This window comes from Gymnodinialimonas sp. JB5-7, from assembly GCF_055693405.1.
Window position 1 is genome coordinate 2,185,644 of record NZ_JBVFUX010000012.1, and the last position, 55,575, is coordinate 2,241,218.

Annotated in this window: 53 protein-coding genes and 8 pseudogenes (2 of these 61 running past the window's edge); 34 read left to right on the forward strand and 27 right to left on the reverse strand. The window is 61.5% G+C overall.

Annotated elements, in window-relative coordinates:
• Window positions 1–335, forward strand: a pseudogene (locus tag ACZ1HK_RS19765) (2-hydroxyacid dehydrogenase) (it extends 615 nt beyond the left edge of the window).
• 107 nt (window positions 336–442) lie between these two features.
• On the opposite strand, the gene ACZ1HK_RS19770 reads toward ACZ1HK_RS19765, so the two are convergent.
• The gene (locus ACZ1HK_RS19770; RefSeq protein WP_472630132.1) at window positions 443–1,408 is read right to left on the reverse strand and encodes an autotransporter domain-containing protein; all 966 of its coding nucleotides are present in this window, start codon (window positions 1,406–1,408) and stop codon (window positions 443–445) included.
• Between the two features lie 773 nt (window positions 1,409–2,181).
• The gene (locus ACZ1HK_RS19775; RefSeq protein WP_472630133.1) at window positions 2,182–2,772 is read right to left on the reverse strand and encodes a thymidine kinase; all 591 of its coding nucleotides are present in this window, start codon (window positions 2,770–2,772) and stop codon (window positions 2,182–2,184) included.
• Window positions 2,773–2,878: 106 nt separating this feature from the next.
• On the opposite strand from ACZ1HK_RS19775, the gene ACZ1HK_RS19780 reads away from it, so the two are divergent.
• From ACZ1HK_RS19780 to ACZ1HK_RS19795, 4 genes are all read left to right on the forward strand, one after another.
• A complete protein-coding gene (locus ACZ1HK_RS19780) occupies window positions 2,879–3,352 on the forward strand; it encodes a hypothetical protein (protein ID WP_472630134.1) in 474 nt (157 codons plus the stop codon).
• 120 nt (window positions 3,353–3,472) lie between these two features.
• Window positions 3,473–5,014: a peptidoglycan-binding domain-containing protein gene (locus tag ACZ1HK_RS19785; RefSeq protein ID WP_472630135.1), complete on the forward strand. Its 1,542-nt coding sequence runs from the start codon at window positions 3,473–3,475 to the stop codon at window positions 5,012–5,014.
• A 225-nt stretch (window positions 5,015–5,239) separates the two neighbouring features.
• Window positions 5,240–6,238 (forward strand): M4 family metallopeptidase, encoded by a 999-nt coding sequence (locus ACZ1HK_RS19790; protein ID WP_472630136.1) that lies wholly within the window; start codon window positions 5,240–5,242, stop codon window positions 6,236–6,238.
• A gap of 55 nt (window positions 6,239–6,293) precedes the next feature.
• Complete coding sequence (locus ACZ1HK_RS19795) at window positions 6,294–6,593, forward strand: protealysin inhibitor emfourin (RefSeq protein ID WP_472630137.1); 300 nt, start codon at window positions 6,294–6,296, stop codon at window positions 6,591–6,593.
• On the opposite strand, the gene ACZ1HK_RS19800 is transcribed toward ACZ1HK_RS19795, so the two are convergent.
• The 4 genes from ACZ1HK_RS19800 to ACZ1HK_RS19815 form a co-directional block, all read right to left on the reverse strand.
• On the reverse strand, window positions 6,594–7,718 hold the full coding sequence (locus ACZ1HK_RS19800; protein ID WP_472630138.1) for a beta-ketoacyl-ACP synthase III: 1,125 nt from the start codon (window positions 7,716–7,718) through the stop codon (window positions 6,594–6,596).
• 66 nt (window positions 7,719–7,784) lie between these two features.
• Window positions 7,785–8,177 (reverse strand): VOC family protein, encoded by a 393-nt coding sequence (locus ACZ1HK_RS19805; RefSeq protein WP_472630139.1) that lies wholly within the window; start codon window positions 8,175–8,177, stop codon window positions 7,785–7,787.
• A 22-nt stretch (window positions 8,178–8,199) separates the two neighbouring features.
• Window positions 8,200–8,682 (reverse strand): hypothetical protein, encoded by a 483-nt coding sequence (locus ACZ1HK_RS19810; protein ID WP_472630140.1) that lies wholly within the window; start codon window positions 8,680–8,682, stop codon window positions 8,200–8,202.
• Window positions 8,666–9,034 (reverse strand): VOC family protein, encoded by a 369-nt coding sequence (locus ACZ1HK_RS19815; RefSeq protein WP_472630141.1) that lies wholly within the window; start codon window positions 9,032–9,034, stop codon window positions 8,666–8,668. Before ACZ1HK_RS19815 ends, ACZ1HK_RS19810 begins: the two co-directional genes overlap by 17 nt.
• 126 nt (window positions 9,035–9,160) lie before the next feature.
• Between ACZ1HK_RS19815 and ACZ1HK_RS19820 the strand changes: the two are divergent.
• Window positions 9,161–10,464 (forward strand): annotated as a pseudogene (locus tag ACZ1HK_RS19820) (lipoprotein-releasing ABC transporter permease subunit).
• Window positions 10,457–11,167, forward strand: coding sequence for an ABC transporter ATP-binding protein (locus ACZ1HK_RS19825; RefSeq protein WP_472630142.1), 711 nt, complete (start codon window positions 10,457–10,459; stop codon window positions 11,165–11,167). Before ACZ1HK_RS19820 ends, ACZ1HK_RS19825 begins: the two are co-directional and overlap by 8 nt.
• Window positions 11,168–11,336: 169 nt before the next feature.
• Here ACZ1HK_RS19825 and ACZ1HK_RS19830 read toward each other — a convergent pair whose 3' ends face one another.
• Window positions 11,337–12,290: an alpha/beta fold hydrolase gene (locus ACZ1HK_RS19830; RefSeq protein WP_472630143.1), complete on the reverse strand. Its 954-nt coding sequence runs from the start codon at window positions 12,288–12,290 to the stop codon at window positions 11,337–11,339.
• Window positions 12,290–12,589, reverse strand: a complete 300-nt coding sequence (locus ACZ1HK_RS19835) for an SCP2 sterol-binding domain-containing protein (protein ID WP_472630144.1) — start codon at window positions 12,587–12,589, stop codon at window positions 12,290–12,292. The genes ACZ1HK_RS19830 and ACZ1HK_RS19835 overlap by 1 nt, the downstream gene beginning before the upstream one ends.
• Window positions 12,590–12,678: 89 nt before the next feature.
• Between ACZ1HK_RS19835 and ACZ1HK_RS19840 the strand changes: the two genes are divergently transcribed.
• From ACZ1HK_RS19840 to ACZ1HK_RS19865, 6 genes and pseudogenes are all read left to right on the forward strand, one after another.
• Window positions 12,679–13,230, forward strand: a complete 552-nt coding sequence (locus ACZ1HK_RS19840; protein WP_472630145.1) for a tetratricopeptide repeat protein — start codon at window positions 12,679–12,681, stop codon at window positions 13,228–13,230.
• A 106-nt stretch (window positions 13,231–13,336) separates the two neighbouring features.
• Window positions 13,337–16,192 (forward strand): annotated as a pseudogene (locus tag ACZ1HK_RS19845) (helicase-related protein).
• Complete coding sequence (locus ACZ1HK_RS19850; protein WP_472630890.1) at window positions 16,189–16,545, forward strand: RNA-binding S4 domain-containing protein; 357 nt, start codon at window positions 16,189–16,191, stop codon at window positions 16,543–16,545. Before ACZ1HK_RS19845 ends, ACZ1HK_RS19850 begins: the two are co-directional and overlap by 4 nt.
• Before the next feature lie 140 nt (window positions 16,546–16,685).
• Window positions 16,686–17,021: a ferredoxin FdxA gene (gene fdxA, locus ACZ1HK_RS19855; RefSeq protein WP_368474209.1), complete on the forward strand. Its 336-nt coding sequence runs from the start codon at window positions 16,686–16,688 to the stop codon at window positions 17,019–17,021.
• Between the two features lie 298 nt (window positions 17,022–17,319).
• Window positions 17,320–17,832, forward strand: coding sequence for a CarD family transcriptional regulator (locus ACZ1HK_RS19860; RefSeq protein WP_368474210.1), 513 nt, complete (start codon window positions 17,320–17,322; stop codon window positions 17,830–17,832).
• A 175-nt stretch (window positions 17,833–18,007) separates the two neighbouring features.
• On the forward strand, window positions 18,008–18,283 hold the full coding sequence (locus ACZ1HK_RS19865) for a glycine zipper 2TM domain-containing protein (RefSeq protein ID WP_472630146.1): 276 nt from the start codon (window positions 18,008–18,010) through the stop codon (window positions 18,281–18,283).
• A 193-nt stretch (window positions 18,284–18,476) separates the two neighbouring features.
• Here ACZ1HK_RS19865 and ACZ1HK_RS19870 read toward each other — a convergent pair.
• Window positions 18,477–19,043: pseudogene (locus tag ACZ1HK_RS19870) on the reverse strand (adenosylcobinamide-GDP ribazoletransferase); the annotation flags it as partial.
• A gap of 85 nt (window positions 19,044–19,128) precedes the next feature.
• Here ACZ1HK_RS19870 and cobT point away from each other — a divergent pair.
• On the forward strand, window positions 19,129–20,142 hold the full coding sequence (gene cobT, locus ACZ1HK_RS19875) for a nicotinate-nucleotide--dimethylbenzimidazole phosphoribosyltransferase (protein ID WP_472630147.1): 1,014 nt from the start codon (window positions 19,129–19,131) through the stop codon (window positions 20,140–20,142).
• On the opposite strand, the pseudogene ACZ1HK_RS19880 reads toward cobT, so the two are convergent.
• Window positions 20,139–22,096: pseudogene (locus ACZ1HK_RS19880) on the reverse strand (monovalent cation:proton antiporter-2 (CPA2) family protein). The gene cobT and the pseudogene ACZ1HK_RS19880 sit on opposite strands and share 4 nt — an antisense overlap.
• Window positions 22,097–22,284: 188 nt before the next feature.
• Here ACZ1HK_RS19880 and ACZ1HK_RS19885 point away from each other — a divergent pair.
• Window positions 22,285–22,971 carry a D-lyxose/D-mannose family sugar isomerase gene (locus ACZ1HK_RS19885; protein ID WP_472630891.1) on the forward strand — a complete coding sequence of 229 codons (687 nt, stop codon included), beginning with the start codon at window positions 22,285–22,287 and terminating at the stop codon, window positions 22,969–22,971.
• Here the strand turns inward: ACZ1HK_RS19885 and purD are convergent.
• Window positions 22,968–24,230, reverse strand: a complete 1,263-nt coding sequence (gene purD, locus ACZ1HK_RS19890) for a phosphoribosylamine--glycine ligase (protein WP_472630148.1) — start codon at window positions 24,228–24,230, stop codon at window positions 22,968–22,970. The two genes, ACZ1HK_RS19885 and purD, sit on opposite strands and share 4 nt — an antisense overlap.
• A gap of 191 nt (window positions 24,231–24,421) precedes the next feature.
• Between purD and ACZ1HK_RS19895 the strand changes: the two genes are divergently transcribed.
• The 3 genes from ACZ1HK_RS19895 (at window position 24,422) to xseA (ending at window position 27,574) form a co-directional block, all read left to right on the forward strand.
• Entirely contained in the window at window positions 24,422–25,072 is a 651-nt protein-coding gene (locus tag ACZ1HK_RS19895) for a glycine-rich domain-containing protein (RefSeq protein ID WP_472630149.1), read from the forward strand.
• Window positions 25,073–25,156: 84 nt separating this feature from the next.
• A complete protein-coding gene (locus ACZ1HK_RS19900) occupies window positions 25,157–26,005 on the forward strand; it encodes a glycine-rich domain-containing protein (protein ID WP_472630150.1) in 849 nt (282 codons plus the stop codon).
• Window positions 26,006–27,574 carry an exodeoxyribonuclease VII large subunit gene (gene xseA / locus ACZ1HK_RS19905; protein WP_472630151.1) on the forward strand — a complete coding sequence of 523 codons (1,569 nt, stop codon included), beginning with the start codon at window positions 26,006–26,008 and terminating at the stop codon, window positions 27,572–27,574. It abuts the gene before it with no gap.
• A 19-nt stretch (window positions 27,575–27,593) separates the two neighbouring features.
• On the opposite strand, the gene ACZ1HK_RS19910 is transcribed toward xseA, so the two are convergent.
• The 4 genes and pseudogenes from ACZ1HK_RS19910 to ACZ1HK_RS19925 all read right to left on the reverse strand — a co-directional run bounded on the left by ACZ1HK_RS19910 (window position 27,594) and on the right by ACZ1HK_RS19925 (window position 31,815).
• Window positions 27,594–28,601 (reverse strand): ABC transporter permease, encoded by a 1,008-nt coding sequence (locus ACZ1HK_RS19910; RefSeq protein ID WP_472630892.1) that lies wholly within the window; start codon window positions 28,599–28,601, stop codon window positions 27,594–27,596.
• A gap of 39 nt (window positions 28,602–28,640) precedes the next feature.
• Window positions 28,641–29,663, reverse strand: a complete 1,023-nt coding sequence (locus ACZ1HK_RS19915; protein ID WP_472630152.1) for an ABC transporter permease — start codon at window positions 29,661–29,663, stop codon at window positions 28,641–28,643.
• Between the two features lies 1 nt (window position 29,664).
• A complete protein-coding gene (locus ACZ1HK_RS19920) occupies window positions 29,665–30,039 on the reverse strand; it encodes a hypothetical protein (protein ID WP_472630153.1) in 375 nt (124 codons plus the stop codon).
• Between the two features lie 56 nt (window positions 30,040–30,095).
• A pseudogene (locus ACZ1HK_RS19925) lies at window positions 30,096–31,815 on the reverse strand (peptide ABC transporter substrate-binding protein).
• A gap of 269 nt (window positions 31,816–32,084) precedes the next feature.
• Here ACZ1HK_RS19925 and ACZ1HK_RS19930 point away from each other — a divergent pair.
• The 4 genes and pseudogenes from ACZ1HK_RS19930 to ACZ1HK_RS19945 all read left to right on the forward strand — a co-directional run bounded on the left by ACZ1HK_RS19930 (window position 32,085) and on the right by ACZ1HK_RS19945 (window position 37,628).
• Entirely contained in the window at window positions 32,085–33,905 is a 1,821-nt protein-coding gene (locus tag ACZ1HK_RS19930) for an ABC transporter ATP-binding protein (RefSeq protein ID WP_472630154.1), read from the forward strand.
• Window positions 33,906–33,909: 4 nt separating this feature from the next.
• A pseudogene (argE, locus tag ACZ1HK_RS19935) lies at window positions 33,910–35,062 on the forward strand (acetylornithine deacetylase).
• Window positions 35,059–36,402 (forward strand): NAD(P)/FAD-dependent oxidoreductase, encoded by a 1,344-nt coding sequence (locus ACZ1HK_RS19940; RefSeq protein ID WP_472630155.1) that lies wholly within the window; start codon window positions 35,059–35,061, stop codon window positions 36,400–36,402. Before argE ends, ACZ1HK_RS19940 begins: the two are co-directional and overlap by 4 nt.
• Window positions 36,403–36,463: 61 nt before the next feature.
• A pseudogene (locus tag ACZ1HK_RS19945) lies at window positions 36,464–37,628 on the forward strand (M20 aminoacylase family protein).
• Between the two features lie 252 nt (window positions 37,629–37,880).
• Here the strand turns inward: ACZ1HK_RS19945 and ACZ1HK_RS19950 are convergent.
• From ACZ1HK_RS19950 to moaA, 3 genes are read right to left on the reverse strand one after another with little or no spacing between them, the layout of a single operon-like run.
• Entirely contained in the window at window positions 37,881–38,375 is a 495-nt protein-coding gene (locus tag ACZ1HK_RS19950; RefSeq protein ID WP_472630156.1) for a hypothetical protein, read from the reverse strand.
• A gap of 3 nt (window positions 38,376–38,378) precedes the next feature.
• Entirely contained in the window at window positions 38,379–38,792 is a 414-nt protein-coding gene (locus ACZ1HK_RS19955) for a hypothetical protein (protein ID WP_472630157.1), read from the reverse strand.
• The gene (gene moaA, locus ACZ1HK_RS19960; protein ID WP_472630158.1) at window positions 38,792–39,802 is read right to left on the reverse strand and encodes a GTP 3',8-cyclase MoaA; all 1,011 of its coding nucleotides are present in this window, start codon (window positions 39,800–39,802) and stop codon (window positions 38,792–38,794) included. Before moaA ends, ACZ1HK_RS19955 begins: the two co-directional genes overlap by 1 nt.
• A gap of 100 nt (window positions 39,803–39,902) precedes the next feature.
• Between moaA and ACZ1HK_RS19965 the strand changes: the two genes are divergently transcribed.
• The gene (locus tag ACZ1HK_RS19965) at window positions 39,903–40,397 is read left to right on the forward strand and encodes a hypothetical protein (RefSeq protein ID WP_472630159.1); all 495 of its coding nucleotides are present in this window, start codon (window positions 39,903–39,905) and stop codon (window positions 40,395–40,397) included.
• 70 nt (window positions 40,398–40,467) lie between these two features.
• Complete coding sequence (locus ACZ1HK_RS19970; protein ID WP_472630893.1) at window positions 40,468–41,976, forward strand: AMP-binding protein; 1,509 nt, start codon at window positions 40,468–40,470, stop codon at window positions 41,974–41,976.
• On the opposite strand, the gene ACZ1HK_RS19975 is transcribed toward ACZ1HK_RS19970, so the two are convergent.
• Window positions 41,977–43,260 (reverse strand): DUF3422 family protein, encoded by a 1,284-nt coding sequence (locus tag ACZ1HK_RS19975; protein WP_472630160.1) that lies wholly within the window; start codon window positions 43,258–43,260, stop codon window positions 41,977–41,979.
• Between the two features lie 154 nt (window positions 43,261–43,414).
• A complete protein-coding gene (locus ACZ1HK_RS19980; protein ID WP_472630161.1) occupies window positions 43,415–44,176 on the reverse strand; it encodes an SDR family NAD(P)-dependent oxidoreductase in 762 nt (253 codons plus the stop codon).
• A 188-nt stretch (window positions 44,177–44,364) separates the two neighbouring features.
• On the opposite strand from ACZ1HK_RS19980, the gene ACZ1HK_RS19985 reads away from it, so the two are divergent.
• The 8 genes from ACZ1HK_RS19985 (at window position 44,365) to ACZ1HK_RS20020 (ending at window position 50,815) form a co-directional block, all read left to right on the forward strand.
• A complete protein-coding gene (locus ACZ1HK_RS19985) occupies window positions 44,365–45,942 on the forward strand; it encodes a Re/Si-specific NAD(P)(+) transhydrogenase subunit alpha (RefSeq protein ID WP_472630162.1) in 1,578 nt (525 codons plus the stop codon).
• A 16-nt stretch (window positions 45,943–45,958) separates the two neighbouring features.
• On the forward strand, window positions 45,959–47,467 hold the full coding sequence (locus tag ACZ1HK_RS19990) for an NAD(P)(+) transhydrogenase (Re/Si-specific) subunit beta (protein ID WP_472630163.1): 1,509 nt from the start codon (window positions 45,959–45,961) through the stop codon (window positions 47,465–47,467).
• Between the two features lie 113 nt (window positions 47,468–47,580).
• Complete coding sequence (locus tag ACZ1HK_RS19995) at window positions 47,581–48,273, forward strand: SEL1-like repeat protein (protein WP_472630164.1); 693 nt, start codon at window positions 47,581–47,583, stop codon at window positions 48,271–48,273.
• Window positions 48,274–48,311: 38 nt separating this feature from the next.
• Window positions 48,312–48,692 (forward strand): hypothetical protein, encoded by a 381-nt coding sequence (locus ACZ1HK_RS20000; RefSeq protein ID WP_472630165.1) that lies wholly within the window; start codon window positions 48,312–48,314, stop codon window positions 48,690–48,692.
• Window positions 48,693–48,794: 102 nt separating this feature from the next.
• The gene (locus ACZ1HK_RS20005) at window positions 48,795–49,160 is read left to right on the forward strand and encodes a hypothetical protein (protein WP_472630166.1); all 366 of its coding nucleotides are present in this window, start codon (window positions 48,795–48,797) and stop codon (window positions 49,158–49,160) included.
• A 12-nt stretch (window positions 49,161–49,172) separates the two neighbouring features.
• On the forward strand, window positions 49,173–49,742 hold the full coding sequence (locus tag ACZ1HK_RS20010; protein ID WP_472630167.1) for a cobalamin biosynthesis protein CobQ: 570 nt from the start codon (window positions 49,173–49,175) through the stop codon (window positions 49,740–49,742).
• A 60-nt stretch (window positions 49,743–49,802) separates the two neighbouring features.
• Window positions 49,803–50,234 carry a hypothetical protein gene (locus tag ACZ1HK_RS20015; protein WP_472630168.1) on the forward strand — a complete coding sequence of 144 codons (432 nt, stop codon included), beginning with the start codon at window positions 49,803–49,805 and terminating at the stop codon, window positions 50,232–50,234.
• Window positions 50,235–50,347: 113 nt separating this feature from the next.
• Window positions 50,348–50,815, forward strand: coding sequence for a Dps family protein (locus tag ACZ1HK_RS20020; protein WP_472630169.1), 468 nt, complete (start codon window positions 50,348–50,350; stop codon window positions 50,813–50,815).
• A gap of 56 nt (window positions 50,816–50,871) precedes the next feature.
• Here ACZ1HK_RS20020 and ACZ1HK_RS20025 read toward each other — a convergent pair whose 3' ends face one another.
• The 3 genes from ACZ1HK_RS20025 to ACZ1HK_RS20035 are packed head-to-tail and all read right to left on the reverse strand — an operon-like array spanning window position 50,872 to window position 52,590.
• A complete protein-coding gene (locus ACZ1HK_RS20025; protein WP_472630170.1) occupies window positions 50,872–51,150 on the reverse strand; it encodes a DUF1289 domain-containing protein in 279 nt (92 codons plus the stop codon).
• Window positions 51,151–51,183: 33 nt separating this feature from the next.
• Entirely contained in the window at window positions 51,184–51,366 is a 183-nt protein-coding gene (gene hemP / locus ACZ1HK_RS20030; protein ID WP_472630171.1) for a hemin uptake protein HemP, read from the reverse strand.
• A gap of 60 nt (window positions 51,367–51,426) precedes the next feature.
• Window positions 51,427–52,590 (reverse strand): acetoin utilization protein AcuC, encoded by a 1,164-nt coding sequence (locus ACZ1HK_RS20035; RefSeq protein ID WP_472630172.1) that lies wholly within the window; start codon window positions 52,588–52,590, stop codon window positions 51,427–51,429.
• A 91-nt stretch (window positions 52,591–52,681) separates the two neighbouring features.
• Between ACZ1HK_RS20035 and ACZ1HK_RS20040 the strand changes: the two genes are divergently transcribed.
• Together ACZ1HK_RS20040 and ACZ1HK_RS20045 are read left to right on the forward strand one after the other, a co-directional pair.
• Window positions 52,682–53,173 carry an NUDIX hydrolase gene (locus tag ACZ1HK_RS20040; RefSeq protein WP_472630173.1) on the forward strand — a complete coding sequence of 164 codons (492 nt, stop codon included), beginning with the start codon at window positions 52,682–52,684 and terminating at the stop codon, window positions 53,171–53,173.
• A 46-nt stretch (window positions 53,174–53,219) separates the two neighbouring features.
• Window positions 53,220–53,669 carry a DUF1178 family protein gene (locus ACZ1HK_RS20045; RefSeq protein ID WP_472630174.1) on the forward strand — a complete coding sequence of 150 codons (450 nt, stop codon included), beginning with the start codon at window positions 53,220–53,222 and terminating at the stop codon, window positions 53,667–53,669.
• A gap of 59 nt (window positions 53,670–53,728) precedes the next feature.
• On the opposite strand, the gene ACZ1HK_RS20050 is transcribed toward ACZ1HK_RS20045, so the two are convergent.
• The 4 genes in view from ACZ1HK_RS20050 to ACZ1HK_RS20065 are tightly spaced (at most 26 nt apart) and all read right to left on the reverse strand, a layout consistent with a single transcriptional unit that may run on beyond the window.
• The gene (locus ACZ1HK_RS20050) at window positions 53,729–54,412 is read right to left on the reverse strand and encodes a hypothetical protein (protein WP_472630175.1); all 684 of its coding nucleotides are present in this window, start codon (window positions 54,410–54,412) and stop codon (window positions 53,729–53,731) included.
• 26 nt (window positions 54,413–54,438) lie between these two features.
• Window positions 54,439–54,912, reverse strand: a complete 474-nt coding sequence (locus ACZ1HK_RS20055) for a glycosyltransferase family 2 protein (protein ID WP_472630176.1) — start codon at window positions 54,910–54,912, stop codon at window positions 54,439–54,441.
• Between the two features lie 3 nt (window positions 54,913–54,915).
• The gene (locus ACZ1HK_RS20060) at window positions 54,916–55,479 is read right to left on the reverse strand and encodes a hypothetical protein (protein ID WP_472630177.1); all 564 of its coding nucleotides are present in this window, start codon (window positions 55,477–55,479) and stop codon (window positions 54,916–54,918) included.
• A protein-coding gene (locus ACZ1HK_RS20065; protein ID WP_472630178.1) for a glycosyltransferase family 2 protein crosses the window boundary here: on the reverse strand, window positions 55,424–55,575 show its final stretch. Its footprint extends 205 nt past the window's final position; the window shows 152 of its 357 coding nt (coding positions 206–357); the start codon falls outside the window, past its right edge; it ends in the stop codon at window positions 55,424–55,426. The genes ACZ1HK_RS20060 and ACZ1HK_RS20065 overlap by 56 nt, the downstream gene beginning before the upstream one ends.

Here is a 55,575-nt window from a genome sequence, read left to right on the forward strand (position 1 = left end):
CGACGCCGGGCGGGGCAGAGACGCATCACCTGATAGGCTCGGATCAATTCGCGATGATGCAGCGCCACGCGATTTTCGTGAACATCGCGCGCGGCGATGTGGTGGATGAGGCGGCGCTGGTCGCGGCCCTGGCGGTCAAGCGGATCGCGGGGGCGGGGCTGGATGTGTACGAGTTTGAGCCCGCGATCCCCGACGAGCTGATGGCGATGGAAAACGTCACCCTGCTGCCGCATCTGGGCACCGCCGCGCTGGAAGTGCGAGAGGATATGGGGCGCATGGCATTGGACAATGTGATCGCGTTTTCCGAGGGGAAGCCCGCGCCGAATGCGGTCTGAGAGGCGGCGGTTGCAAGATTGCAACCGAGGGTTAAGGCACGGATTTAAACGATAATCGGAATTTCGTTTACCGTTTGTTAACCCGCCAATGCCCGATGAGGTCCGCCTCAGAACCGCAGCGCCACGCGCAACGCGCCAGAAACCGTCTGCATGTCGCCGCCAAGGCCTGACAGCTCGACACTTGTGCTGAGGTCCATGCCGTTCGAAAGCGCCATCTCGCCGCCAAGCTCTACTCGGCCGGTCCAGCCATCGTTCGCCAGCATGTCCTGCGCCAGAACGCTTTCCGTCTCGTTCGTGAGGTAATCGGCATGCAGCCCGGCAAAGAGAGAGCCTTCGGCGCTGTCATGGGTGATCCGACTGCCAAGGGAAACCTGGCTGAAGGTCACATCACTGGATGTGCCGGCAAGCGTGCCGCCAGTTCCTTCAATCTCTTCGCGCCCATGCATCAAACCAAGGGTCGGGGTCAGGGTGAAGGCGTCGTCTAGCGCATAATCGTAGCGACCTTCGAAGGTCACGGCGGCGAGCGTCACATCCGCGGTATTCGCCGCGCCGTTCTGCTCAAAACTGCCCATGCCGTAGATCAGGCTCGCACTGCCCGACCACGCGCCGGAACGGTAAGCGAAATAGGGCTGCAGATGAGTAAAGGTGCCTTCGGTCGTCGTCGCGCCATCGACGGCGTTCACGGTGGAATAACCAAGCGAGAGGCCGGCGATCATATCCGGTCCGATTTCCAAATCCGCACCGATCTGTAGGCCATTGCCGCCGATAGTTCCGGTGTTCGTGGTACCAAATTCGTCCGAGCGGAAACCAGTGACTTCAACCCATGTGTAAAGGCTGCCCATCATCCCCGGCGCGCCGGATGTGGAGACGGTCACATCGCCTGAGCCGGTGCCATCCGCGATGCGCGTGAACGTCGTCTGCCCGTTGCGGGTGGCGATAGAGACTTGGCCCGCGTCCCTCACCACGCCGTCAGCGCCGACGACGATCAGGCGGGCAGCGGTGCCTGTGGCGGCGGTGATTGAGTCAATGTCCGTGCGGACTGGAACCAGGATGGCCCCATTTAGGGTGAACACAATTTCGTAAGCAGTTCCGACGTTGTCCAATCGGTCCGGTCCGACGTAGAGCACATATTCGCCCGGCGCGATGCTGCCGAAGCTTGCTGGGGCCGCTATGCCCGCGGAGAGGAACGCTATGAATCCAGTGGCACCGGTGATACCGGCAAAATCCAGAGTTCCCGTGGGCGCGTAGGATGAATCACCAAGAAAAAGAGAATGTTGCCGCCAGCGGGCCAAGTATTTGAGATCGGGCTTACCGAGAGGGGAGCGGCCCCATCCACCGTAATTGGTACGGCGGTAAACGCCGTAAACACACTACCGCCGACTGTCCCAACAACGCTGTTGTCGGACGCGTTGTCGCCGATGACGGTAACCACCTGTTGCGCATCAGTTGTATCAGCTGATGCTATTCCTAGGGCCAAAGTCATGGCTGACGTTAGGCATTTGCAAAAATAACTCATGAGTGAACCCTTACTCGATAGTTCCTTGGCTCGTACCTCATTCGCCTTCTCGCGCATATCTCGGGTGTTCGGCTCGGTGTTTATGGGAGATTTCTGTGGCGCTGTTGCTACGGTTTTGGGGTGTCACATCAAGCTGTTAGCGCCTCGATCAATGGTCGCGGTGGACTTCAGAGTGTCAGAACAAACGGCTCAGACCCGAAAAGACTGCGTAGCCGGATTATTGTGCACGCATCGCCCGGAGGGAGAAAATATGGGTTGGACTGGACCAGGGCGTTCGACCCGGCATTTTTTACGTCGACACTGATTAAGGAGGGGGCGGCGATTGCAATTTTACCCCCTTTGCAAATCCCCGATCTCTTCCCGGAAATGCCTCCGACATAGGCTGACGTAACGGTCATTCCCACCGACCTCAATCTGGGCGCCTTCGCGCACCGCTTTGCCGTCCTCACCCACGCGGATCACCATCGTGGCTTTCTTGCCGCAATGGCAGATGGTTCGGACCTCTCGCATCTCGTCAGCGAGCGCCAGAAGTGCTGCAGAACCCGGAAAGAGCTCTCCCTGAAAGTCCACACGCAGGCCATAGGCCATGACGGGCACGCCCAAATCGTCAACCGCGCGGGCGAGTTGCCAGACTTGTTCGCGGGTCATCCATTGGGCTTCATCCACCAGCACGCAGGCGCATGGTCCTGCCGCTAGGCGCGTTTCGATCTTCGCGTAGAGGTCGTCGGCTTGGGTGTAGGTGTCGGCTTCGGCCTCGATCCCAATGCGGGAGCCGATTTTGCCGGTGCCAGCACGGTCGTCGAAATTGGCGGTCAGCAGGTAGGTCTGCATGCCCCGTTCGATGTAGTTGTAGGAGGCTTGCAACAGCAGGGTCGATTTGCCCGCATTCATGGTGGAATAATGGAAATAGAGCTTGGCCATGGGGGTAGGTTTGGCCCATGAGGGGCGCAAGGACAAGACGAAGGCTATGGGCGTTGACGAATAGGGGCGGAAGCGGCTTTGCTGAACGGAGCAAGGGGATAAGACGATGACCGAGACGGCCAAGGGCTATTTGAAGCGCCATACGGAGCGACTGATCAAGGATGTGGGCTACGCAGCCGCGTGTGAGTTGACGGGGCGGTCCAAGGCGACGCTGGGTCGCTATTTCTCGGAAAGCGATGAGCATGCGGACAGGTTCATGCCGGTTGATGCGGTCGCGGCACTTGAGGCGGAGGCGTCGTTTCCCCATGTCACGGCGGCTTTGGCCGAACTCAACGGCGGGTCGCTGAGCTACGGGTCGGAGAAGCGCAATGCGATGCGGGGCGACAACCATGGCAATGTGAATGCCAATGTGATCGCGCTGAGCCAGCGGTTTGCGACTCTGATGGGCGAGTACCAGATCTCGATCGAGGATGGCGTGATCTCGGTCAACGAGGCGCGGCGGCTGTTGGAAGAGACGCTGGAGCTGCAGAAGGTGCTGATCGAGATGAAGCTGCGGCTGGAGGCTGACAGCCGGAGTTGAAGGCCCGATGTGCACGCGTGCACAAGCGGTTCATGTGACTGAAAACGCTTTAGTTTCGTGTTGTCGTTAACCTTCGCTTAACCATCCCGCGGCGCCGAACGGCAAATGAAGGGGGATGGAATGGATTGCCGGATCATTTGCATATCCGCAGGCCTTGCGGCTTTGGGGTTTGCGGCGCCGGCTGCGGCACAAGGATCTTATCCCAGCGACGAGATTTGCGTGCAAAGCATCCTGGCGATCCACGGATATGATCCCGGACCCATCGACGGCATACTGGGCCAGCGCACCCGCGACATGGCTTATAGCTTCGCACAGGATTGGCGCATGGACCCGCTGCCGCGCTTGTCGGGTGCCACGGCGGCGGAATGGTGTGTGGCCCTGACAGCGGCGCAACGCGGCGCGGATCAGCCTCTGGACCCTGCGTTGACGGACGGACCTGAGACGTTGCGATGTGTATCGGACCCGGTGGATGGCTATGCGCGGGTGATCACGGGGGAAGTGGACGGCGACCCGGTGGAGCTGCGCGTGGACGCGCGGTTTGGTGGGGCGGTTGGTTCGCTGGCATGGCGCGGGCGCGAGTTTCTGAATATCTACGACCATGGCCGCCAGATCAGTTATGCGTGGCACCTGAACGACCATGGGGAGTGCCTGAACCCGACGGAGCCGGGTGCGGCGCAGGACTATTTTCTGCAGTCTTCAACCACGCAAGTTCACGAGATTTGCGGGCTTGCGCTCAATCATCTGAGCACACGGATCAGCCCGGCCTATTGGACAGCCCCTGGCGAGCCTGCGTTTTGCGACAACGGGACGGAGGTGGGGGTGAACACTACACTGGTGTCCGAGAACGGCTTCGCGCGGGAGGTGATGATTGGGTATGAGGGGCTTGAAAATGTGATCCTGTTCGACGCCGTGATCACGTTGGAGCAGGATTACCGGTCACTGCGGGTGGAGGCGCCCACGGCGTACCTGACGCACGACTTCACGGCGCGCTACAGCTTTGATCCGCGCGACGGTGCGCTGATCTCGCGATCTGAAAGCATGGAACTTTATGAGCCGTTTGCCTTCGTGCATTCGTCGAACCTGCCTGCCGTTCTGGCGACCGAGGATGGCGCCTTTGCATTGGGGGCCTACACGGCCATGGCAGGGGCGCAGTACCAACTCCTGCATTATGATGTGCCGAACCCGTTTGACGCGAACAACAAGTGGAATATCCGCATCTCGTTCGTTCCTGCGCCTGCCGGATCATATGAGTTCCGCACCTTCGCTGTGATCGGGACGTTGGAGCAAGTGCACGAGGGCATGGTGGCGCTGGCCGCGCTGCATCCGGTCGATCTGACGCCAGGTGAGGGTTATGTAGACCGCGCCGATTGCGAGTGGATCGAAGGCTGGGCCTGGGACCCGGATGCACCGAATGAGGCGATGATGGTCGATGTTGTCGATGTGGAAACCGGTGATGTGGTGCTGAGTGTCAGCGCCGGTGGACCAAGAGCGGATTTGGCAGAGGCGTTGGGGGACAATGGGCTGCACGCTTACAGTTTTCAGACATCCGAGATCCTGCCTGACGGCGGGCGCGGCCTGTTTTCGCTGCGGGTCCGGTCGTCGGAGGCAGGATTGGCCAGCACGCCATTGATCCCTGGGCAGGTCGACCTCGACTGTCGCTAAAGATCGGTTCTGTGAATTCGCCGTGAAATCCCCATGAATTGCGCGATTTCCCCACCGGGTCGGCCCGCGAATAGGCGGGAAATGTGATATAATTCACCCATTCAATTTCTGAAACTCAATTTGTGGAGCGAAGAGATGTGTGAATTTCGCAATCCAATCAATTGCATTGTCCCCCCTCACATGGTCGACGTCCTGATGCTGCGCGGAGATGCGTCCGTCCGGAAGATGGCTGAGGAACTCGTTAAAACCGGCTCAGCCGTGCGCGAAGCCCGCGCGGCCGAGCAAGGCAGCGGAATGGTGCCGAGGGACGGCGCGCAGGGCGTTTTCGTTTCGCGTGCCTTGGCCGAAGGGGCCGCGGCGGCCCATACGTGCGACCGGCGCGTGCATGACGGCGAAGAGAAGGCGGGCCTGCCCGGCAAGCTGGTACGGGCGGAGGGCGATCCGGCCACAGGCGACCCGGAAGTCGACCGCGCCTATGACGGGGCGGGTGACGTATTTTCCCTCTATTCGGAAGAATTCCAGCGCAATTCCATTGATGGGTTCGGAATGCCGATTGTTCAGACCGTTCATCACCGGCGCGATTACAACAACGCGTTCTGGAACGGCACGCAGATGGCCTATGGCGATGGCGACGGCGAGATCTTCTCCACCTTCACCGAACTCTCCGTCATCGCCCATGAGATTTCGCATGGGGTGGTGCAGCATTCCGGCGGCCTCATCTATCAGGGGCAATCGGGCGCGCTGAACGAAAGCTATGCGGATGTGTTCGGTGCAATGACCGCGCAGCGCAGCGCGGGCCAAAGTGTGTATGAGGCCGACTGGCTGGTCGGAAAAGGCATTCTTGGGCCCAACATCAACGGCAAGGCGTTGCGGTCGATGAAGGCGCCCGGCACGGCCTATTCCGATGCGTTGCTGGGGCAGGACCCGCAGCCCTATCACATGGATTTCTACGTCGACACGACCTCGGACAATGGCGGTGTGCACATCAACTCTGGCATCCCGAACCACGCCTTTTACCTCTATTGCATGTACCTGGGCGGAAATTCCTGGGAGCGGCCCGGCCAGATCTGGTACAAAGCGCTTCAGAACATCAACAATCCCCATGCCACGTTCGGCGACTGGGCGGCTGAAACGCTGGATGCCGCGATCGAACTGCACGGGATTGGCAGCTATGAGATGCTGATGTTGCGGCGGGCGTGGAACCTTGTCGGGATCGACGTGTAAGTCCTAGAAACGGATATGGGTGCAAATGGAGCCGGTGCTTGTCGGATGTGTTGCAATGATCATTGAAGTCGTTTCGCAAGGCGGGTTCGGCGGGCTGACTGGTGTGCAGGTGACGCGCCGGGCTGTGGTGGAAGATTTGCCGTCCGCCGCGCAGGAGCAATATTGCGCCCGCTTCGATCCGGGCCATCTGTCGGAATTGGCGGCAGTGGTTCGCCCGTTGGGGGCGGCCGACACGATTTCCTATGAGATCACGGTGGTCGATGAAGAAGGCGCGCGGCACCATTTCGTCCTGGATGAAACGTTGCTGCCCGCCGAGCTGCTGGATTTGATCGACGCCCTGCCGCGCGCCCGCTGATCAGGCGGACTTCTCGATAATCACGGAGCCGACGGAATAGCCTGCGCCGAAGGAGCAGATGATGCCGGTGTCGCCCGGGGAGAGGTCGTCGGAATATTGTGCGAAGGCGATGATGGAGCCTGCAGAGGAGGTATTGGCGTAGTCTTGCAGGATGTTTGGCTGCTCGCCCGCTTCCGGCACACGGCCAAGAACCTTTTTGCCGATATAGTCGTTCATCGTTTTGTTGGCCTGATGCAGCCAGAGCCGTTTCAGATCACCCGCCGTCACGCCGGTGTCGTCCATATGCTCGGCGATATGCTTGCTGACCAGAGGCAGCACTTCTTTGAAGACCTTGCGGCCTTCCTGCATGAACAGCATGTCGCGGCGGTCGTCCATGTGACCGTCACGGGTGCGGCGCAGGAAGCCGTTGTTGTTACGGATGTTGTTGGAGAATTGCGTGGCGCAGCGGGTGGATTTGATCGCGAAGTGCGGCCCCTTCGCATCCTCGGCGCGCTCAATCAGGACGGCGGTGGCGACATCGCCGAAAATGAAGTGGCAGTCGCGGTCGCGCCATTCGAGATGGGCAGAGCAAATCTCAGGGTTCACAACCAGCGCCTTGCGGATGGAACCGGAGCGGATCATGTCCGCTGCCGCCTGAATGCCGAAGGTGGCCGACGAGCAGGCGACGTTCATGTCAAAGCCGAAGCCGCCGGTGCCAAGGGCCTGCTGGATTTCGATGGCAATCGCGGGATAAGCGCGTTCGTGGTTGGAGGCGGCGCAAAGGACGGCATCAACCTCGGACGCGTCCACGCCTGCCATGTCGAGCGCCTTGCGGCAGGCGTCGACGCCCATTTCGGCCATGACCGAGATCTCGTCCATCGCGCGGTCTGGCAACCAGGGATGCATGGCGTTGGGGTCGAGGATGCCGTCCTTGTTCAGGACGAAACGGGATTCGATGCCTGAGGCGGCGACAATGAACTCGGACGAGGAATGGGCCATAGGTTCAGCCGCACCGGCTTCGATCTCAGCCGCGTGTTCCGCGTTCCACTTATCGGCATAGGCGTTGAAGGCCACGACAAGTTCGTCGTTGGAGATGCTGAGCTCGGGCGTGAAAACACCCGATCCGGTGATGGCTGGTTCAAACATGGCGCTCTTCCTTGGCGAGGGCTTTCACTTGCGCGCGAAAGCATTGCGCCGTCAAGGCGGCTGACGCTACGTCGCGGCTTCTGGAGCGTGGCACACGGCCTCGATATTGTTGCCATCGGGGTCGAGGACAAATGCGCCGTAATAATGCTCATGGTAATGGGGGCGCAGACCGGGCGCGCCGTTGTCGATCCCGCCCGCCGCCAGGGCAGCGAGGTGGAAGGCGTCGACGCGCGCGCGGGTCTCGGCGCTAAAAGCGAAGTGGACGGGCGGCGTTTGCGCCCCGCCTTCATTGATCCAGAATTGCGGGCGGTCGTGGCCATAACCGCCGACCTTTTCGCCGCCGGTATGTTCAGGCGGGACAGTGAAGAGGAACGTGATGCCCAACGGGGCAAAGGCCCGGTCGTAGAAGGCGCGGGCCTTTGCAAAGTCGGATACGGAGAGGCCGGTATGGTCGATCATGGGCGGGCCTTTGATACGGATGTCACTTTGGCTGTCCTGCAAGGCGGGTCATTGCATCGAGCATGTGGAGGGGCAGCGTATCAGGGGCGCCTGAATAGCCATTCCCGGCGACGCACCAATTGCCATCGACACAGCGCAACGTGTTACTGACCCTGTAGCTTTCGACGAAGTTGTTGTCCTGATCGACCAGCCACGTGGTGTGGTTTCCGACAATTGTCTCGATGTCTGCAAAGCTGGCATGGGTGCAGTGGCGTGACCGCCGCGCGATGTTGCGCATGGCCATCCGGTTGCGCATGTCGTCGAAGCCTGCACGCAGTTGTGCGAGATCTTCGACCAGAAACACTTCTTCGTGCGACTGGACGGAATACGGCAGCAGGATTTTCGCAGCGAATGCATCGAAGTTGGAGGCTTCGATATACGCGTCCAACTGGTCGATAAGGCCTTGATAGATCTTCTGAGCGTCGTCCGATGGGGTCGTCACGGTGGCACTATCGGTGCTGGTCAATCAGGATGACATTGCCGTCGGGGTCGCGCGTGACGAAACTTGCGGGCCCGTCAGCCTCGCCTTGCTCCTGCTCAACCGGGTAGCCGGCTTTGGCGACAATCTCCTTGATGGCGCGGACATCGTCGAAGGGGTCCACGTTTTGCGCTTTCTGGTCCCAGCCGGGATTGAAGGTGAGCAGATTGCCCTCAAACATGCCGTGAAACAGGCCGATCAGCGTGTCGCCGTTCTTCATGATCAGAAAGCCGTGGTCGGGATCACCGCCCATGGCCGAAAAGCCGAGTGTTTCGTAGAATGCGCGGGAGGCGGCAAGGTCCTTGACCGCCAGTGACATTGAAAAGGCGCCGAGTTTCATCACCGCTACTCCTGAACACATATAATCCGGTTACGATACGCCGATACGTCTGTATCACAAGGGTTTCGGTTGACTTGGCCACAGGAATGGCGAGGTTGCGCTTAAGACCAACAAAGGCACGAGCAAATGGCATCACCAGCCCCGTTTTCGAAGTATGAATTCCTGATCGCATGGCGGTATCTGCGCGCTCGGAAGACCGAGGGCGGGGTCAGCGTGATGACCTGGATCAGCTTTATCGGCATCGCACTTGCGGTCATGGCGCTGATTGCGACACTCGCCGTGCGGTCCGGGTTTCGCTACGAATTCGTGGGGATCATTCTGGGCGCGAACCCGCATGTCGCCGTCTATGACATCGTGGAACGGGACGCGGCCGGCAATCTGGACCGCACAATGGAGAATTACGCCGAGGTCGCCGAAGCCGTGCGCGCTGTGGACGGGGTGGAACATGCGGCCGCTGTGATCCGGGGGCAGGTACTGTCGGCTTATCAGGGGCGCAATGCGGGTGTAGAGGTGATTGGCATCTCGCCCGAGGATCTGGCCACCATCCCGTTGGTGGCCGACCCGGAATGGAGCCAAGGCGCGCTATCCGAATTTGGAGAGCCCCAGGGCGAGGTGATGGGGCCAGGCATTGCAATCGGGGCCGGTGTAGCCCGCGATCTTGGGGCGAATGTGGGCGATAGCATTCGCCTGATCTCACCCGATGGAGCGCGGACGGCCTTTGGAACCAGCCCGCGCGTGTCGACCTTTCAGATTGCCTACATCTTCCAGGTCGGACGGTTCGATATTGACCGGACACGCGTCTACATCCCGTTTGACGAGGCGCAGGTCTATTTCAACCGGGATGGCGTGGCAGACGAGGTGCAAGTGACAGTGGCCGAGCCTGAGCAGATCAACCAATATGTGTTGCCCCTGTTGCAAGCGGGTGGCGATGTGCAGATCTGGACCTGGGAGGATAGTTCCGGCGCGTATCTGAGGGCATTGCAGATGGAGGACAATATCATGTTCATCATTCTGTCTATCCTCGTGCTGATCGCGACAATGAACATCGTCTCGGGCCTTATCATGTTGGTGAAGAACAAGTCGCGCGATATTGGCATTTTGCGCACGATCGGGTTGAGCGAGGGGGCGATCCTGCGGGTTTTCTTCATCTGCGGATCGGCCATTGGAGTGGCGGGTACACTTATGGGGGTGATCCTCGGCTGCGCCTTTGCGATCTGGATCGATCCGATCTTCAGTTTCGTGAACTACCTTGCGGGGGAGGGGTCTGGGACCCTTCGGTGCGGCTGATCTCAGCCTTGCCCGCACGGTTAGAGATGGGCGATGTCATCACCTCCATGTCGCTGGCCTTGGGGTTGAGTTTCGTGGTGACGATCTTCCCTGCGCGACGGGCGGCCCGGATGAATCCGGTGGAGGCGCTGCGGTATGAGTGATCTGGCGTCTCGCCCGGAGGCGGGCAATTTGGCCTTGAGGTTGGATGGCATCGAGAAGGCCTATAACCACGGCAAACCAAACGAGATCGCGGTTTTGCGGGGCGCGTCGGTGGCGATCCCGAAGGGCGAGATTGTTGGGTTGATCGCGCCGTCGGGTGCCGGGAAATCGACGCTTCTTCATATTGCGGGCCTGCTTGATGTGGCCGATAGCGGGACGGTTGAGATTGGCGGGCAGGCCGTGACCGGGGCGTCGGACCGCGCGCGCACAACGGCGCGCCGCGAAGGGGTGGGGTTTGTCTATCAGTTCCACCATCTGCTGCCGGAATTCTCAGCGGCGGAGAATATTGTGCTGCCGCAACTGGCGAACGGCATTGGGCGTGGAACGGCAGAGCAAAGGGCCGCGGATTTGCTGGGCCGTGTGGGCCTTGGCCCACGGGCAGCGCATCGTCCGGCAGAACTGTCGGGTGGGGAGCAACAGCGTGTGGCCTTTTGCAGAGCTTTGGCAAACCAGCCTGCGCTGATGTTGGCGGACGAGCCAACGGGCAATCTGGATCCTGCGACATCCGACACGGTGTTTGATGTTTTGATGGAATTGGTACGCGGCACCGGCCTGTCGGCGTTGATCGCGACCCACAACCATGAGCTCGCTGCGCGAATGGATCGGGTCATTCGCCTGGAAGACGGTGTGCTTGTGGCCGCCTGAGCGTCGCGTTGGCAAGAGGAGCGGCTGCGCCGCATTGTTCTTGCCTCGCGTCGGCGCGTCCGCGCCTTTGGCTCGAGAGGGGCGTGCCGCCCCCGTCGCGTTCCGCGACTCCCCTGCAGGTATTTATGAACCAGTGGAAGGCAGGGGGCTGTTGCGAGGTGGGGTGCGATCAGGCCGGGTGAGCGTCGAAATGCGAGAGGATGGCGTCGAGGGTCTGGCCGCGCCGCGCAGGGTTTTCCATCAGCACTTCGTGGCGTCCGCCGTCAACCAGGATGAACGCGCCGCCCGGCCAGGTTTCCATGCGCTGTTGGGCGTTGCTGATGGACACGCGCTTTTCGTCGCTGCCGACGATTGTCACGACAGGTAGATCGAGGGGCGGCATGGCGAGTAGGGCGTCTGCCTCTTCCTCGGCTGCGGCCACCCAACGGAAGGAGGGGCCGCCCAGGGTCAATTCGGGATGCGCCGCCATTTGGCGGATCATATAGGCGTATTGGTCCGGGTCCGTTGTCAGGATATTGCCGTCGAACGGCTCTGCCTTCCACGGGCCGGTTGTGATGGCAAAACGGTTGTCGCGGCCCAGAAGCGCGCTGCCGCCGATCAGGACGGGCGAGATCATCTTCAGAAGCGGCGACAATTGGATGCCCCACATCGGGCCGGTGAAGGCGGCTGCGGCGACGGGTAGACCGTCGTAGAGTGCGCGTAAGCCGATGCAGCCGCCCATGGAATGGCCGATCAGGTACCAAGGTTTGGGCAGATCGAGCGCTTCCATCGCGGCGCGAAACGCCGCCACGTCCTGGCGGTATTCATCGAAGCTGACTACATGGCCCACGCCCGGTTCGTGCTGCGGGCGGTCGGCCAGGCCCTGACCGCGCCAGTCAAAGCTGACCATCCCATAGCCCGCATCGGCGAGATCCTTAGCAACGCGGCCATATTTCTCAACATATTCGGTGCGGCCGCAGAACATCAGCACGGTGCCTTTGGGCCCGGACGGCCAGACGCCAAACCGGAGCCGCGTGCCATCTTCGGCGCGCACCCACCAAGCCTCTGCCCCTGCGGGGCCTTCTGCGATCTCGGCAAAGAAGGGGGCGGTCTCCAGACCGGTGGGTGCAGTGCCAGTCAACATCAGCTGAGAACACCACCCAGTTTCATGGCCGTGCCCATATCGCCGTCGAGCGTCAGCTTGCCGGACATGAACGCGGCCGTGGGGTTCAATTCGCCTGACATGATCTCCTGAAAGACATCGGTGTCGGCCGACATTGTCACGTCGGCAGCATCGGCGTCCGTCGCTTCGCGGACTTCCGTACCTTCGACGATGACGGCGCCTTCGCCGTTGATTTCGAACTTTGCAGAGCCGTCAAAGCTTTGCCCGTCCAGTTTCTCGGAGATGGCCGCAACGGCGGCCTCAATAATTGCGTTGCCCATGTTTTCAGGTCCCTTGATATCCCTTGGAGGCATCACCCTCGCGCAGACTTGATCTAGTATTCGCTGCGCGGAATGCTACGTTCCGGACCATGACGTTTCCATCACGCATCATCAACTTTGCCGTTACGTCCGTCATCTGCGGGTTTCCCGTAGTTGCGGCGGCGCAATCGACCGTTGACGACTTCCTCGACCGGCTGGCAGATCCTGAGCTGCGGAACTGGGAGGTCGTTGAGCAAGAGGTCTTTCAGCGTTGGCAAATTTCAGGCTCTGCCTCGGCGGATTATCTGCTGCGGCGCGGGATTGAGGCGTTGGAAGCGCAAGAGTATGATGAAGCCTATGATCATCTGACCGCTTTGACGGACCATGCGCCGGAATTTGCCGAAGGGTGGAATGCGCGGGCGCGGTTGTTTGTGGAACAGCAGATGTATGGGCCTGCGATTGCGGATTTGCAGCGTGTGCTTGCGTTGGAGCCGCGCCATTTCGGGGCGCTGGTGTCGATGGGATTGATGTTGGAGGATATGGGCGATGTCGACCGTGCGCGCGAGGCCTATGGTCTGGCCCATGATCTGCATCCCAACCAGCCGGACATCTTGCGCCTGCTCGACAACCTTCGCGTGCAGGAGGAGGGCGAGGCGCTTTAGTCTGCCCCTTGCCCCCAGGCCTGATTTCGGAACAAAGAGAACCTGAAAAGGGTGATGTCGATCCAGTCGCCGTCATCATGTCACGCGCCCGGAGACGGCCTTGTCGATGAAACGCATAGCTGCCGTTCTGGGGCCGACCAATACCGGCAAGACCCACTACGCGATTGAACGGATGCTGGGGCACCGCACAGGTGTGATCGGCCTGCCGCTGCGCCTATTGGCGCGCGAAGTCTACGACAAGATCGTCGCCATTCGCGGCCCGTCGGTGGTGGCATTGGTCACGGGCGAGGAGCGGATCGTTCCAGAGCGGACCCAATATTGGGTTTGCACCGTGGAGGCGATGCCTACGGGCAACGGCGCGGATTTCGTGGCGATTGACGAGATCCAGCTTTGTGCCGACCCGGAGCGGGGGCATGTCTTCACCGACCGGCTGCTGCATGCGCGTGGCTTGCACGAGACGCTGTTTCTGGGGGCGGAGACGATGCGACCAGCCATCGCCGCGTTGGTGCCGGGGGCTGAATTCATCCGGCGGGAGCGTTTTTCACAGCTTGTGTATGCAGGTTCGAAAAAGGTCAGTCGGATGCCGCCTCGATCCGCAATTGTCGGGTTCTCGGTTGAGAACCTGTACGCGATGGCCGAACTGCTGCGCCGTCAGAAGGGCGGGGCGGCGGTCGTGATGGGCGCTCTGAGCCCGCGCACGCGCAACGCGCAGGTGGAGCTTTATCAGAACGGCGATGTGGATGTGCTGGTGGCGACGGACGCCATTGGTATGGGCCTGAACCTCGACATCAAGCATGTTGCGTTTTCGGGACTGCGCAAATTCGACGGGCGCAAGATGCGTGACCTGTGGCCGAATGAATTGGCGCAGATTGCGGGACGTGCGGGACGGCATATGAATGACGGCTCGTTCGGAGTGACGGGCGAGGCGCCGCCGGTGGATGAACAGGTGGCGGAGGCCATCATGGAGCATCGCTTTGCCCCCGTGCGTAAGCTGATGTGGCGGAATTCCGCGCTGGAGTTCGGCTCAGCCGAGCGGCTGATCGCGTCGCTGGAAGAGCGCACCGATGACGAATGGCTGGCCCGTGCACGCGAAGCGGATGATGTGCAAGCGCTCAAGGCGTTGGTGGCGCGGCCCGAGATAAACGAACGGCTGGGGGACGCGAGGTCCGTGCGGCTGTTGTGGGATGTGTGCAATATCCCGGATTTCCGTGGCATTTCCCACGGCGAACATGCCGATCTTCTGGGACGAGATCTTCGAGTTTCTGCACGAGACGCGGCGGGTGCCGGATGATTGGCTGGCCCGTCAGGTCAAACGCATCGACCGGACCCAGGGGGATATCGACACCCTCTCGAAACGGCTCGCCTATATCCGGACCTGGACTTACGTGGCGCAGCGCAAAGGTTGGGTCGATGACGAAAGCCATTGGCGCGGCGCGACCCGTGCCGTAGAAGACCGACTGTCAGACGCGCTTCACACTGCGTTGACACAAAGATTTGTCGATCGGCGGACGAGTATGCTCCTTCGCCGGTTGAAACAGAGGGAGAGCCTTGTGGCCGAAGTGAACGACCAAGGGGAAGTGACGGTGGAGGGCCAGGTGCTTGGCCGCATCGAAGGCTTCCGCTTTCGCATGGATGAAACCGCCAGCCCCGATGAGGCGAAGACGTTGCAACAGGCAGCGATGGCGGCCTTGCGCCCCGAATTCCACCTGCGCGCAGACCGGATGTACAATGCGCCCGACACGGAATTCGATCTGACCGAGCAGGGCGGATTGATGTGGGGCGACCAGGCGGTCGGGAAACTGGTACGCGGCGAGGAGCCGATGAAGCCGATGGCCGAAGCGTTCGTGGATGAGGAAGCCGCCGGTGCGGACGTCGTCCAGAAGGTCCAGCGCCGCTTGCAGCACTTCATCGACCGCCGTGTGGCAGCGCAGTTTGAGCCACTTCTTGCGATGTCGCGCGATGAGGCGATCACGGGGCTTGCCAAGGGCGTGGCCTTTCAGCTGCTGGAAAGCTTCGGGATCGTCCCGCGGGGCGAGATCGCCGACGACATCAAGGCGCTCGACCAAGACGCGCGCGGGTTGCTGCGCAAGCATGGTGTGCGGTTTGGGCAATACACTATTTTTCTGCCCCTGCTGTTGAAACCCGCGCCGACGCGGCTGCGGCTGGTGATGTGGGGCCTGTGGCAAAAGCTCGATGCCTTCCCTGACAGCCCGCCCCGGGGCTGGTAACGATCCCGACGGTCGAAGGCGCGCCGGACGGGCACGCGACGATGGCGGGCTACCGCGTGGCGGGCGCACGTTCGATCCGCATCGACATGCTAGAGCGCCTGGCCGATCTGCTGCGCGGCGAAGACAGTCGGGGTGGGTTCGAGGCGAACCCGGATATGTTGAGCATTTCCGGCCTGACGCTGGAACAATTCGCCGACCTGATGGGTGGCCTTGGCTACAAGGCAGAACCGGGCGAGCGGGTGAAGGTGAAAGCCGCACCAGAGGCGCCAAAGGCCGAGGACGCACCAGCGGAGGAGGCCTCCGCCGAGGTGCCAGCCGAGGCCGGCGAAAGCCCCGAAGCGCCCGACGAGGCAATCGCCTCCGAGGAGGTGCCGGAAGCGACCGAGGAGGGGACCCGTGCCGAGGCAGCAGACGCGCCGGTAGAGGCAAGCGAAGCGCCGGCCGAGGCCGCAGAGGCGGAGATGGAGGTCTTCTACACTTTCACTTGGGCCCCGCGTGGGCGCGGCGCGCAACGACCGCGTCGCGCCGAAGGCACGCAAGGTCGGGGCCGCGATGATCGCGCACCACAAGGCAAGCGCGGCAAGCCGCAGGGTGGCAAACCCAAGGGCAAAGGCGGCAAGCGCCCGCCGCGCGACGAGAGGCCCAAGACCTACTCCGCCAAGCCTGAGAAATCTGGCAAGGTTGATCCGGACAATCCGTTTGCCGTTCTGGCCGCGCTCAAGGACAAGTCCTGAACGAGGCGGTCGCAAAGGACCGGCTCGACCGCTGGCTCTGGCAGGCGCGGTTCTTCAAAACGCGCAGCCTGGCCGCGCGCACCGTCTCGGATGGTGCGGTGCGTGTGGACGGCGACAAGGTGTCCAAGGCGTCGACGCAGATCAGCCCCGGCCATGTCCTGACCTTTCCCCAGGGGCGGCAGATTCGCGTCGTGCGGATCTTGGCTTTGGCCAATCGGCGCGGCCCGGCAGCCGAGGCGCAATCGCTTTATGAGGACCTGACCCCGCAGGCCGAACCAGTGCCGCCGCGGGTCGGTCCGCGCCCGACGAAAAGGGATCGGCGCCATCTGGAAGCCTTTCGAGACACAGACTAAATCCCAGCCGCTTGGCAAAGTGTAAACTTTGACTTACACATTGCTGACATGTGCGTGACGCGACCATTCCGCCGTCTTGCATCCGCCCGCGCCCTGCCGTAGCAGGCGACCCAAGATCGACCGACCAGGACCGCCTGCCCATGACCTACATCGTCAACGACGCCTGCATCGCCTGCAAGTACACAGATTGCGTTGAAGTCTGCCCCGTGGATTGCTTCTACGAGGGTGAGAATATGCTGGTGATCCATCCCGACGAATGCATCGATTGCGGCGTGTGCGAACCTGAATGCCCCGCCGACGCGATCCGCCCCGACACGGAGCCGGATATGGAGAAGTGGGTGGAGTTCAACCGCAAGTATTCCGAGCTTTGGCCTGTCATCATCACCAAGAAAGATCCGCTGCCCACGGCAGAGGAGATGGATGGCAAGGAGGGCAAGATGGAGCTCTTCTCGGAGGCGGCAGGCGAGGGCGGCTGACCACCCGATTCGGTGCTGCGCTGCCGAAGGGTGAGCAATATTGACCCAAGAATTCCCCCTGATTTTAGGGGCTTCGGTCACGCTGCACAGCGGAAACCTAGGAATCAGGGGTGATTCGTGCTATGTATGTGGGACGTAATGCACTGTCTGTACCACTCAGGGGTCGCTTGATCGGCCCGGAAACTCTGCAGCATTGAACCAACGCAAACGGAAAGCTCGCGCTTGCCGGGTGCGTTTTTGACGCCTGCATCCCGCGCCGCCCAAAAGGGCGCGGCGCCACAAAAAGGAAATGAAACGCATGAGTAAAGCCCGCAAGCCGCAGCTGTTCAGCCCCAATGATTTCGTGGTCTACCCCGCCCATGGCGTCGGAAAGATCGTGTCCATCGAAGAGCAGGAAGTTGCGGGCCTTGAGCTGGAATTGTTCGTGATCTCGTTCGAGAAGGACAAGATGACCCTGCGCGTTCCAACCGCGAAGGCGACCGAAGTGGGCATGCGTCCACTGAGTGATCCGACCGTTGTGTCCAAGGCGATGGATACGCTGAAGGGCAAGGCGCGCGTAAAGCGGGCCATGTGGTCGCGCCGTGCTCAGGAATATGAGCAGAAGATCAACTCGGGCGATCTGATTTCGATCGCTGAGGTTGTGCGCGACCTGCATCGTGCCGACGACCAGCGTGAGCAGAGCTACTCGGAACGTCAGCTTTATGAAGCGGCGCTTGAGCGTCTGACCCGCGAATTGGCGGCTGTCAAAGGCATGGACGAAGCCGGGGCGCAAACCCAGGTTGTCGAGGTTCTGTCGAAGCGGGCGGCGTAACGCCTACGCCCTGAAAACGACGGGCAAAGTCCCGCTTTCACGGTTTTGTTACCGGTTTTCCTGACCTGTCGCGGCCTCGCGGCAGGTTTTTTTCTGTGCTAACAAGGTGCTCAGGGAAACGTGGAACGTATTACCAAAGGGCGCACAGCGCCCATCACTGAAAGGAAGACCCCTTATGAAAAAAGTTATCGCACCCGTGCTGCTGATTGCAGCTGTTGCAGTCAGCGCCTGTCAGCCGCTTTCGCCGCAAGACCGCTCGAACCTCGGCCTGCTTGGCGGTGCCGGTGCCGGCCTTCTTCTGGCTGATGCGTTCAACGCCAACCCGCAGTGGACGATCCTGGCAACCGTTGCCGGTGCAGCCGTGGGCACGCAGGTTGCGCGCAACACGCAGACTGGCCAGTGCGCGATCTCCAACGGCGACGGCACGTACCGCGTCGCGCCTTGCCGGTAATCAGGCCAGAGCTGAGGCCAGTACCAGCAACGCGGCAATTTCGCCGATGACCTGAGCTGCGCCCAACACATCCCCCGTTTGCCCGCCGATCTTTGCGCGGGCAAGCGACCCCACCAAGACTGACGCCGCGCCGACGATCACAGCGGCAAGCAGTGCCGGACCACAGGCCCGCATAGATCATCCCACCGACGATAGCGATTGCGACAGCCAGCCCGGCAGAGGCCAGGGGCGGGTGCCCTACATGTTTCGCCAAGCCGTCCGCCCGCGCGAACGGCATCTGCGCCATCAACACTGCCATCGGTGCCCGGCTGAGCATGGCGGCTGCAATCAAGGCCAATGGGGCAATGGGCAGAAGGCTGGCCAATAAGCCCCAGCGCAGCCCAATCGCGAAGATCATCGCGAGCACGCCATACGAACCGACGCGGCTGTCTTTCAGGATCTCCAGGCGCCGGGCGTGATCATATCCGCCCCAAAAGCCATCGGCGCAATCGGCCAGACCGTCTTCGTGCAAGCCACCGGTCAGAACAACACCCAGGGCTAGCGCCAATCCGGCAGCGGCCCAAACCGGCACGCCAAGGGCCATCAACCCGCATCCAAGCGCCACTTGCAGCGCAGAAATAGCGGCGCCGACCAAGGGCCAGGCCCAGGCTGAGGCGGCGGCGCGTTCCGCATCGCCGCCCGGCAGAGGCAGGCGCGACAAAAGGTGGAAGGCGCGGATAACATCGCGGGGTTGCGGAAAGAAGGTGTCGGTATCAGACATCGGTTTGACCTTTTTGCCGCCCTGGGGCGGTGTGTCCTTCGGCTAAACACGATTTCGAACCCGCAACGCAAGGGATGCCCTCTAGATGACCGCACCGCAAAGCCTTTCCGACATCCGTTCCCTCCTCGCAAATGCGGCTTCCCCGGACGCGACGGCACGTGAAGCCGCCGAGGCCCGAAATTCGGTCCTGACCAAGCCGCCCGGCGCGCTGGGTCGTCTGGAAGAGATCGCGATCTGGTATGCGGCTTGGCGCGGAGATGCGCGGCCCCGGATCGAGGCGCCTCAAGTGCTGGTCTTCGCAGGCAATCACGGCGTTGCAGCGCGCGGTGTCTCGGCTTTCCCACCGGAAGTGACCGTGCAGATGGTTGCAAATTTTGAGGCCGGTGGGGCCGCGATCAATCAGCTTTCTGATCAGGCGGGTGCGAAGATGTCGGTTCATGCCATTGAACTGGATCGCCCGACTGCGGACTTCACGCAAGGACCGGCGATGGATGAGGCGGAGGTCATGGCCGCGTTCAACACCGGCTGGAACGCTGTCGAGGCTGGCACGGATCTGTTGGTTGTTGGTGAAATGGGGATTGGCAATACAACCTCTGCCGCGGCAATCGCCCATGCGCTTTATGGCGGTGAGCCAGCCGATTGGACGGGCCGGGGCACCGGCGTGGATGAGGCGGGCGTGGCCCTGAAGGCCGATGTCGTAGCCAAGGGTTTGGCCGCAAACCCGATTGCAGCGGATGATCCGTTGGAGACGCTGCGGTGCCTTGGCGGGCGCGAGGTTGCGGGTATGGCAGGCGCAATGGCGCGCGCGCGGTTCGAGGGGATTCCGGTGATCCTTGATGGGTTTATCTGCACGGCCGCCGCAGCGGTTCTGGATCGCACGGCAAAGGGTGCGCTGGACCATGCGATTGCAGGCCATGCCTCAGCCGAGCAGGCCCATATCCGCATGTTGGAGCATCTCGGCAAATCACCGCTTCTGTCTTTGGATCTGCGCCTTGGTGAAGGTTCTGGTGCGGCGTTGGCCATTCAGGTGCTGAAAGGGGCCTTGGCCTGCCATTCGGGTATGGCGAGCTTTGCGGAGGCGGGGGTTTCCGACGGTTAGCGCCGTTTCGTCCCGCCTGGCCTGCGTGCCATATCCACGCCTGACAGGGCGCTGACATCACCGGAGGCGCGTGCGTTTGGATTGGCGCTGTCATCGCCCATTTCGCTGAAGACCTGGGCCATTGCGCTTTCGAGATTGTCCGTCAATTCACGTGCCCGCTGCATATAGGCTTCATTTTCGGTCACAGGCACGCCGGGTTTCCAGACCTCGGCCAATTCGCGAAGGTTGTGCCGGTCGTGGCGGTAGAAGGCGATTTCGGTCTCGTGCGCTTCATAGTCGCTAAGGCCCATGTCTTCGAGAACATAGCGCCCGGCGCGCAAGGCACTGTCGAAGATTTCGCGGACAATATGGTCTGCCCCCGCCTCATAGAGTTCATAGACATGAAGCTGATCATGGGCGCGGGCAACCACGGAGATGTCTGGATTGTGGCGCTTTGCATAGCGCACGAGACTGACGGCGGAGGCCTTGCCGTCCACCGCCACAACCAGAACCTTCGCCGTGTTGATACCGGCAGCCTTGAGCAATTCGGGCCGGGTCGGATCGCCGAAGAAGCTCTTCAACCCGAAACGCCGCATCAAGCGGATGGTCTCTAAGTTCGAGTCGAGCACCACGGCCTTGAACCCGGCCGCGCGGACCATTCGGTTGACGACCTGACCAAACCGCCCGATTCCCGCGATGATTACCGGGGCCTCATCATCAATCTCGTCATGGCCGGGCGCGTCTTCGCCCCCGTCACCGAGGCGGGCGCTGATCTTCTCGTACAAGATGAAGCTGAGCGGCGTGAACAGCATCGACAGTGCCACGATCAGCAAGAGGATTTCCGCGATCCGGTCGGGGAAGACGGCTTGTTGGACGCCGAAGGCTACAAGCACAAAGCCAAACTCCCCCGCTTGCGCGAGGCTGAGCGTGAACAGCCACCGATCCCGGCCGTGCAGGCGGCTGACACGCGCAATGGCGTAGAGGATCAAGCCCTTCAGGGCCATGACCGCGAGGGTGAGGCCGAGGATCAGGAATGGCATGCTGAAGAACGTGCCAAAGTTGATGCCCGCGCCGACGGTGATGAAGAAAAGGCCAAGCAGGAGGCCCTTGAAGGGCTCAATGTCGGCCTCAAGCTCGTGCTTGAATTCAGAGTTCGCGAGGACGACACCAGCAAGGAACGCGCCGAGCGCCGGGGACAGGCCGACCAGCAGCATGAGAACGGCAATGCCCACAACGATGACCAAAGCGGCAACCGTGAAAAGCTCCCGCAGGCGGGTGGCATGGATGATCCGGAAGATGACCGGGGACAGATAACGCCCCGCGAGGATCACGCCCACAACGGCCCCGAGCGTCACCAAGGTCACGCCCCAGGCAGGCAGCCCCTCGACCAGCGACATGGAGTGTTGATCCGCCTCCGACAGGCGTGCGATTGAGCCATCTTCATTGAAGCGGACGGCGGACGCGGTGGCGAGGAGCGGCAGGAATGCCAGGGCCGGGATCACAGCGATGTCCTGGGTCAGCAAGACCGAGAAGGCGCCGCGCCCCCTGGCGTGCGCATGAGGTCCTTTTCCGTCAGCGTGGTCAGCACGATGGCCGTTGAGCTGAGCGCGAGGGTTATCCCGATCGCAAAGGCGAGCGGGGTGGCAAGGTTCAGCAACGCCGCACCACCGGCAAGGACGAGGATGGACAGGGCAATCTGGCTGCCGCCCAGGCCAAGAAGCCGCTTTCGCATCTCCCACAAGGCGCGTGGGTCAAGCTCCAGCCCGATCAGGAACAGCATCAGGACAACGCCGAATTCCGCATAGTGCTGCAGATGCTCGGTCTCGTGCCCGCCCACCAACCCGAGCACAGGGCCGATTGCGATTCCGGCCAGTAGGTATCCCAGGACGGAGCCGAGCCCAAATCGCACGGAAATCGGCACAGCGACCAACATGGCTCCGAGGTAGATTGTCGCTTGAAGGAGGGTTTCTTCCATTGTGCCGCCCGTTTGAAACCGTTGCGCAGGAGTCTAGCGGGTCAAACGGCCAGCGGCGAGAAGCGATTGTACCGCTGCACATGGGCGAACAACGAAAGCGGCTCAGGGTTTCGGCAAGTTTCGGCTTTAATCCCTTGAATGCGGATGAGGATTGGGGGAAAAGAGGGCGCGCGACGATGGGGGAAGCGATGAAACGGTCCGAGATCAACGACATCATGGCCAAGGCCGATGACTTCATGCGGTCCTTTGGATTTGTCATGCCGCCATTTGCGTATTGGAGCCCCGGCGAATTTGTGGACCGGAAGGACACAGCGCGCGCCGTTATTGATGGGCGCATGGGCTGGGACATCACGGATTACGGGCAAGGCAAGTTCGATGAATTGGGGCTGTTTCTGTTCACCCTGCGGAACGGGCGCTTGAGCGATCTGCAAAAAGGCGGCGGCATGTGTTATGCCGAGAAGCTTTTGATCTCCAAAACCGATCAGGTCAGCCCGATGCACCGCCACTACCTGAAGGCCGAAGACATCATCAATCGAGGCGGGGCGACCCTTGCAATTGAGCTGTTTGGCTCAGCCGAGGATGGATCATGCGATCCGAATGCTTGCGGCACGGTGATGTGCGACGGGATCGTGCGGGATTTTGCGCCGGGCGAGGTCTTGCGCTTTGCGCCGGGCGAGAGCGTCACTTTGATGCCGGGCGATTGGCATGCCTTTTGGGGCGAAGGTGGTGACGTGCTGATCGGTGAGGTTTCGACCGTCAATGACGATGAGACCGACAACTGGTTCCGGGAACCGCTGGGGCGCTTTGCGGAGATTGAAGAAGATGTTGATCCGACCCATCTGCTGGTGTCGGATTACGGCAAGTGGCTCAGCTAGAGCGCGCGCCAGCCGATGTCTTTGCGGTAGAACCCCTCAGGCCAGTCGATTTGCGTGGCCATGGCATAGGCTTGGTCGCGGGCTTCCAGGAGGGTCGCGCCGCGCGCAGTGACGTTCAGAACGCGCCCTCCATTTGCGGTGATCTCGCCATGTACGGCCTTGGTCCCGGCATGAAAGACCATCTGCGATGATGTCTCGGGCAAAGCCTCCAACCCGCGGATCACGCTGCCTGTTTCGTAATCTCCGGGATATCCATCGGCGGCCATGACCACAGTCATCGCGTGGTCATCCGCCCAATTGACCTGAGCTTGTGCAAGACGACCTTCGGCACAGGCAAGCATCAGATCCAGAGCCTGGCCACCAAGGCGCATCATCAAAACCTGGCATTCCGGGTCGCCGAAGCGGACATTGTATTCCACCAGGCGTGGCTGGCCATCCTTGATCATCAACCCTGCATAAAGGACCCCTGCATAGGGGGTGCCGCGCTTGGCCATCTCGGCCACGGTTGGGCGGATGATCTCGGACAATGCCTTTTCCTGCAGCGTGTCTGTCAGAACCGGCGCGGGCGAGTACGCACCCATACCGCCGGTATTGGGGCCTTCGTCGCCGTCAAAGGCGCGTTTGTGATCCTGTGCGGTGCCAATGGGCAGGACGTTTTCGCCGTCGGACAGGACAAAGAACGAGGCTTCTTCGCCTTCCATGAATTCCTCAATCACGACCTCAGCGCCTGCTGCGCCGAAACTGCCGCCGAACATGTCGTCGATTGCAGCAAGCGCCGATGCCTCGTCCATGGCGACAACAACGCCTTTGCCAGCAGCAAGTCCGTCGGCCTTCACGACAATCGGCGCGCCTTGCTGGCGGACATAGTCCTTGGCAGGCCCTGCATCGGTGAAGCGGGCCCAGGCGGCGGTTGGGGCGCCGGACGCATCGCAAATCTGCTTGGTGAAGGTCTTTGACGCCTCAAGTTCCGCCGCCGCTTTGCTAGGTCCGAATGTCAGGAAACCGGCATCTGTCAACATATCCACAACACCCGCCGCCAAGGGCGCTTCGGGGCCGACAATGATGAAATCGATGGATTCCTCGGCACAGAATTCGCAGACGGCGGCTGGGTTGTTCACATCAATGCTTGCACAATCGGCAATACGTGCAATTCCCGCATTCCCTGGCGCTACGATCAGACGATCGCATTTGGGATTTTGCAGCACTGCCCAGGCCAAGGCATGTTCGCGGCCGCCGGAGCCGAGGATCAGGATATTCATTGGGTCATAGCCTCTTTTGGCTCGGGATTGGGAGTGTATCTTCCGTGTGGCGTGGGTTTAGGCGGGCGGGGCCGGACGCGCAAGGAAGCGTGCAAAATCAGGCCACGCAACCCGTTGGTTTGGGTGTCATAAATCCGTCATAAAGCCCTTTTATTTGGAGGGCATGAAAAACGAAAACATAGGAGGCTCCGATGACCTCTCGTAACGATCAGCTATGGGAGCTGATTTCCAACCACCCCATGCCCGTGGATGCGACGGGGCGATCCTTCGCCGAGCAATTGATGAGCGAGCACCGGATCAAGCGCGAGACGGCGCTGACCGCGATCGAAGAATACCGAAAATTCCTTTACCTTTGTGCGACGCGTGATGCGCGCAACGTGCCGTCAAAGGCCGTTGATCTGGTCTGGCACCAACACATGCAGCACAGCCGCGACTACTGGGACGGACTGTGTGCCAAGATCAGAAGGCCGCTGCACCATTCCCCCGGCGGGGAGGGCGCGGCGCATCTTGAGGACTACAAAGCAACCGTCGCGGCCTATCGCCAGAAGTTCGGCACCCCACCGCGCGGCATCTGGCGACACCAGACACGCGCGGGCAGCATTGGTGCGCTGATTTTCACCAGTTTGTTCGTCGTAGTTGGATTGAGCATGCTTGCGGGCGGTGAGGTGCCACAGCTTTTCGCACTGGCCTTCACAGCGATCCCTCTTCTGGCCATTGGTCATCTTCTCTACGGAATGACCCCTGGCGGGGAATACACGCTGACCTTCGAAATCAGCGATCCGTTCGCAGACAACGATGCGGGCGATTGCGGGTCTGGCGACGGCGGAGGATGTGGCGACTAACGTGGCATCATTCGTGATGGACGCAGGCGTTGGCATCTCGCTATCATCCCTAGAAGAATAACGAGCAGAAAAGGGGCGCAGGACATGCGAAACCCGCAGCTTTGGGCACGGCTAAGCGCCTTTGAATTCGACAAAGGGCAGGGAAGTGCACCCTATTCGGTAAAGCTGGCGCGCGCCGAAGGGTGGAGTGCCGCATTTGCGGCCCGCGTGATCGAGGAATACCGGCGATTTTTGTATCTAACCCAGGTCAGCGATCGACAGGTGACGCCGAGCCAGATTGTCGACGCGGCCTGGCACATTCACCTGACGTTTACGCGCGATTATTGGGAGGATTTGTGCCCGAACGTCATAGGCCGCTCAGTCCATCACCAGCCCTGCGCGGGTGAAGAAGAGATGCCGCGATACCGCGATCAATTCGCCGCAACAAAAGCGCTTTACGAGGCGGAGTTCGGCGCTGAGCCACCGAGAGATATCTGGGGCCGCAACCATGTGCGTACGGCACGCGGTTTTGCGATTGAAGAGGCCGGATCCATCACAAATTCACCTGTGTTCATCGCTTTCTGGCCGTTCGCGATTTCGTTGGTGATCACGATCGTGGACTACAGTCATATGATTGCGTTGATCGCACTTGTCTCGGGCGTCATCTTCTTCATGGTACTGCTCAACCCTGGGCGTCGGCGCAAACGGAAACGGCGCGGCGAGGCGGATGATGAATTCTGGATCGGCGAAGGGGACGGCGACACCAGCTCGGGACGCGGCCGTAGCAACGATGGCGCAAGCGGCGGAGGCAGCCGGGGCACCGGTAGCAAACAAAGCCGTGACGATGACAGCAAGTCCAGCAATACAGGGTTTTGGGCCATGTTCAGCGGCGATAATGATGGCGGTGGCGGAAGTGATGGTGGCGGCGGCTGTGGTGGGTGCGGGGGCGACTGAATGGATGATTTGATCGACGATGAGGGGGCCGGGCCGGGCGGCAATGCCCCGGAATTCACCGTCAGCGAGATTTCGGGCGCAGTGAAACGCACGGTGGAGGGAGCGTTTGCCCATGTGCGTGTGCGCGGTGAGGTCGGGCGTTTGTCGCGGCCCCGGTCAGGTCACATCTATCTGGATTTGAAAGATGACCGCTCTGTCCTGGCGAGTGTCGTCTGGAAGGGCGTCTCGGCGCGGCTGGCCCATCAGCCGGAAGAGGGGATGGAGGTTATCGCCTCGGGCCGGTTAACAACGTTCCCCGGCCAATCGAAATACCAGCTGGTGATCGACGATATCCGCCCGGCTGGTGCTGGCGCGTTGATGGCCATGCTGGAGAAGCGCAAGAAGGCGCTGGCTGCAGAGGGTCTGTTTGATGAGGCGCGAAAGAAACCGTTGCCATTTCTTCCCGAAGTGATCGGCGTCGTGACCTCACCGTCGGGGGCTGTGATCCGCGATATCCTGCACCGGTTGCGGGACAGGTTTCCGCGCAAGGTGCTGATCTGGCCCGTGGCTGTGCAGGGCGAGCGTTGCGCGCCTGAGGTCGCCAACGCCATCCGAGGCTTCAACGCAATGACACCGGGCGGCCCATTGCCCCGGCCGGACCTTCTGATCGTGGCACGCGGCGGTGGCTCGCTCGAGGATTTGTGGGGCTTCAACGAAGAGGCGGTGGTGCGCGCCGCGGCAGCCTCGGGGATACCGCTGATCTCGGCAGTCGGGCACGAAACCGACACGACACTGATCGACTATGCCTCGGACTACCGCGCGCCGACCCCCACGGGTGCGGCTGAAAAGGCGGTTCCCGTGCGACTTGATATGCTGAACTGGCTACGCCAGCAGGACGGCATTCTGACTCGCGCGATCACCAGCGGGCTTGCGGCCCGAACACAGAGGGTGCGGGATGTTGGACGCGCCCTGCCACGCCCGGAAGCGTTGCTGGAAGCGCCAAGGCAGCGGCTTGACCTGGCCGCGCTCCGCCTGGCCCCCGCGCTCAAGGGGCGCACGCAGGAGGCGCGCGCGCGGCTTGACCGATTGGCCGCCCGCCTTGACCCCGCGCTGGAGCGTGCGGTGGCGTCCAAACGGCTGGATTTGGGGCGAAGTGCCGGGCGTCTGAGCCCCGCACGGCTTGGCGCGCTGGTGCGCGAAGGGCGCCGCACGCTGGTCCGCTGGCAGCTTGACCCGCAAAGACTGGCGGCGAGGACATCGCAGATGGAGGAGGGGCTGCGCACGACCGCAGCCCGGTTTGCGCAAGTGGCGGAGACGTCGGTTGCACGGCGCCGGGATCAGCTGGCCGGGCTCGATCGCTTGCGCCAGACGCTTGGCTACACCCAGACCCTTGCGCGAGGATACGCCGTGATCCGCTCGGGCGAGGCGGTGTTAACCCAGAAGGCGGAGGCTGAGGCGCACCCGGCACTGGAAATCGAGTTCTCGGATGGTCGCATGGGCGTCACGCCGACTGGCGCGGCCCCCAAGGCCGCTTCGAAGCGCCCGACCAAGAAGACAGAGCCCGGAGGCGGGCAGGGCAGCCTGTTCTAGGCTGCCCGTTGGCGCGCGTTCAGCGGCCCCTGATCCGTGGGTCCAGGGCGTCACGCAGGCCGTCCCCGATATAATTCACCGACAGCACGGTCAGCGAGATGAAGACGCCGGGCCAGATCACCCTTTCCGGATAGGAGCTGAGCCAATCGGTGCCGTCAAACAGGATCCGGCCCCAGGTCGGGAAGTCGGACGGGAAGCCGAGGCCAAGGAAAGATAGCGCGGATTCGGTGATGATGGCGTTGGCAATGCCAAGCGTGGCCGAGACCATGATGGCCGACATCACGTTGGGTAGGATGTGCCGACCAATCATGTTCGATGAATTGGTCCCGATGGATCGTGCGGCGAGAACGAATTCGCGCTCTTTCAAGGCGAGCACATCGCCGCGCACCACGCGGGCCGTCTGCATCCAGGACGTCAGGCCAATCACCACAACGATCAGGACAAATATCCCGCCTTCCGGGCCGAAGGCGTTTCGCAGCTGATCGCGAAACAGCATGATGATGACCAGCAACAGGGGCAGGAGGGGTATGGCTAGGAACAGGTCGGTCAGCCGCATCAGGATCCCGTCGAGGGACCGGAAATACCCTGCCAGCACGCCGATCATCGTGCCGAAGAACAGCGCCAGCAACATGGCCGTCAGCCCCACGGCAATGGAGGTCTGGCCCCCGGTCATCAGGCGCGCAAGCATGTCGCGGCCCAACTGGTCAGTGCCAAGCGGATGCGCCCAGGAGACTTTCAGAAACAGGCCCGGATTGGCACGGCTGAACCCTTGTGGGTCCGTAAAGCAGGCGCTGACATTGGCAAACCAGGCCCCTTCGGCGCCGCCCGCACGGAAACACGCGAGGATGTGGTTGGAGTTGCGTGCGCGGATATCTGCGAATTGTGGGTCAACCGTCCAGATCAGCGGGCCAATCAGGATGAAGGCCAGGGCAAAGATGAAGAAGCCAAGGCCGAACAGCGCGCCTTTGTGGGTCTTGAACTGATCCCAGACATCAAACCACTGGTTGCGCGGGGGACGCTCCTGAATGGTGCGGCTGACACCGGCATCTGCTTGGGGGGGACAGCTTCAGTCATAGCGAATCCTCGGGTCCAGCACGCCGTAGAGTATGTCGGCGATCAAATTGAACAGAACGATCAGCACGGCGAAAATGAAGCTGACGGTTTGAACGACGGGCACGTCGCCTGCTTGGATGGCGACGATCAGAAGCTGGCCAATCCCGTTTACCTTGAAGACCTGCTCGGTGATGATCGCGCCGCCGAATACCGCCGGTACGTTGAGCGCGATGACGGTCACGACCGGGATCATCGAGTTGCGCAGGACGTGGACCAGAACAACCGTCCGCTCGCCCAACCCCTTGGCGCGCGCGGTGCGCACGTAATCCTGGTTGAGATTGTCGAGCATCGAGGCGCGCATATAGCGGCTGATCTGGGCCGCGTTGAACAGGCCAAGCACCATCACCGGCATGATCATCTGCCGGAACTGGATCTTGAACGTTTCCCAATCCACGACCTCAAGCGTGGTGTCGTAGACCGAAGGCAGCCAGAACACGCTGTCCTGATCGATCCAGACCGAGAAGATCACGATGAACAGAACGCCCGTGAAAAAAGTCGGTACCGAGAAGCCGAGCATCGAGATGAACGTGCCAAGTTGATCGAAGATCGAATATTGCTTGTAGGCTGAGATGATCCCGAGGGGCAGGGCGATGACAACGCCCACGATGTAAGACGTGCCGACAACCCAAAGGGTCTGTGGCATCCGCTCTCCCACCCACTCAAACACAGGCGCGCGGGTCTGGTAGGATATGATGCGCGGCCCATCGGGCGCCCAAGTAGTGCCGAACCAGCCGTCTATGGCGTGCAATGGCTCGTCCCAGACCATCAGTTTCAGCCATTTCAGATACTGGATCAGAAGCGGATCGTTCACTCCCAAACTCTCACGAATCTGCTCTCGCACCTCTGGCGGAATGGTCAGGGGCAGGCCCGCGGTGGGGTCCGACGGGCTCAGCTTCACGATGATGAAGATGATGAAGCTGATGAACAGCAGTGTCGGAACCGCGAGGATCAGGCGGCGGATGGTGTAGGTCAGCATCTCAGGCGGCCTCTCGTGCGGAACAGGCAGCAATGTGACTTGCGCCATTGCCCGAATAAAGCGTCATTTCAACACCTTGCGCGTCGAATTCTAGGATCATGCCAGCGTTGTCCGTGTTGATGTAGGTGAGCGCGCCCGAGGCGAGATCATCGCTCAGATCGTTCGCTGCGAGGTCAAGGCGGGTGGTCTCTCCTGCCGTTGCGACGGTCGCTGATTGCGCGGTCCAGTCGAACGTGATGGCGAAAACCATGAAGGACTGGGTGCAGCCATCAGCGGTGCAGTAGTCAGAGCCCACACAATCCATCGCGCCAAATGCGCTCGCCGATTGTGCGAGGGCTGTCAGCCCGAGGGCCATGGGAAGGATGCGTGAGGTCATGGGGTCTGGTGCATTGTGTGGCCCGCGCGAGGAACCCCGCGCGGGCCTTGATCACATCACTCGGGGATGCGGTGCCATTCGGCGATGTTCCACAGCTCCGAGATCCCAGTCGGACATGCGAATGCCGCCGAGGGAGTTGGCGTGTGCGGACACGCCGCCACGGTGGATCAGCGGAATGATCGAGCCGGACTGAACGAGCATGTCGTTCATGGCCATGGCCAGTTCACCGCGCGTCGCGAGGTCAGCGGTGCCCGCCATCTCGTCGATCAGGGCATCGTAGGCCGGATCGCAGAAGCGCTGGATGTTGGAGCCCTGCCACTGGGTTGCAGGCGACGGGATCTCGTCGCAGGCCCAGTTGGCCATATAGGCCTGCGGGTCCACACCAGCGAAGTTGTTGGTGTACATCTCAACGTCTGCATAGAACTTCTGGAAGGTATCCGGGGATGCCGGATCGCCACCGAAGAAGACCGATGCGTCGATGTTGCGAAGCTCGGCGTCGATGCCGATCTCGGCCCACCACTGCTTAACCAGCGCCTGCGTGTCCTGACGGACGGCGTTGGTCGAGGTCTGGTAGAGAACGCGCAGCGGCGTGCCTTCGTATTCACGAATGCCGTCGCCGTCGCTGTCCACGATGCCCGCTTCGTCGAGCAGCGCAATTGCGCCTGCAATGTCCTGCACAAGGCAGCCATCATTGGCGGTCGAGGCATAAAGCTCGGGCGCCGGAAGGACGTTACAGGTGGGCTGACCGCCTGCGCCGTAGCCGACTTCCACCAGCAAGGCACGGTCGATAGCCATCGACATCGCCTGCGTGATGACCGGGTTGGTCAGGAACGGGTGCGGCCCTGCTTCAGCGGTGGAGCGGATATCGCCCAACGCCGGATCAGGGTTGAGCTGGTTCATGTGCAGACGCTCGACCGAGGTGCCGAACGCGGTCACAACCGTGCCGTTCCCTTGCGCTTCCATCTGCGCCAGGATCGTTGGGTCGATCTGCAGGTTCCAGGCATAGTCGAACTCGCCCGTTTCCAGAACCGAACGTGCGGCTGCCGTTGCATCGCCGCCGCCTTTGAAGGTCACGGTCGCGAAGTGCGGCTGATCCGGCACACGGTAGTTATCGTTCGCTGCGAACTCGATCACGTCGTTGGGGCGGAAATCCGTCACCACGAACGGGCCGGTACCAATCGGGCCAAAGTTGGCCTCGGTGCATTCCGGTGCGCGTGCGCCAAGGCAATCAGCGAACTGAGCGGCCTGAATGATCGGGCTCTCGGAGCCGACAAGCGCGGTGTAGGGGAACGGCGTCGGGTTGGCGAAGTTGATCTCGATCGTCAGATCATCCACCGCGACAATGCTTTCCACACCGTCGAAGTAGCTGGCCTGCGCACAACCGCCTTCTGGGTGGGTGCAATATTCCCAGGTGAACACAGCATCTGCCGCGGTCATGGGCGTGCCGTCGGACCACAGAATGCCTTCCTGGAGCGTCCAGGTGATCTGGGTCAGGTCTTCGCTGACGCCACCGTTCTCGACCGTCGGAATATCCGCGGCGAGCCATGGTACCATGGTGCCGGTGTCATCGAAGCGTGCGAGCGATTCCAGCACCAGCGAGGCCGACTCGACCTCTTTCGTGCCGCCCGACAGATACGGGTTTAGCGTCGAAGGCGCCTGCCAATAGATGATGTTGAGGTGGCCCGACCCGCCGCGGGCGAGGTGCCCATCGGCCCAGGCGGCCATCGGAGCCATGGCCAGTGCGGCCGCTCCGATCATAAGAATTTTGCGTGTCATTGGTGTCATTCTCTCCTTGTTGGACGCTCTTGCCTCTAATGGGCATATCGCCTTACCGGCGCATACTCGTCTTTGTTGGTGGCTGATGCGACGTGCCGCAAGGGACACGCGGCACGGGCTGCCAATTCCTGCATCGTTCGCCTAACGCCGCGAAAAAGCAAGCCTTCTGCCGTGGCGTCATGCTCAATCAATGGGCAATCGTAGAATTTGACAGCATTCCGGTGCGGTCCTACCGTCATCACACCATCCCTTCAGGAGAAAGCCACCCCATGCTGGATCAGCCCATTGCCCAAGTGCGCAACCTGCGGGTGGAGTTCGAAACCAAGAACGGAACAGTGGTTGGGGTTGAGGATGTCTCGTTCGACGTCCAGCCCGGCGAAACGGTCTGCATTGTTGGCAGATCTGGGTCCGGTAAATCCGTCTCGTCGCTGTCGCTGATGCGACTTGTCGAATTTGGTGGCGGTGAGATTGCGAGCGGAGAGTTGCTGTTCGACCGGGGCGGCAAAGATCCCGTGGACCTCGCCAAGCAAGGCACCAATGCGATGCGTGCGATCCGGGGCAATGACATTGGAATGATCTTTCAGGAGCCCATGACGGCGCTGAACCCGGTCTTCACGATTGAGCGGCAGTTGACGGAAGGCTTGCGCAAACATCTGGGGATGAACGGTGAAAAGGCGCGCGCCCGTGCCTTGGAGCTTATGAACCTTGTGCGCATTCCCGAGCCTGAGCGCCGATTGCAGCAATATCCCCATGAGCTGTCCGGCGGAATGCGCCAGCGTATCGTGATTGCCATGGCCTTGGCTTGCGAGCCGCGCATCCTGATCGCGGATGAGCCGACAACGGCGCTGGATGTGACGATCCAGGCCGAGATCCTGGCCTTGATCAACCGACTGAAGAATGAGACGGGCACAAGCGTTCTGTTCATCACCCACGATATGGCGGTGGTCGCGCAAATGGCTGATCGCGTGATCGTCATGTATCGCGGGCGCAAGGTCGAAGAGGGGCCGGTGGAGAAGATCTTCAACGATCCTCAACACGAATATACCAAAGCGCTTCTGGCGGCGGTCCCGAAACTGGGTGAAATGCGCGGCAGGGCCTTGCCCGAACCGATGAAGCTGTTGGGGCGCGAGGGGAAGGCCACGCAGCCCATCGAGGGCACCGAAAAGCTGCTTCTCAAGGTCGACAATCTCGTGACCCGCTTTCCCGTGCGCGGTGGATTGCTGCGGCGGACCGTGGCGCAGGTCCACGCGGTTGAAGACGTGTCGCTGCGCCTGAATGCGGGACGAACGCTGTCGCTTGTGGGTGAGTCTGGTTGCGGGAAATCCACCTGCGGGCGGTCCATCCTGCGGTTGGTCGAGCCAGAGTCCGGCACAATTGAGTTGGACGGCGCCGACGTGCGCGCGATGACACCAAGCCAATTGCGCCGCGCGCGGCAGGACATGCAGATGATCTTTCAGGATCCGTTTGCGTCCCTGAACCCGCAAATGCGTCTGGGTATTCAGGTGGCCGAGCCACTGGTCAACTACGGCCAGTTCAGCGCGCAGGAGCGCACAGACAAAGTGGCTGCGCTTTTCGACCGGGTCCAACTGCCGCGCGACTACATGCAACGGTACCCACACGAGTTGTCGGGTGGTCAGCGCCAGCGCGTCGCCATCGCGCGCGCGCTCGCGTTGCAGCCAAAGCTGATCATCGCAGATGAGGCCGTCTCGGCCCTGGATGTCTCGGTACAGGCCGAAGTCCTTAACCTGATGATGGAGCTGCAGCAGGAAATGGGTCTGAGCTACCTGTTCATCTCCCACGATATGGCCGTGGTGGAACGGGTCAGCCATGATGTCGGTGTCATGTATCTGGGCCGCATCGTGGAGCTCGGACCCCGGCAAGCGATTTTCGAGAACCCGCAGCACCCCTACACACAGGCGCTGCTGAGCGCTGTGCCTGTTGCGGACCCGGCTCAGCGCAAAACGGACAAGGATTTGAATTTCAAGCCGATCCCGTCGCCAGTGCATCCTCTCGACTACGTGCCAGCCCCTTCCGAATATCGTGAGGTTGGGCCGGGCCATAAGATTTTGACCACCGATAGCGGGTACTGATCCCATGGTTGAAGCACTCTCGCCGCGCGCGCTGATGGAAAAGCTCGTCAGTTTTCCGACCGTGAGCCGCGACAGCAATCTCCCGCTCGTGGATTGGGTCGAAGGCTATTTGGGCGATCACGGGATTTCTGCCGCCCGCGACTATGACGAGACGGGGCAAAAGGCCTCCCTCTTTGCGCATATCGGGCCTGAGGAAGACGGCGGTGTGATCCTATCGGGCCATACGGATGTGGTGCCAGTCGATGGGCAGGCATGGGACACCGACCCGTTCACCGTGACCGAGAAGGACGGCAAGCTCTTCGGGCGCGGCACCTGCGATATGAAGGGCTTTGACGCGCTGGCGATTTGGGCTGTTGTTGAAGCCAAGCGGCGCGGCGTGTCGCGGCCCGTGCAACTTGCGCTGTCCCGCGACGAAGAAATCGGCTGCGCCGGCGCCCCCGATGATCGAAGCGATGCAAGGCGTGGTGCCGAAGGCGTCGATGGCAATCATTGGTGAGCCGACGGAGATGGGTATCATCAACGGCCATAAAGGTGGGACAGGGTTCGATCTGCACTTTCACGGGTTCGAGATTCACTCCTCGCTTCAACCCGATGGCGTCTCCGCGATCATGGAGGCTGCGCGCCTGATCCAATGGGCCAACGAACAGAACGAAGCGAGCGCAGCCGCGGCTGATCCGAACAGCCCCTATTACCCGAACTTCTCCACACTTCATGTTGGCATGATCGAGGGTGGCACGGCCCACAACATCACGGCCAAGGATTGCAAGTTCATGTTCGGCCTGCGCGCTTTGCCGACCGATGATGTTGCCGAATGGAAGGCCCGTATCTTGGACAAGATCGCCGAGATCGAGAAGGGAATGAAAGCGGTACGGCCTGAGACTGGCATCACGGTCACGCCACGATGGGACGTGCCGGGCCTGCGTGCTGAAGACGAAGGCGAGGCCGAGGCCATGGTCCGCCGCCTGACCGGGCGCAACGCCACCGGCGTGGTCAGTTTTGGCACCGAGGCCGGGCAGTTTCAGGCCGGCGGCTATTCGGCGGTCGTGTGCGGCCCCGGCAATATCGACCAGGCACACCAACCGAATGAATTCATCACGCTCGACCAGTTCCGGCAGGGTGAAGCGTTCATGGAAAACCTTCTGACCGAGCTGGCATGACGGCCCCTTTCCGGCGCCCGCCACCGGTGCCCTTTCGGGGTGTGCTGCCAGAGGCCGTGGACCTTGCGGTCATTGGCGGTGGCGTGATCGGGATCTCGACGGCACTTTTTGCGGCGCGCGCGGGCCTGCGCGTCGCCGTGTTGGAGAAGGGGTACGTCGCTGCCGAACAATCCAGCCGCAATTGGGGGTGGATCCGCGTTCAGGGCCGGGACATGGCCGAGATCCCAATTGCTTTGGTGGCGCAAGAGCTTTGGAAGGCTCTTGATGCGGAGGCAAAAGGCCGGATGGGCGTGCGGCAGGTGGGCGTCAGCTATCTGGCCCGCACCGATGCGGACATGGCGGGGTACGCCGCCTGGCTGGATCAGGCGCGCCCGCTTGGCGTGACGAGCCACCTGATGACCCGCGCAAAGATGCGTGAGGTTTTGGGCAACCCCACCGGTCCGTGGATCGGCGGATTGCACACGCCCACGGATATGAAAGCCGAACCCTGGGTCGCCGTGCCGGAATTGGCAAATATGGCGATTGAAAGCGGCGCAGTGGTGGTTGAGGGCTGTGCCGTGCGCGCCTTGGAGCGTGCAAATGGTGCTGTGACGGGCGTGATCACCGAGGCCGGGACTATTGCGTGCGAACAGGTTGTCTTGGCGGGAGGGGCGTGGTCGTCGTTGTTCCTCAACCGGCACGGCGTAGATATTCCGCAGCTTTCGGTGCGCTCGACTGCGTTGGCGACCAGTCCTCTGCCCCAGATCATGCCCTCTGCTGCGGCCGACAATCGCATGGCCATGCGACCGAGGGAGGATGGCGGCTACACCCTCGCGCCGTCCGGATTTTCAGAGCTGTTCCTGGGCAAGGACGCACTGCGCCACATGAAGCATTATCTGCCGTTGGCCCTCACCGGGGACTTCGACGTCCATCTGCGGGGGCCGCAACCGAAAGGGTTCCCCGATGCACCCGGAACGCCCCGGTTCTGGCGTCATGATGAAGTCAGCCCATTTGAGCGGATGCGCGTCCTGAACCCCGAACCGAACCGCGAGAAGATCAGCGAGATCAAACGCCGCTTCGCACAGGCCTATCCCGAGATGGGCCATGTTGCGCATATGGAGGCTTGGGCCGGGATGATCGATGTCCTGCCCGATGTTGTCCCGGTGGTTGATAGCGTCGCCAAAATCCCGGGTCTCATCGTCGCGACCGGCATGTGTGGCCATGGGTTCGGCATTGGCCCCGCCTTTGGACGTATTCTGGCCGATATGGCGCGCGGAGAGGAGCCGGGGCACGACTTGTCGCGGTTCTCGATGTCGCGCTTCAGCACTGGCGCGCGTCTGGTGCCGGGGCCGAATATTTGATTTGCAGCCTGTCGTGCGCGGTGGCACCTTCCACCGATCACGCAACACCGGAGGATCGTCCATGCCCGTCAAGAACCGTTTTGCGGAACTTCTGCCTGAGATCACTGAATGGCGCCGGGATATTCACATGCATCCCGAGATCTTGTTCGAGACGCACCGGACTTCGGCTCTCGTTGAGGAAAAGCTGAAGGCGTTCGGCTGTGACGAGGTTGTGGGTGGCATCGGGCGAACCGGTGTTGTGGGCATCATCAAGGGCAAATCCGACACGAAAGGCCGCGTTATTGGACTGCGCGCGGATATGGATGCGTTGCCGATTTTTGAGGCGACTGGGCTCGACTATGCGTCGAAGACCGAAGGCGCTATGCATGCCTGTGGGCATGATGGGCACACCGCGATGCTGTTGGGCGCGGCGAAATACCTGGCCGAGACGCGCAATTTCGACGGCACGGTCGCAGTGATCTTCCAGCCCGCCGAAGAAGGCGGCGGCGGCGGCAAGGAGATGTGCGACGACGGGATGATGGACCGGTTCGGCATCGACGAGGTCTACGGGATGCACAACTGGCCGGGGCGGCCCGTAGGGTCCTTCGCGATCCGTTCGGGCGCGTTCTTTCGCGGCGACGGATACGTTTGAGGTGCGGTTCAAGGGGTTGGGCGGTCACGCCGCCAAGCCGCAGGAGACGATTGATACAACTGTGATGGCGGCCCATGCGGTGACCGCGTTGCAAACCATTGCGGCGCGCAATGCGGACCCGGTGAGCCAGATTGTGGTGTCGGTGACCTCGTTCGAGACAGAATCGAAGGCGTTCAACGTGATCCCGGAAACTGTCACCATGAAGGGCACGGTGCGCACGATGTCGCCGGAAAACCGAGACCTCGCCAACAAGCGGGTGCCGGAGATCTGCGAAGGGATTGCCGCGACATTCGGCGGACGGGCCGAGGTTGACTATGTGCGCGGCTATCCGGTGATGGTGAACTCGGAAGAACAGACGGAGTTTGCAGCGGAGGTTGCACGCGAAGTGTCGGGTGAGTGCATCGACGCGCCTCTGGTCATGGGTGGCGAGGATTTCGCCTTCATGCTCGAGGAACGTCCGGGGGCCTATATCTTGGTCGGTAACGGCGACACGGCGATGGTCCACCACCCAGAATACAACTTCAACGACGAGGCGATCCCGGCGGGCTGTTCGTGGTGGGCGGAGATCGTGGAGCGGCGGATGCCAGCGGCGTGAGGAGAGCTTATCACGGTTGATAAGTGGGGTTAAGTATCTGACTTAAAATCGGAAACTCATTTTCGTTAACGAAGCGCTAACCGTGAATTCAGTGTTGGAGGCGCGCGCGGACGCTGCCCACACACCCACCCCAACACCCGCGCGCGCGGTTGCGCATGACCGTTGATCTTAGAACCTGCCGATCGGCCGGACCCTTTGCGCGCTGGAAGGCCTTCATGTCTGAACGCGCCCGGTCAGTGGGCGGTCGGGATCCTATTGCGCGGGTCGGTTCAGGAAGCGGTCCAGGCTGAGGCAGAGTGCGAGCCCCAGTGCCAGTAGCAGCAAGGTCGTGGCCGGATGCCAAAGCAATTCGGCAAACGGCTCCCACCAGGCCCAGGTGGTGCCGAAATGGATGCGGTAGCCCGAGGCCATGCCGACAAGAGACCAGACGTATTGCAAAGCGAAAGCTGCCGCAGTGATCGTGAAACGCGCCACGCCGAATGTCCAGATCGCACCGATTATGCCGAACAGGAACGCCGCGCCGATGGCCTTGGCGATGTGGGCAACAACGAGGATGCCGGTTGTGGGGCAGGCAATGTCCGGGCAGGTGGAGCGGTCGGCGTTGATGAGCCCGTGACCACGGGGGCCGAAGCTCAGGAATTCGTGGGCGAGTAGAACGGCAAATAGGGCAAGTGCGCCGGCACAGGAAAGCGAGAGGGAGGCGCGCATCCGACCTAGGGGCGCTTCGGGCGGAGGGGTGAGGTCCACGTGTCAGTAATCGGCGCAGAATTGGAACCGCGCGCCGCGCTCCGCGGCGCGGGCGAGCACGGCCTCGAACGGTTCCATCGTTTCGATCACGTGGTCGACCATACTCGGCCAATCGTCAAAATCCTCCGGTCGATCGACCATGGCTTTGCGCAGTGCGCGACACATGGCGAGGCCGGTCTCAGCCTTTGTCCAGGGCGAGTCAGAGGGCGTCCAGGAACGGCGCATATCGACCGGCATTGCCTCGTTCAAAAGCTCATGCTCTTCGGGTGTATAGCCGATCAGGTCAAACAGCGGTTTGTGCCCATGGGCGACAAACAAGGCGTCGAATTTCGGGCCCGTCAGCATCATCAGGTCGACATAGGCATCGCCCATGATCTCGGCATCGTCCTTGTCAAAGCGCACCCAAAGCTCTGGCATCAGCCGCCCGTATGGCTCATGTGGCGGCTCATCTGGCCGTCTACAGCCTGCCGGGAATAGTCGAAATCGTGGCCCTTGGGCTTGAGATTAATCGCCCTGCGAATAGCCTCTTCCAGAAGCGCGTCACCCTCAGACGCACGCAAGGGCGCGCGAAGGTCTGCCATGTCTTCCTGGCCGAGGCACATGTACAGCTCTCCGGTGCAGGACAGGCGCACGCGGTTGCACGACTCACAGAAATTGTGGGTGAGCGGTGTGATGAAGCCGATCGTCTGGCCGGTTTCTTCGACCTGCACGTAGCGGGCGGGGCCGCCGGTGCGTAGGGGCAGATCGGTCAAGGTGTAGTGGTCGGCCAGCCGTGCGCGCAAATCCTTCAGGGACCAATATTGATCGAGCCGGTCTTCGTTGCCCAGATCGCCCATCGGCATGACCTCGATAAAGGTCAGGTCCATGTCGCGGCTGGAACACCACTCTTGCAGGGTGAAAAGCTCGTCTTCGTTGAAGCCCTTGAGTGCGACGGCGTTGATCTTGACGCGCAGGCCTGCAGCCTGGGCGGCATCGACCCCTTCGAGCACCTGTTTCAGGCGTCCCCAACGGGTGACTTCGGCAAACTTGGCCTCATCTAGAGTGTCGAGCGAGACGTTGATGCGTTTCACTCCGGCTTTCGCCAGTGGCTCGGCAAAGCGGGCGAGTTGGGAGCCGTTGGTGGTGAGGGTCAACTCGTCCAGCGTGCCTGCGTCAAGGTGGCGTTTCATGCCGTCGAAGAAGGTCATGATATCGCGGCGGACCAAAGGCTCGCCGCCCGTGATACGCAATTTGCGCACGCCCAGACGGATGAAGGTGGAGCACATACGATCCAGCTCTTCCAGCGTCAGAAGCTCTTTCTTCGGCAGGAACTGCATGTTCTCGGACATGCAGTAGACGCAGCGGAAATCGCAGCGGTCCGTGACGCTAACGCGCAGATACGTGATCGCGCGGGCGAAGGGGTCGATGAGCGGGGCGGTCTGGGTCATGGGCGGAAGGTATGCGTGGGCGGGCGCTGGGGCAAGTCACGGTTGCGGGGGCGCGGGTGGCCCTTAGCATTCAAGCCAACGGGCTTTGACGAGGTGCGAGATGAAACGTTTGGTTCTGGGTGTGGCTGTTCTGGGCTTGGCGGGCTGCGCTGGTGGATTGGGTGGCTTGTTTGAGGGCGGCTCGGCCAGCTCTGGCCCGTTTGCGAGGGACGCACCTGAAGTACCGGAAGCGACGGGTGAAGTGATTACTGAGGCTGTGGTGGGCGAGGCTGCTGCCGAAGACATCGCGCCCGCGGAATCGTCCGTGCGCGCGGCGGCGGTGGCCGAAGGCGATACGGCAGCCGGGGACGCGGTGCGCGGGTTCACGGTGGCAAGCCTTGGCGATGCCACAGTGCCGGGTTTGTGGATTGAGACGCCGCTGCTCGATCGGGAGCGGACGGTGACGGTTGTGGCGCCTAATGGCACCACGGTCGAAGTGACCGGGCGACCGTCTGGGGGAGAACGAGGATCAGGCTCTAGCCTGTCGCTGGCGGCCTTTCAGGCGCTGGGTCTTGACCTGACCGGGCTTCCGACGGTGACCGTTATTGCCGAATAGGCGACTGATCCCGGAATTGGGCGATTGGCCCGCGATGCGGGCAGCGTTCGGGTGGGTTATTCCCCAAGCGATGAACTTGGCCGAGATCTGCTGTGATCGGTGGGCGTGCGACGTGCCAGACCAGGTTGCCGTGCGCCATGTCGGACCGCCAGATGAGGTCTGGACCTATGGGCAGTTGAAGCAGGCCTCAGACAACCTGGCGGCGGCGTTGGCCGGGCAGGGCGTCGGGCGCGGCGATCGCGTGGCGATTGCGATGGCGCAGAACCCGCGCGTGTTGGTGGCGCATCTGGCGGTGTGGAAGTTGGGGGCGATCTCACTGCCTCTGTTCACGCTTTTTGGGGAGGATGCCCTGCGCTACCGGCTTGCCGACAGCGGTGCTGCGGCCGTGATCGTGGATGGCGCGTTTGAGGACAAAGTTCGTGCTGTTGTCGATGGGCCTTTGATCGTGTCGACAACGCCGCGTGCGGGCGAGATGGGTCTGGACGACGCTATGGCGTGTTCTGCCCGGGGCTTCCAGCGCGCGGCGACCTCCGCCGAAGACCCGGCGGTGATGATCTACACGTCTGGCACCACCGGAGATCCCAAGGGCGTGCTTCATGCGCACCGGTTCCTGTATGGGCATCTGCCTTGCCTGGAGCTTGCTTACGGCGGCTTTCCGGCCCGAAACGATGTGGGGTGGACCCCTGCAGACTGGGCCTGGATCGGCGGCCTCATGGATATGGCCATACCGTGCCTCTACTACGGTGTGCCTTTGGTCTCGCATCGGTTTGCGAAGTTCGATCCAGAGGCGGCCTTCGGATTGATACGGCAAGAGGCGATCACTGTGGCGTTCTTGCCCCCGACTGCGCTGCGGCTGCTGCGGGACAGTGGGGGTGATGGAGGGCGTTGCCTGCGGGCTATCGGATCGGGCGGAGAGGCATTGGGAGGAGATCTATGCGATTGGGCACGCGACACGTTAATGTGCCCGATCAACGAATTCTATGGCCAGACCGAAGCCAATCTGGTGGTCGCGGCGTGCGACGGGGTGATGGAACGCGTGCCAGGTGCGATGGGTCTGCCTGTGCCGGGGCACCACGTGGTCGTTCTCGGGCCGGAGGACCTGCCTGTAGGTGCGGGTGAGGTCGGCGAGGTCTGCGTTCGCGCACCGGACCCAGTGATGATGCTGCGCTATTGGAAAAAGCCGGAGGCGACGGAGAAGAAAGTTGTGAACGGCTGGCTGCGGACGGGCGATCTGGCGACGCTGCGCGGCGACGGGCAGATGGTATTCCACGCGCGCGATGATGATGTCATCACGTCTGCCGGCTACCGCATTGGACCTGTAGAAATTGAGCAAGCCCTTTGCACACATCCCGACGTGCGTTTTGCGGCGGTGGTGGGGGCGCCAGATCCGATCCGCACAGAAATCGTGGTTGCCCATGTCGTCCTGCGCGCCGGTGCGGAAGTGTCGGATGAGGCATTGCAAATGCTCGTTCGCGACAAGGTTTCGGCACATGTTGTGCCACGCCGGATCGTACGTGCCGAAAGCCTGCCGATGACAGCAACGGGCAAGATCCTGCGTCGCGCGCTGCGCGACGGCTGACTATTTCTCGATGCTGCGCCGGATCGAGCGCACGATGAGCCAGACGACGAAAACCACTGGCAAGACAGCGGCCGCCGTTAGGGCCGTTTCCGACACATTCAAAGGCTCGGCCAGGGGTTTGATCAGGTAGACCACCAAGTTAAGCGCATAGTAGCTGATGGCAACAATCGACAGGCCTTCGACCGTCTTTTGCAATCGCAGCTGAAGGTCCGAGCGTGCATCCATCGATTCCAGCAATTGCTGGTTCTGGGCGGAGCGATCCACATCCACCCGCGTTCTAAGCAGATCACCGGCCCGAATGGCGCGGTCCGTCATGCTTTGCAGACGAGCCTCGGTGGACTTGACCGTTCGCATCGCGGGATCAAAACGGCGCATCATGAACTCACCGAAGGTCTGACGCCCCTCGAACCGTTCTTCGCGCAAGACTTTGATACGTTGATTGACCAGCGCCTCATATGCCCCCGTCGCCCCAAAGCGGAAGGCGGACTCGGATTGCAGCTTTTCCAATTCCGCTGCGGCAAGAAGCAGGTCATTCAGTGTTTCATCGGGCTTCCGAAGATCGCCCGTCAGATCACCCACCAGGGTGGACAGGCTTGCGTCGATCTCACCCATGCGACGCGAGATCTCGTGGGCGCGGGGGAAGCCCAACATGGACATCGACTTGTAGGTCTCAATCTCACAAATGCGCTGCACGATCCGTCCAATACGACGGTTCCCGGTATCGGGTCTGGTGAAGACGGCAAAACGCATATGACCGGCACTGTCGATACGGAAATCGCCTGCAATGATTGCGCTGTCATCAAGCACCCGTGCGGCGGTCAGGCTTTCGGGCACGAACCATTCGGCGAGTTGCTCGGCAATCTCACCTGCATCCTTCGGCGCTTCGACGTAGCGAATATGGGCCGATGTGATGCGTGCGCCAGGGGCATCCGCCAGCCAGTCTTCGGGAAACACTTCCCACGCGGTGGGGTCGAATGGGCGGTCTGCGCCGTTTTCGAGAAAGGCGGTGTAGGTCACAAACTCGGTGTGGCTTTCCCATTTCAGGTGAAAGCGGCCCAGTTGCGCAAAGTAGTGCGTGGCGTCCGGGCTGGGGTGCTGCGCGCCGAAGCGGTCGAGCAATGCAAGAAGATGCGCGCGGTCCACGGCCCGGTCACGTTTGGCCGCCTCTTTGGGCTGCTTGACCGCCAGATAGACCGCTTGGCCGGGGCAGGAAACAGACGGGAAGGGGCGAGCGTGCAGCTCGTTGGCAAGCTGGTAGCGCAGCGGATGGTCTTCGATGGGCATAGGCCTTTGGGCTTTCGTGCCAGATGCGTGTTGAGGGCACACATAGGCGCTGTAGCGGCGGTGTAAACCGGAAAATCTAATGTTTATAACGGGTTAATTGGGTGCAATTGTATACCGAGCGCGCCAACCCCCGGAAAAGCAGGGGAAAACCGGTTCAGGTCATGTGGCCGCCCGCAATCTGGATGGATTGCCCGTTCACAGAGCGCGCAGCATCTGAGCAAAGCCAAAGGGCGGTTGCCGTGATTTCCTTCGTTTCAAGAAGTCGTTTATGACGATTGCCACGGGCGAGATAGCCGCGCGCTTCCTCCTCGGAAATGCCTTGATGCGCGGCAATCTGGGCCGCGTTGCGATCCACGATTGGCGTGTCGACATAGCCTGGGCAAAGTGCGTTGAAGGTCATGTTTGAGCCCATATATTCCTCGCTCAGGCCCCGGATCAGGCCGATCACCCCATGCTTGGAGGCGGTGTAGGCAATGGCGCCCTTGAGGCCGCGCAGCCCGGCGATGGAAGAGACGGCAATCATGCGGCCCCAATCCTCGCGCCCCAATGTGGCCATGGCGGCCTGGAACGTCAGAAAGACACCATCCAGGTTAGTGGCCATGATGGCGCGCCAGTGTTCGGGCGTTTCCTTGACAAAGCGGGCAGGCTCGGCGATGCCGGCATTGGCGACGCAGATGGCGATGGGGCCGCGCGCCTGGGCCGCTGCGGCGATGCCATCGTGCACGCTGGTGACCTCGTCCACGTTCATCTGGAGCGGGTGCAGACGCGGGTGCTGCGATGCGACATCTTCCAGGCGCTCAAGATTGCGACCGGTGATCGTCACATCGGCCCCGGCCTCGGCCAGACCCAGGGCAATGCCAAGCCCGATGCCCGTACCGCCGCCGGTGACGAGTGCGTGACGTCCTGCATGTTCCATGATGTGTCCTCCGATTTCCATGCAGCCTAGCGACCCGGCTGTTAGCGGCAACAGCGAAACGAATGGAAATTGTATACAGCTGCACACGCAACATCTGTGCGTATATGCCCGTTGTGGACCGCCGCGCGCCTTGCTATTGGGCGCCGGTATGCATGGTGAGCGACCACCACAAAGACGGGGGAAAGCCAGTGAAAATAGGGGCTCCGAAGGAGATTGAGGCGGATGAAGCGCGGGTGGCGATGACGCCAGATTCCGCGTTGCAGCTTCAGAAACTGGGATATGACTGCGTGATCGAGACTGGGGCGGGCTCCGCTGCCGGGTTCTCGGACGCCGCCTACAAGGATGCCGGCGTTGAGGTTGTGAAGACCGCCGCCGCGTTGTGGAAGGCCGCCGATATCGTTGCGAAGGTGCGCCCACCCACCACGGCTGAAGCGAAACGCCTGCGCGAGGGGCAGACGTTGATCTCGTTCTTCTACCCCGGTCAGAACGAGAAGTTGATGGAAAGCGCGCGCGCCAAGGGCGCAAATGTGATCGCGATGGATATGGTGCCGCGGATCAGCCGGGCGCAGAAGATGGATGCCCTGTCTTCCATGGCCAACATTGCGGGCTACCGTGCGGTGATCGAGGCGGGCAATAACTTTGGTCGCTTCTTTACTGGTCAGGTGACCGCTGCCGGCAAGGTGCCGCCTGCGAAGGTCCTGGTGGTCGGTGCGGGTGTAGCCGGTTTGGCGGCCATTGGGACGTCTACGTCGTTGGGTGCGATCACATACGCCTTTGACGTGCGTCCGGAAGTGGCCGAGCAGATTGAATCGATGGGCGCGGAGTTCGTCTTCCTTGAATTCTCTGACGACGAACTGCCCGATGGCGCGGCGACGGGTGGCTATGCGCCGCCGCAAAGCCCGGAATTCCAGGCCAAGCAGCTTGAGAAGTTCCGTGAGATCGCGCCGGACATGGACATCGTCATCACCACCGCCCTGATCCCGGGCCGCGATGCGCCGGTGCTGTGGACCAAGGACATGGTCGAGATGATGAAGCCCGGCTCCGTCGTCGTGGACCTGGCCGCTGAGCGCGGCGGCAACTGCGAATTGACGGTGAAAGATGAGAAGATCGTCAGCGACAATGGCGTGACGATCATCGGCTATACCGACTTCCCCAGCCGGATGGCGGCGCAAAGCTCGACGCTTTACGCAACCAACATCCGCCACATGATGACCGACCTGACGCCTGAAAAGGACGGCACGGTCAATCATGACATGGAAGACGATGTGATCCGCGGCGCCACTGCGGTCTTTGACAGTGAGATCACTTTCCCGCCGCCGCCACCCAAGGTGGCCGCCATTGCGGCTCAGCCGAAGGCGGCACCGCCGCCCGAACTGACGCCCGAGGAAAAACGCGCGTTGGAAGTGGCGGAGTTCAAGGCACAGACCAAGAACCAGGTGATCCTGATCGGTGTGGGTGCTGCCCTGCTTTTGGGTGTTGGCCTGATCGCGCCGGCGAGCTTCATGCAGCACTTCATCGTGTTCATTCTGTCGGTCTTCATTGGCTTCCAGGTGATCTGGAACGTGGCACATTCGCTGCATACGCCGCTGATGGCCGTCACCAACGCCATCTCGTCGATCATCATCCTGGGGGCGTTGATGCAGATCGGCTCAAGCAGCGTGATCATCACGATATTGGCCGCGCTTGGTATCTTCATGGCCGCCGTGAACATCTTCGGCGGCTTCCTCGTGACACGGCGCATGCTCGCCATGTTCCAGAAATCGTAAGCGAGGGAGAGGGACAATGGACTTCGGATTTACAATTGCCGCCTACGCCGTAGCGGCTGTTCTTTTCATCCTCTCGCTGGGTGGCCTTTCGGGGCAGGAAAGCGCGAAGCGAGCCGTCTGGTACGGCATCGTGGGCATGGCCATTGCGGTTGTTGCCACACTTATCGGGCCGGGATCGGGCCTGTGGCTGATGTCGATCGTCCTGATCGCGGGTGGGGCGGCCGTGGGCTACCAGCTGGCGACCAAGGTGCAGATGACGCAGATGCCCGAGCTTGTGGCGATCATGCACTCGCTCGTTGGTCTGGCGGCCGTCTTCGTAGGTTTCAACGCGCATATCGAGATTGGCCGCGTTGCCGCAGAATTTGCCGCCAACGATCTGCCGTTCCCGCAGCCCGAAGGCCCGCTGAGCGATATGGCTTATGCGCTTCTGGGGCAGCTTTCCAACTTCGGCGAACTGATCGGCAAGAAAACGGGCGTTGAGATCGGCATCCTGCGCGTGGAACTGGCGCTTGGCATCTGGATTGGCGCGGTGACGTTCACCGGGTCGGTCGTAGCCTATGGCAAGCTCAGCGGCTCGTCCTCCATGCTGCCATTCAAGATCGACACGGGCGCGATCCAGCTTCCGGGTGGTCACATGCTGAACGCGGCGGCGGCGGGTCTGTCGGTGATCTTGCTGATCATGTACCTCAGCGGGTCAGGCGGATGGACGCTTGTGCTGCTGACACTTCTGGCGCTGTTCATCGGCTATCACCTGATCATGGGGATCGGCGGGGCGGACATGCCTGTGGTCGTCTCGATGCTGAACTCCTATTCGGGGTGGGCGGCGGCGGCCATCGGCTTCTCACTTGGCAACGACCTTCTGATCGTTGTGGGTGCGCTTGTCGGCTCCTCGGGTGCGATCCTGTCTTACATCATGTGCAAGGCCATGAACCGTAGCTTCGTTTCGGTTATCCTCGGCGGCTTCGGTGGCGCACAGGGCGAGCAAATGGCGGTTGAAGGTGAGCAAGTCGCCATCGACGCCGATGGTGTGGCCACGGCGCTGAACGAGGCCGACAGCATCGTCATCATCCCCGGCTACGGCATGGCGGTGGCACAGGCACAGCAGGGCGTCGCGGAGTTGACCCGCAAGCTGCGCGCGGCGGGCAAGGAGGTGCGGTTCGCGATCCACCCCGTTGCGGGCCGTCTTCCGGGCCACATGAACGTGCTGCTGGCCGAGGCCAAGGTGCCCTACGACATCGTGCTGGAGATGGACGAGATCAACGACGACTTCCCCGATACGGACGTCGCCATTGTCATCGGGTCGAACGACATCGTGAATCCGGCCGCACAGGACGACCCCAACAGCCCCATCGCCGGTATGCCGGTTCTGGAATGCTGGAAGGCCAAGCAGGTATTCGTGTCCAAGCGCGGCCAAGGCACGGGTTATTCCGGCATCGAGAACCCGCTATTCTACAAAGAGAATACGCGGATGTTCTACGGCGACGCGAAGGCCTCCATCGATACGCTCTTGCCGAAGATCGACTGAGCCGTCTCCATAATGGAAACAGAAAAGCCCCGGTTCTTCCGGGGCTTTTTCTTGAATTGGATGTCGGGCCGAGATTACGATTTTGGTTACGGAACCAACTAGACGATTTTGCCATGACATTGAAAACGACCTTCATTGCGGCCATCCCGCTTTCATTTGTCCTATGCTTGCCTGCCAATGCGGACCGCCTTTCTGCAGCCTGGCAGCAGCAGCGCGATTACTACAACGCCATCACCGACCGGGCCTGTAACGGCGAGCGGCAGGCGTTGGAGCAATTGCGGGAAGCCGCGCTCGACAATATGGAGCCGGTGGCGATCAACAATCTGGCCTGGCTGCATGATCATCCTGACAGCTGCCCGAACCTGTCGATGAACCGCGATACCGCGTTTGCGGGCGATCTGTACCGCGACAGTGCGAACATGCTTTATCCGGTGGGCATGTATAACCATGGGCTCAATACGTTTTATGGAGAAAATGGGGTCACGCGCAGCCTTGGCGACGGGCTGAGCTGGCTGGAAAGCGCAGCAATGGAGGGGCACGCCTCCGCCGCGCGGGAACTGGCGCTGATCTACGCCGAGGGGCGGGGGGCGTGTCCGCCGATTTCGCGCCCGCCGACTATTACTACACTCTCGCGGAACGGAACGGCTTGCCGTCCGAGCGGCTGGCGCGGCTGGCCTCGGCGTTGGATGCCGCGGCGGAGGCCGGTGCGAGCGGGCCGGTTGCCGGCGGCAATGCGGGCAATGGGACTGTTGCGGCAGGCGGGTCTGGCATTCCGCGCGTCGGCCCGTCCGACAGTTTTGTGCTGACCTATGGGGCCAGACGTCTGGAGGATTACCCCCTGGGCGTGGCCAGGGAGATGAACGGCGGCACGACAATAACGACGGTTTTCTACGGCCAGGCCTTCATCGACGATGAGGATGCAGGTTGCTACTATCCGGGCGTTTTTGTGATGGTCGAGGCCCGCACTGCGGGCGGTTTCTACAACTGGGATCCGGCCAGCGCGATTGCCGATAGTCGCCGGAGGGTCCAGAATGAAGCGGATTTCAGTACCGGGTTCACGCTCGAAACCTTCCCGGAAGCGTGGGATGCGATCCAGTCGCGACGGATCTGCGTTTCTTGCGGGGATTGGGTCATGTCGGTGACCGAAGCCGAAGCGCGCTTTGGGGGGCTCTGCGCGCAAACAAGTCAGCCCGTTGTGCAACCTGAGCCGGTGTGGGTCGAATAACACCCGCCGCGGGCCGACGGCCTTGAAAACAGACGTAGGGAATTCCGGCATTCGCGGTATAGTGGCGTCATTCAACCTGAAGCTGCATTCCATGAGGCCCCCATGTTTCGATCTGTTCTCGCTGCCGGAGCGCTTGCGCTCTCCGCCGTCGCAGCCACTCTTGCCCCGCTACCTGTCCAGGCCACAGGTCATGGCTGCCAGACCGTCCAATTCCCGTCCGGCGCTTATGCTCATGCGGTGCATGGCCAAGCGAACCCCTATCAGTCGCAATGCTATTATCTTTCCGTCCGTCCCGGTCAGCAGGCCCGCGTCCGCATCCTTTACGGAAACGTTTTCTTGAGCACGACCCACACGCAAGGCACCTACCAGGACGTGCGTTTCCACACGATCAACGGCCAGCTTTATGTCTATGTCCACACGGATTGGGCGGGGCCTCAGCCATACACCATCGAGTTCGTTTTTGTCTGAGCACGTCTGCGGGTGAACACACCTGCCCATCTGATCTTTGGTGCTGCGGCCTTTGGCCGACCCAAGCATCGCTGGACGCTGACCGCCGCCTTGGTGGGCGCCATGGTGCCCGATCTGTCGCTGTACGTGATGGTCGGTTGGCACCTGCTGATCTTGGGTACAGAACCCAGGGTCGTTTTCGACGAATTGTACTTCTCGGACACATGGCAGACCGTCTTTGCGATCGACAATTCGCTGATTCTATGGGGCCTGCTTCTGGCCGTGGCCGCATGGCGGCATTGGCCGATTGTCATCGCCTTTGCGGGCGCCGCCCTGCTACATATCGCGTTCGATTTGCCGCTTCATGCGGGCGACGGGCGGCCGCATTTCTGGCCGCTGAGCGATTGGGTGTTTGACAGCCCCTTCAGCTATTGGGACAGCCGGCATGGGGCAGGTTGGATCGGGCCGCTGGAGTTGGCGGCGTGTAGTGTTCTTGTCATCGTGCTGTGGCGGCGTGTCCAATCTTGGCCGTGGCGAATTGCGTTCGCATTACTGCTTTTGGCCGAAGCGGGCACCAATAACGTCTGGCGGCTGGTGTTCTGAGACCTTGTCCTTGTCTTGAACTATGATTACCTGAGTATAACACTCAGGATGCGATTCCACATGCAAGCTCACGCGCAGTTCAACATTTTTGCGCCCTCCGCAGAGACGAACGATCGCTCACCACTGTCATTCTTGCGCGTTGCGGCGGCACGCAATCGGTGTCGGGCCCGTGGCGATCTGTTCAAAGCCTGCGCCGCTTTGTCGGTCGATCCGGGACGAGAGGCCGAAGCGCTGGCACAAGCGCTGTTCAGCAGCTTTTCGGGGCAGGGGGATATGCCGCGCCTGCGCCTTTACCAGCCGGCCGCGGATGAGCTCAGCTTTGATGAGCGTTGGCTGCTGTCCGCGATTGGCGCGGCGCAGCGGGGCGACACGGATAGTCTGACCTTTCTTCTGGGCCGTCGTGTGCCGAAACATGCCCGCCGCAACATCGCGTTTTTGCTGACGGCGCTTGGCAAATGCCTTGCACAGCCGGTGCCGCAACAGGCTGCCTGAATGGTTTTTAGAGCGAGTCTCAGACAAGTGAGCCGCGCGGCATATCTAAAAACATGGCCAGCCGCCGTTGAAGATATGCCAGCCATCCGATGTAACTTTCTGGAGGGACAACCATGCAACCTGCCGCCGATCTCAGCCCCAATGCACAAGCTGCAATCTGTGAAGCGCTGAACCAAGCCGTTGCGGAAACGGCTGTTACAACAATGCTTGCGCAGAATTTCCACTGGAACGTGACCGGCATGGCATTTGGCCCATTGCATGCCCTGTTTCAGGAAATCTACGAAGATCACTTCGTGGCCCAGGACGATTTGGCCGAGCGGATCAAGGCGCTGGACGGTCATGCTGAAGGGACGCTGGCGGCCATGGTCGCGCGTTCCAAGGTGGTTGAGCATGACGGGCATGCCGATGACCGGACCATGGTGGAGGCTCTGAAAGTGGCGCAAGAGACGCTGGCGGCGACGCTTGGGGCTGCAGGTGCGCTGGCAGCCGAGCATGGAGATACGCTGACCGAAGACTTGTGTATCGCTCGTGGTCAAACGCATGAGAAATTCGCTTGGATGTTGCGCGCTCATCTGCGCTGAAATCTGGCAAACGCCAGAAGGGTTTGCGCATTCGGTGCAAGTCCGAACAGGAGCCGTTAACCCACCTTCGCCAGATCCTCAAACGGGGGTTTGGCGCCCTTTTTGAAACATTTGCGAGCGTATTCTGGCGCCCAATGCGCATACTTGCCCATGCTCGCCTGCTGCGTTCTGAGCATCTCAACAAAGGCCGAGCGGTGTGCAGGCTTTTTCAGCTTTTTGAACAACGACTTCTGCGCCTTCGTCATGGAACAACCAATGCAGTGGCCGCCCCTACGGAACTTGCAGACGTCGATGCAAGGGCTGGGTACTTTGGCGTTTGAGCGTTTCTTGGACATGCCTGGCCTCTGGGTGGCTGGGAGGTCAAAACTTCACTTCGTCAGGATCAACTTGCCTGCGCGCGTGATGCGAAGGGTGTAGGTCTTGTCGTCGAGCACGATTAGCGCGGTGTGATCCGCGCCCACCAACCGGTGCGCATCATATAGGGGCGCTGTGGGGCGGGTCTGGATCGGCGGTGTTGTGTCGGGTTCGGTCATTCTGGCTTGGTATGTCATGGCAGATCTCCCTGCTGGATCATCTCCTACCCTCATTTCTGATAAAATGAGTCGGAAATGTCAATCCTGATAAATTCTATCGGAAATAATCTGCCGTTTGAGGCGCGCTGTCAGAACCTCCAGCCTGCCCTGTACTGCGGCGCTGATCGGCCCCGGGCGCGGCGCATCCTGCAGTGTTTGAAACCAGTGTTCTGGCGGATTGCGTCCACCTTGGGCCTTCTCCCACCGCAAAGCGCGCAAAACGGCCTCCGCCTGGGCAGTGACCCGCTCCGGGATCTCATATCCATTGAGCGTCGCCCAAACGCCTGCCCAAAGCCGCCCGACGGACCAGGGATTGTAGCCGCCGCCCCCAAGCACCAAGAGGCGGTCAGCGCCCAGGTCCATAAGGCTCCGCACAACCGCCCAATGTGCGTTGTTTGACAGGGTCAAGCGGCTGAGCGGATCTTCCGTCACCGCATCCGCCCCACATTGCAAGACGATGGCATCGGGCGCGAACCGGGCCAAAGCGGGCAGGATCAGGCGGTCGCGGATCAAAGCCATTTCGCTATCATTAAACCCGCGTGGCACCGGAAGATTCAGACAATTGCCGCCGCCATCTTCGTCCAGTGTACCGGTAAAGGGCCAACGCCGTTCTTCGTGCACTGAAATCACAAGCGTATCGGTATCGCCCGCAAAGGCATGGTCGACACCATCGCAATGGTGGGCATCGATATCCACGTACGCAATCCGTCGGGCGCCATTGCGGCGCAGGGACAGCATGGCAAGCACCGGGTCGTTGAGGTAGCAAAACCCGCCCGCACGGTCTGGGAAACCGTGATGCGTGCCCCCGCCGGGATGGTAAATGATGCCCCCGTGGCGCAATAATTCCCCTGCCAGCAAAGAGGCCCCAGCCGCGGTTGCGGGGCGACGGAACATCTCTGGATAGATGGGGTTGGACACAGTTCCCAAGCCGTGCCGGCTTCGCACGGCGTCGCTGACGGATTGCTCAGCCTCAGCCTGTTGCAAGGCCGCAATGTAGTCGGGCGTGTGCCAGACATGGAGCGCCGCAGGTTTGGCTCGTGGTGAGTTGCGATACTGCTCAGGTGGCAACCATCCCATGGCATGGGAGAGGTCCATCACTGTTGGGACGCGCGGGACACGCAGCGGGTGCCATTCCCCATAGCTGGAGCCACGGTAGATTTCTGATCCCAGAAACAGCGGACGTGATCGGGGCGGCGCGGTCATCTGGCCACAGAGCTACGCCAATCTGCGCCCTCGTCAAGCGCAGGCCTTCCTGCGTGATTGCAAGCGCGCGCGCCCCATGTAAACAGGCGCCATGGCCGATAAAACCTTCACCGCTGATCAGCCGCCCCTGCGGCTGCGCTCCGGGTCCAAACGCGACCCGCGTACGCAATTTGCGGGCCTGCCCTATCGCACCGTAAAGAAGGGTGGCGAGAAGGTGATTGAGGTGCTGTTGGTCACGTCACGCTTCTCAAAGCGATGGATCCTGCCCAAGGGATGGCCGATGGACCGGATGACACCGGCCGAAGCTGCGGCGCAGGAGGTCTGGGAAGAGGCCGGCGCGCGCGGCGATGTGCATGACATTTGCCTGGGGCTGTACACCTATGACAAATGGATGAGCGAGGCAGAGACTCTGCCCATCATTGTTGCTGTTTTTCCGATCCGCGTGCGCGAACTGGCCGATGAGTTTCCCGAGGCGGGACAGCGTCGCCGAAAGTGGATGAGCCTGAAAAAGGCCGCAAACAAGGTGGAAGAGCGAGATTTGAAGCAATTGATCCGCTCCTTCTCGTTGGAGCGACTGCGTTGATCTGGCGGCTTGAAGCCGTCCTGGAAACGCATAAATCTGTAAAACGATGATACGCTACACCCTCAAATGCGCTGAAGGGCACCGGTTTGAAAGCTGGTTCCAGTCCGCCGATGCGTTCGACACGCTCCATGCGAAGGGCATGGTATCGTGCGCGATCTGCGGGCATGCGGATGTGCAAAAGGCGATGATGGCGCCGCCTGTGCCCAAGAAGGGCAAGGATGCCGCGCCGTCTGGCGAAATGCCCATGACCGATCGGCCACTGTCCGAGCCGGCCCATCCTGCCGAGGCCGTGCTGCGCCAGATGCGCGAGCATGTCGAAAAGAACTCGACCTATGTTGGCGGGGCCTTTGCCAAGGAAGCGCGTGCCATGCATCTTGGAGATGTACCGGAACGGGCGATCCACGGCGAGGCGAATGCGCAGGAGGCCAAGTCGCTGATTGAAGACGGGGTGCCGATCCTTCCCCTGCCTGGCCCGCCGCCGGAAAAGGCGAACTGAGGGACGGGGAGACGCTTGTGCCAAAGGCACATCGCCCCTCCCGCCGTCCCGTATTTCAGTCAGCCCCAGTCGCCGTAATCGGGCTCTACGCCTTGCGCGCGAAGTTCGGCCGCATCAGCCGCATCGCGTTGTGCTTCGATCTTGGACACCGCATGGGCCACTGTTCGCGCGATCTGTGCGTCTGGCAGGCCCTGGGCCTTCAGCTTGGCCACCAATTGCTTGCCAGCCGGAGCAAGGGGTTGCGTGAAGAGAACGTCGTCGAGCGCATCAATAGGTATCTGGCTGGCCGTCTGCAACGCCGCAAGCCGTGCCGCGAAGTGTGGGTCATTTCGTAGGGCTGAGCGCTGGTCACGATGCCACGCATCGGCCTTGTCTTGCAGGTCGGCCAATTGCTTATCAGCCAAATATCCGGCGACCCGTTGTTGCGTCGCCTCGGCCTGACGCAGGAGGCCCGACTGCTCGGTTTCGTTGCGATCGAACATACCGAAATATGTGGCATCGTACTTGTTTGGCTTGGCATTCACATTCCCCCGTGCGGCCCGCCGCAGGAACGCCTCCTGCGACTGCGTGGCGAAATGGGCGATCTCAGTATGGGCGTATCCAAGCGTTGCGAGGGACGACCGCCACATGCCTTGCTTGAAACCGTCAGTCATCGGTTTGCCAGAGCCGTTGACCCAATGCCGATGCGTCAGCGCGGACTTGTCCTTGCCCTTAACCGTGGGGCGATGGATGCCGAGCTTCATGTTGTCAAACGGCCTGAAAAGCGTCTTTACCCCCACCCTTTGCGAAACAGGTCGGGCGCGCCCCGCCCATAGGCCTGCGTCACTGGCAGGTCGGTCCAATCCACGCGACTGTTTGAGCCCATCATGCGCCATGTGATCGCAAAGCCATCGGCATCGGGCATTGTTTCGAACAAGTCGTCGAGATGGCCCGCGCCGGTTTTGACGAGAAGATATTCATCAACGTCCAACGTGATAATCCAATCGCTGGCGGCGACCGCGTCCAATTTGTCGGCGCGGCGCAACGCCAAGGGCTGCGGTTTGCCGCCGTCCGGCACCGGGTTGGGGTGGTGCATGACCTCACCCATGTCCTGCAAACGGTCGAGCATCGCATCGGTGCCGTCGCTGCAATCGTTGGTGAAGACGATGATCCGGTCGAAGCCGATCAGGCGATGATGAGCGATCCAGTGCAGCAGGAATGGCGCCTCGTCCTTCATCATGGTGACGATGGTGCGCACGCCCATCGCCTAGACTTTCGGACCGTGGCGCAGAAGGCCGCCTTCGGCCTCTAGCCGGTCTGCCGTGTCTGCCGTCAAGTGGTGCAGGGTGTCGAACAAGGCGCGGTAACCCGGTTCGGGATCTGATTGCGTTGCGATTTCGTCCAGCCGTTCCTTCACGGGCTTGGAGAAGCCATGCGCCCCGCGCCGCCACGACACCTTGGCGCGCCATCTGTCATAGTCTGGCGCCGCGTAGTGCATCAGATGCGCCTGTTCCTGCGGGCCCCAGACAGGCCCCAGCGTGCGTTCACCCGCTGCATCCTCGGCCCAATGAAGCTTCATGTTTAAACCCGTCTGCCCCGCACGGTGAAAGCTCTTTCCTTCGGGGTGGTAGACAAGGCCGAACCGGATGCGCAGCAGATCAGCGTCCGACCCGTAGACGCGGTTCACGGCCTTGCGTTCAATTGGCATGCGGAAGCCATCTGATCCGTCAGGCAGGATCACCTGCTCCGCGCTGCGCACACGCAGGCTTTGCGCGTCATCTGGAAGCGTCGCCAAGGCCTCGGGGATTGTGCGGCCCTGGAACCAGACCAAGCTCGTCCGCGTCGAGGACAAGCAGCCATCCATCCTCGGTCTGCGCATAGGCCTGCCCCAGCACATGACGCTGGCGGCGCGTGAACCGTGCATCCG

Bases quoted from the DNA above. Each gene is read 5' to 3' on its own strand.
- ACZ1HK_RS19775 (WP_472630133.1), bottom strand. From the start codon at position 2,772: ATGGCCAAGCTCTATTTCCATTATTCCACCATGAATGCGGGCAAATCG.
- ACZ1HK_RS19780 (WP_472630134.1), top strand. From the start codon at position 2,879: ATGACCGAGACGGCCAAGGGCTATTTGAAGCGCCATACGGAGCGACTG.
- ACZ1HK_RS19785 (WP_472630135.1), top strand. From the start codon at position 3,473: ATGGATTGCCGGATCATTTGCATATCCGCAGGCCTTGCGGCTTTGGGG.
- ACZ1HK_RS19790 (WP_472630136.1), top strand. From the start codon at position 5,240: ATGGCTGAGGAACTCGTTAAAACCGGCTCAGCCGTGCGCGAAGCCCGC.
- ACZ1HK_RS19795 (WP_472630137.1), top strand. From the start codon at position 6,294: ATGATCATTGAAGTCGTTTCGCAAGGCGGGTTCGGCGGGCTGACTGGT.
- ACZ1HK_RS19800 (WP_472630138.1), bottom strand. From the start codon at position 7,718: ATGTTTGAACCAGCCATCACCGGATCGGGTGTTTTCACGCCCGAGCTC.
- ACZ1HK_RS19805 (WP_472630139.1), bottom strand. From the start codon at position 8,177: ATGATCGACCATACCGGCCTCTCCGTATCCGACTTTGCAAAGGCCCGC.
- ACZ1HK_RS19815 (WP_472630141.1), bottom strand. From the start codon at position 9,034: ATGAAACTCGGCGCCTTTTCAATGTCACTGGCGGTCAAGGACCTTGCC.
- ACZ1HK_RS19825 (WP_472630142.1), top strand. From the start codon at position 10,457: ATGAGTGATCTGGCGTCTCGCCCGGAGGCGGGCAATTTGGCCTTGAGG.
- ACZ1HK_RS19830 (WP_472630143.1), bottom strand. From the start codon at position 12,290: ATGTTGACTGGCACTGCACCCACCGGTCTGGAGACCGCCCCCTTCTTT.
- ACZ1HK_RS19835 (WP_472630144.1), bottom strand. From the start codon at position 12,589: ATGGGCAACGCAATTATTGAGGCCGCCGTTGCGGCCATCTCCGAGAAA.
- ACZ1HK_RS19840 (WP_472630145.1), top strand. From the start codon at position 12,679: ATGACGTTTCCATCACGCATCATCAACTTTGCCGTTACGTCCGTCATC.
- fdxA (WP_368474209.1), top strand. From the start codon at position 16,686: ATGACCTACATCGTCAACGACGCCTGCATCGCCTGCAAGTACACAGAT.
- ACZ1HK_RS19860 (WP_368474210.1), top strand. From the start codon at position 17,320: ATGAGTAAAGCCCGCAAGCCGCAGCTGTTCAGCCCCAATGATTTCGTG.
- ACZ1HK_RS19865 (WP_472630146.1), top strand. From the start codon at position 18,008: ATGAAAAAAGTTATCGCACCCGTGCTGCTGATTGCAGCTGTTGCAGTC.
- cobT (WP_472630147.1), top strand. From the start codon at position 19,129: ATGACCGCACCGCAAAGCCTTTCCGACATCCGTTCCCTCCTCGCAAAT.
- ACZ1HK_RS19885 (WP_472630891.1), top strand. From the start codon at position 22,285: ATGAAACGGTCCGAGATCAACGACATCATGGCCAAGGCCGATGACTTC.
- purD (WP_472630148.1), bottom strand. From the start codon at position 24,230: ATGAATATCCTGATCCTCGGCTCCGGCGGCCGCGAACATGCCTTGGCC.
- ACZ1HK_RS19895 (WP_472630149.1), top strand. From the start codon at position 24,422: ATGACCTCTCGTAACGATCAGCTATGGGAGCTGATTTCCAACCACCCC.
- ACZ1HK_RS19900 (WP_472630150.1), top strand. From the start codon at position 25,157: ATGCGAAACCCGCAGCTTTGGGCACGGCTAAGCGCCTTTGAATTCGAC.
- xseA (WP_472630151.1), top strand. From the start codon at position 26,006: ATGGATGATTTGATCGACGATGAGGGGGCCGGGCCGGGCGGCAATGCC.
- ACZ1HK_RS19915 (WP_472630152.1), bottom strand. From the start codon at position 29,663: ATGCTGACCTACACCATCCGCCGCCTGATCCTCGCGGTTCCGACACTG.
- ACZ1HK_RS19920 (WP_472630153.1), bottom strand. From the start codon at position 30,039: ATGACCTCACGCATCCTTCCCATGGCCCTCGGGCTGACAGCCCTCGCA.
- ACZ1HK_RS19930 (WP_472630154.1), top strand. From the start codon at position 32,085: ATGCTGGATCAGCCCATTGCCCAAGTGCGCAACCTGCGGGTGGAGTTC.
- ACZ1HK_RS19940 (WP_472630155.1), top strand. From the start codon at position 35,059: ATGACGGCCCCTTTCCGGCGCCCGCCACCGGTGCCCTTTCGGGGTGTG.
- ACZ1HK_RS19955 (WP_472630157.1), bottom strand. From the start codon at position 38,792: ATGCCAGAGCTTTGGGTGCGCTTTGACAAGGACGATGCCGAGATCATG.
- moaA (WP_472630158.1), bottom strand. From the start codon at position 39,802: ATGACCCAGACCGCCCCGCTCATCGACCCCTTCGCCCGCGCGATCACG.
- ACZ1HK_RS19965 (WP_472630159.1), top strand. From the start codon at position 39,903: ATGAAACGTTTGGTTCTGGGTGTGGCTGTTCTGGGCTTGGCGGGCTGC.
- ACZ1HK_RS19970 (WP_472630893.1), top strand. From the start codon at position 40,468: ATGAACTTGGCCGAGATCTGCTGTGATCGGTGGGCGTGCGACGTGCCA.
- ACZ1HK_RS19975 (WP_472630160.1), bottom strand. From the start codon at position 43,260: ATGCCCATCGAAGACCATCCGCTGCGCTACCAGCTTGCCAACGAGCTG.
- ACZ1HK_RS19980 (WP_472630161.1), bottom strand. From the start codon at position 44,176: ATGGAACATGCAGGACGTCACGCACTCGTCACCGGCGGCGGTACGGGC.
- ACZ1HK_RS19990 (WP_472630163.1), top strand. From the start codon at position 45,959: ATGGACTTCGGATTTACAATTGCCGCCTACGCCGTAGCGGCTGTTCTT.
- ACZ1HK_RS19995 (WP_472630164.1), top strand. From the start codon at position 47,581: ATGACATTGAAAACGACCTTCATTGCGGCCATCCCGCTTTCATTTGTC.
- ACZ1HK_RS20005 (WP_472630166.1), top strand. From the start codon at position 48,795: ATGTTTCGATCTGTTCTCGCTGCCGGAGCGCTTGCGCTCTCCGCCGTC.
- ACZ1HK_RS20015 (WP_472630168.1), top strand. From the start codon at position 49,803: ATGCAAGCTCACGCGCAGTTCAACATTTTTGCGCCCTCCGCAGAGACG.
- ACZ1HK_RS20020 (WP_472630169.1), top strand. From the start codon at position 50,348: ATGCAACCTGCCGCCGATCTCAGCCCCAATGCACAAGCTGCAATCTGT.
- ACZ1HK_RS20025 (WP_472630170.1), bottom strand. From the start codon at position 51,150: ATGTCCAAGAAACGCTCAAACGCCAAAGTACCCAGCCCTTGCATCGAC.
- hemP (WP_472630171.1), bottom strand. From the start codon at position 51,366: ATGACATACCAAGCCAGAATGACCGAACCCGACACAACACCGCCGATC.
- ACZ1HK_RS20035 (WP_472630172.1), bottom strand. From the start codon at position 52,590: ATGACCGCGCCGCCCCGATCACGTCCGCTGTTTCTGGGATCAGAAATC.
- ACZ1HK_RS20040 (WP_472630173.1), top strand. From the start codon at position 52,682: ATGGCCGATAAAACCTTCACCGCTGATCAGCCGCCCCTGCGGCTGCGC.
- ACZ1HK_RS20045 (WP_472630174.1), top strand. From the start codon at position 53,220: ATGATACGCTACACCCTCAAATGCGCTGAAGGGCACCGGTTTGAAAGC.
- ACZ1HK_RS20050 (WP_472630175.1), bottom strand. From the start codon at position 54,412: ATGAAGCTCGGCATCCATCGCCCCACGGTTAAGGGCAAGGACAAGTCC.
- ACZ1HK_RS20055 (WP_472630176.1), bottom strand. From the start codon at position 54,912: ATGGGCGTGCGCACCATCGTCACCATGATGAAGGACGAGGCGCCATTC.